This is a genomic window from Curtobacterium sp. MCPF17_031, from assembly GCF_003234035.1.
Classification (GTDB): domain Bacteria; phylum Actinomycetota; class Actinomycetes; order Actinomycetales; family Microbacteriaceae; genus Curtobacterium.
Genome location: NZ_QKSG01000010.1, coordinates 1 through 56,325, shown reverse-complemented (window position 1 = coordinate 56,325; position 56,325 = coordinate 1). Strand labels below are relative to the sequence as shown.

The 56,325-nt window shown below is 72.2% G+C and carries 53 protein-coding genes (1 of these 53 only partly in view); 26 read left to right on the top strand and 27 right to left on the bottom strand.

Annotated elements, in window-relative coordinates; translation table 11 throughout:
• The 3 genes from DEJ31_RS13945 to DEJ31_RS13935 all read right to left on the bottom strand — a co-directional run.
• On the bottom strand, positions 1–1,035 hold the 5' portion of the coding sequence (locus DEJ31_RS13945; protein ID WP_111043962.1) for an NADH:flavin oxidoreductase/NADH oxidase. It extends 48 nt beyond the left edge of the window; only the first 1,035 of its 1,083 coding nucleotides appear in the window; the start codon lies at positions 1,033–1,035; its stop codon lies beyond the left edge, outside the window.
• 88 nt (positions 1,036–1,123) lie between these two features.
• Positions 1,124–2,350, bottom strand: a complete 1,227-nt coding sequence (locus DEJ31_RS13940) for a hypothetical protein (RefSeq protein WP_111122160.1) — start codon at positions 2,348–2,350, stop codon at positions 1,124–1,126.
• Complete coding sequence (locus tag DEJ31_RS13935) at positions 2,340–2,885, bottom strand: RNA polymerase sigma factor (RefSeq protein ID WP_111122159.1); 546 nt, start codon at positions 2,883–2,885, stop codon at positions 2,340–2,342. The genes DEJ31_RS13940 and DEJ31_RS13935 overlap by 11 nt, the downstream gene beginning before the upstream one ends.
• Before the next feature lie 265 nt (positions 2,886–3,150).
• Here DEJ31_RS13935 and pgi point away from each other — a divergent pair, with 265 nt between their 5' ends.
• Positions 3,151–4,872: a glucose-6-phosphate isomerase gene (gene pgi, locus DEJ31_RS13930; RefSeq protein WP_110904212.1), complete on the top strand. Its 1,722-nt coding sequence runs from the start codon at positions 3,151–3,153 to the stop codon at positions 4,870–4,872.
• Positions 4,873–4,944: 72 nt separating this feature from the next.
• Here the strand turns inward: pgi and DEJ31_RS13925 are convergent, their stop codons facing one another.
• Entirely contained in the window at positions 4,945–5,601 is a 657-nt protein-coding gene (locus DEJ31_RS13925; protein WP_110904226.1) for a cyclopropane-fatty-acyl-phospholipid synthase family protein, read from the bottom strand.
• Positions 5,602–5,740: 139 nt separating this feature from the next.
• Between DEJ31_RS13925 and DEJ31_RS13920 the strand changes: the two genes are divergently transcribed.
• The 6 genes from DEJ31_RS13920 to DEJ31_RS13895 all read left to right on the top strand — a co-directional run bounded on the left by DEJ31_RS13920 (position 5,741) and on the right by DEJ31_RS13895 (position 13,805).
• On the top strand, positions 5,741–6,814 hold the full coding sequence (locus tag DEJ31_RS13920) for a 3-oxoacyl-ACP synthase III (RefSeq protein ID WP_110904227.1): 1,074 nt from the start codon (positions 5,741–5,743) through the stop codon (positions 6,812–6,814).
• Positions 6,811–9,555, top strand: coding sequence for an alpha/beta fold hydrolase (locus DEJ31_RS13915; RefSeq protein ID WP_258366316.1), 2,745 nt, complete (start codon positions 6,811–6,813; stop codon positions 9,553–9,555). Before DEJ31_RS13920 ends, DEJ31_RS13915 begins: the two co-directional genes overlap by 4 nt.
• Entirely contained in the window at positions 9,552–10,517 is a 966-nt protein-coding gene (locus tag DEJ31_RS13910) for an NAD(P)-dependent oxidoreductase (protein ID WP_111122158.1), read from the top strand. Before DEJ31_RS13915 ends, DEJ31_RS13910 begins: the two co-directional genes overlap by 4 nt.
• A 132-nt stretch (positions 10,518–10,649) precedes the next feature.
• Entirely contained in the window at positions 10,650–12,014 is a 1,365-nt protein-coding gene (locus DEJ31_RS13905; RefSeq protein ID WP_220034874.1) for a hypothetical protein, read from the top strand.
• 73 nt (positions 12,015–12,087) lie between these two features.
• Positions 12,088–12,987, top strand: coding sequence for an NmrA family NAD(P)-binding protein (locus DEJ31_RS13900; RefSeq protein ID WP_111122157.1), 900 nt, complete (start codon positions 12,088–12,090; stop codon positions 12,985–12,987).
• 185 nt (positions 12,988–13,172) lie between these two features.
• Positions 13,173–13,805 (top strand): collagen-like protein, encoded by a 633-nt coding sequence (locus DEJ31_RS13895; protein WP_111122156.1) that lies wholly within the window; start codon positions 13,173–13,175, stop codon positions 13,803–13,805.
• Positions 13,806–13,818: 13 nt separating this feature from the next.
• Here the strand turns inward: DEJ31_RS13895 and DEJ31_RS13890 are convergent, their stop codons facing one another.
• Entirely contained in the window at positions 13,819–14,757 is a 939-nt protein-coding gene (locus tag DEJ31_RS13890) for a LysM domain-containing protein (protein ID WP_111122155.1), read from the bottom strand.
• Positions 14,758–15,052: 295 nt separating this feature from the next.
• Here DEJ31_RS13890 and DEJ31_RS13885 point away from each other — a divergent pair, with 295 nt between their 5' ends.
• Positions 15,053–16,513 (top strand): sugar porter family MFS transporter, encoded by a 1,461-nt coding sequence (locus DEJ31_RS13885; RefSeq protein WP_110904216.1) that lies wholly within the window; start codon positions 15,053–15,055, stop codon positions 16,511–16,513.
• Positions 16,514–16,588: 75 nt separating this feature from the next.
• Here the strand turns inward: DEJ31_RS13885 and DEJ31_RS13880 are convergent, their stop codons facing one another.
• The 3 genes from DEJ31_RS13880 to DEJ31_RS13870 are packed head-to-tail and all read right to left on the bottom strand — an operon-like array spanning position 16,589 to position 18,492.
• A complete protein-coding gene (locus DEJ31_RS13880; protein ID WP_111122189.1) occupies positions 16,589–17,563 on the bottom strand; it encodes a zinc-binding dehydrogenase in 975 nt (324 codons plus the stop codon).
• A gap of 22 nt (positions 17,564–17,585) precedes the next feature.
• Complete coding sequence (locus DEJ31_RS13875; RefSeq protein ID WP_111122154.1) at positions 17,586–18,008, bottom strand: organic hydroperoxide resistance protein; 423 nt, start codon at positions 18,006–18,008, stop codon at positions 17,586–17,588.
• Positions 18,009–18,039: 31 nt separating this feature from the next.
• The gene (locus tag DEJ31_RS13870; RefSeq protein WP_258366315.1) at positions 18,040–18,492 is read right to left on the bottom strand and encodes a MarR family winged helix-turn-helix transcriptional regulator; all 453 of its coding nucleotides are present in this window, start codon (positions 18,490–18,492) and stop codon (positions 18,040–18,042) included.
• Between the two features lie 102 nt (positions 18,493–18,594).
• Between DEJ31_RS13870 and mvk the strand changes: the two genes are divergently transcribed.
• The 6 genes from mvk (at position 18,595) to DEJ31_RS13840 (ending at position 24,338) form a co-directional block, all read left to right on the top strand.
• Positions 18,595–19,599 carry a mevalonate kinase gene (gene mvk, locus DEJ31_RS13865; protein WP_110904863.1) on the top strand — a complete coding sequence of 335 codons (1,005 nt, stop codon included), beginning with the start codon at positions 18,595–18,597 and terminating at the stop codon, positions 19,597–19,599.
• Positions 19,599–20,594, top strand: a complete 996-nt coding sequence (gene mvaD / locus DEJ31_RS13860; protein ID WP_110904864.1) for a diphosphomevalonate decarboxylase — start codon at positions 19,599–19,601, stop codon at positions 20,592–20,594. Before mvk ends, mvaD begins: the two co-directional genes overlap by 1 nt.
• Positions 20,591–21,670, top strand: a complete 1,080-nt coding sequence (locus DEJ31_RS13855) for a phosphomevalonate kinase (RefSeq protein ID WP_110904865.1) — start codon at positions 20,591–20,593, stop codon at positions 21,668–21,670. The genes mvaD and DEJ31_RS13855 overlap by 4 nt, the downstream gene beginning before the upstream one ends.
• On the top strand, positions 21,667–22,731 hold the full coding sequence (locus DEJ31_RS13850; protein WP_110904866.1) for a hydroxymethylglutaryl-CoA reductase: 1,065 nt from the start codon (positions 21,667–21,669) through the stop codon (positions 22,729–22,731). Before DEJ31_RS13855 ends, DEJ31_RS13850 begins: the two co-directional genes overlap by 4 nt.
• Positions 22,728–23,918: a hydroxymethylglutaryl-CoA synthase gene (locus tag DEJ31_RS13845; RefSeq protein WP_110904867.1), complete on the top strand. Its 1,191-nt coding sequence runs from the start codon at positions 22,728–22,730 to the stop codon at positions 23,916–23,918. The genes DEJ31_RS13850 and DEJ31_RS13845 overlap by 4 nt, the downstream gene beginning before the upstream one ends.
• 213 nt (positions 23,919–24,131) lie before the next feature.
• The gene (locus DEJ31_RS13840) at positions 24,132–24,338 is read left to right on the top strand and encodes a hypothetical protein (RefSeq protein WP_111122153.1); all 207 of its coding nucleotides are present in this window, start codon (positions 24,132–24,134) and stop codon (positions 24,336–24,338) included.
• A 90-nt stretch (positions 24,339–24,428) separates the two neighbouring features.
• On the opposite strand, the gene DEJ31_RS13835 is transcribed toward DEJ31_RS13840, so the two are convergent.
• Positions 24,429–24,617, bottom strand: a complete 189-nt coding sequence (locus DEJ31_RS13835; RefSeq protein ID WP_146236823.1) for a hypothetical protein — start codon at positions 24,615–24,617, stop codon at positions 24,429–24,431.
• Positions 24,618–24,819: 202 nt separating this feature from the next.
• On the opposite strand from DEJ31_RS13835, the gene DEJ31_RS17640 reads away from it, so the two are divergent.
• Both DEJ31_RS17640 and DEJ31_RS13830 read left to right on the top strand, forming a co-directional pair.
• Entirely contained in the window at positions 24,820–24,948 is a 129-nt protein-coding gene (locus DEJ31_RS17640; RefSeq protein ID WP_258366314.1) for a hypothetical protein, read from the top strand.
• Between the two features lie 134 nt (positions 24,949–25,082).
• Positions 25,083–26,078: an AraC family transcriptional regulator gene (locus DEJ31_RS13830; protein ID WP_110904870.1), complete on the top strand. Its 996-nt coding sequence runs from the start codon at positions 25,083–25,085 to the stop codon at positions 26,076–26,078.
• 9 nt (positions 26,079–26,087) lie between these two features.
• Here DEJ31_RS13830 and DEJ31_RS13825 read toward each other — a convergent pair whose 3' ends face one another.
• The 3 genes from DEJ31_RS13825 to DEJ31_RS13815 all read right to left on the bottom strand — a co-directional run bounded on the left by DEJ31_RS13825 (position 26,088) and on the right by DEJ31_RS13815 (position 28,813).
• Entirely contained in the window at positions 26,088–26,429 is a 342-nt protein-coding gene (locus DEJ31_RS13825; protein WP_110904871.1) for an ATP-dependent DNA ligase, read from the bottom strand.
• Between the two features lie 56 nt (positions 26,430–26,485).
• On the bottom strand, positions 26,486–26,794 hold the full coding sequence (locus DEJ31_RS13820) for a hypothetical protein (protein WP_111122152.1): 309 nt from the start codon (positions 26,792–26,794) through the stop codon (positions 26,486–26,488).
• Between the two features lie 147 nt (positions 26,795–26,941).
• Entirely contained in the window at positions 26,942–28,813 is a 1,872-nt protein-coding gene (locus DEJ31_RS13815) for a sugar-binding domain-containing protein (protein ID WP_110904873.1), read from the bottom strand.
• Positions 28,814–28,900: 87 nt separating this feature from the next.
• Here DEJ31_RS13815 and DEJ31_RS13810 point away from each other — a divergent pair, with 87 nt between their 5' ends.
• Entirely contained in the window at positions 28,901–29,926 is a 1,026-nt protein-coding gene (locus DEJ31_RS13810; protein ID WP_111078491.1) for a LacI family DNA-binding transcriptional regulator, read from the top strand.
• 36 nt (positions 29,927–29,962) lie between these two features.
• Here the strand turns inward: DEJ31_RS13810 and DEJ31_RS13805 are convergent, their stop codons facing one another.
• The 8 genes from DEJ31_RS13805 to DEJ31_RS13770 all read right to left on the bottom strand — a co-directional run bounded on the left by DEJ31_RS13805 (position 29,963) and on the right by DEJ31_RS13770 (position 40,245).
• On the bottom strand, positions 29,963–30,718 hold the full coding sequence (locus tag DEJ31_RS13805; protein ID WP_110904874.1) for an HAD family phosphatase: 756 nt from the start codon (positions 30,716–30,718) through the stop codon (positions 29,963–29,965).
• A 113-nt stretch (positions 30,719–30,831) separates the two neighbouring features.
• On the bottom strand, positions 30,832–33,192 hold the full coding sequence (locus tag DEJ31_RS13800; protein ID WP_110904875.1) for a glycoside hydrolase family 31 protein: 2,361 nt from the start codon (positions 33,190–33,192) through the stop codon (positions 30,832–30,834).
• Between the two features lie 53 nt (positions 33,193–33,245).
• Positions 33,246–34,142, bottom strand: coding sequence for a carbohydrate ABC transporter permease (locus DEJ31_RS13795; RefSeq protein WP_111122151.1), 897 nt, complete (start codon positions 34,140–34,142; stop codon positions 33,246–33,248).
• Positions 34,139–35,095, bottom strand: coding sequence for a carbohydrate ABC transporter permease (locus DEJ31_RS13790; protein ID WP_110904877.1), 957 nt, complete (start codon positions 35,093–35,095; stop codon positions 34,139–34,141). Before DEJ31_RS13790 ends, DEJ31_RS13795 begins: the two co-directional genes overlap by 4 nt.
• Before the next feature lie 49 nt (positions 35,096–35,144).
• Positions 35,145–36,449: an ABC transporter substrate-binding protein gene (locus DEJ31_RS13785; RefSeq protein WP_258366313.1), complete on the bottom strand. Its 1,305-nt coding sequence runs from the start codon at positions 36,447–36,449 to the stop codon at positions 35,145–35,147.
• A 191-nt stretch (positions 36,450–36,640) separates the two neighbouring features.
• On the bottom strand, positions 36,641–38,335 hold the full coding sequence (locus DEJ31_RS13780) for a ribonuclease J (protein ID WP_110904878.1): 1,695 nt from the start codon (positions 38,333–38,335) through the stop codon (positions 36,641–36,643).
• 198 nt (positions 38,336–38,533) lie between these two features.
• Positions 38,534–39,346, bottom strand: coding sequence for a fructosamine kinase family protein (locus DEJ31_RS13775; protein WP_111122150.1), 813 nt, complete (start codon positions 39,344–39,346; stop codon positions 38,534–38,536).
• 50 nt (positions 39,347–39,396) lie between these two features.
• Entirely contained in the window at positions 39,397–40,245 is an 849-nt protein-coding gene (locus DEJ31_RS13770) for a LysR family transcriptional regulator (protein ID WP_111122149.1), read from the bottom strand.
• Positions 40,246–40,315: 70 nt separating this feature from the next.
• Between DEJ31_RS13770 and DEJ31_RS13765 the strand changes: the two genes are divergently transcribed.
• Positions 40,316–41,347, top strand: a complete 1,032-nt coding sequence (locus tag DEJ31_RS13765; RefSeq protein WP_111122148.1) for a DMT family transporter — start codon at positions 40,316–40,318, stop codon at positions 41,345–41,347.
• Here DEJ31_RS13765 and DEJ31_RS13760 read toward each other — a convergent pair.
• A complete protein-coding gene (locus tag DEJ31_RS13760; RefSeq protein ID WP_110904882.1) occupies positions 41,265–42,608 on the bottom strand; it encodes an MFS transporter in 1,344 nt (447 codons plus the stop codon). The genes DEJ31_RS13765 and DEJ31_RS13760 overlap by 83 nt on opposite strands.
• A gap of 119 nt (positions 42,609–42,727) precedes the next feature.
• Between DEJ31_RS13760 and DEJ31_RS13755 the strand changes: the two genes are divergently transcribed.
• Entirely contained in the window at positions 42,728–43,597 is an 870-nt protein-coding gene (locus tag DEJ31_RS13755; RefSeq protein ID WP_111043975.1) for a UbiA family prenyltransferase, read from the top strand.
• A gap of 31 nt (positions 43,598–43,628) precedes the next feature.
• Entirely contained in the window at positions 43,629–44,795 is a 1,167-nt protein-coding gene (locus DEJ31_RS13750) for a N(5)-(carboxyethyl)ornithine synthase (protein WP_110904884.1), read from the top strand.
• 486 nt (positions 44,796–45,281) lie between these two features.
• Here the strand turns inward: DEJ31_RS13750 and DEJ31_RS13740 are convergent, their stop codons facing one another.
• Positions 45,282–46,481 (bottom strand): NAD(P)/FAD-dependent oxidoreductase, encoded by a 1,200-nt coding sequence (locus DEJ31_RS13740; RefSeq protein WP_111122146.1) that lies wholly within the window; start codon positions 46,479–46,481, stop codon positions 45,282–45,284.
• 104 nt (positions 46,482–46,585) lie between these two features.
• Between DEJ31_RS13740 and DEJ31_RS13735 the strand changes: the two genes are divergently transcribed.
• The 5 genes from DEJ31_RS13735 to DEJ31_RS13715 all read left to right on the top strand — a co-directional run bounded on the left by DEJ31_RS13735 (position 46,586) and on the right by DEJ31_RS13715 (position 51,013).
• On the top strand, positions 46,586–47,113 hold the full coding sequence (locus DEJ31_RS13735; protein ID WP_110904887.1) for a helix-turn-helix domain-containing protein: 528 nt from the start codon (positions 46,586–46,588) through the stop codon (positions 47,111–47,113).
• Positions 47,110–48,348, top strand: coding sequence for an MFS transporter (locus DEJ31_RS13730; protein WP_111043979.1), 1,239 nt, complete (start codon positions 47,110–47,112; stop codon positions 48,346–48,348). The genes DEJ31_RS13735 and DEJ31_RS13730 overlap by 4 nt, the downstream gene beginning before the upstream one ends.
• A 118-nt stretch (positions 48,349–48,466) precedes the next feature.
• Complete coding sequence (locus tag DEJ31_RS13725) at positions 48,467–49,246, top strand: hypothetical protein (RefSeq protein ID WP_181433536.1); 780 nt, start codon at positions 48,467–48,469, stop codon at positions 49,244–49,246.
• Between the two features lie 68 nt (positions 49,247–49,314).
• Positions 49,315–50,355, top strand: coding sequence for a DUF2382 domain-containing protein (locus tag DEJ31_RS13720; RefSeq protein WP_111043980.1), 1,041 nt, complete (start codon positions 49,315–49,317; stop codon positions 50,353–50,355).
• 226 nt (positions 50,356–50,581) lie between these two features.
• A complete protein-coding gene (locus tag DEJ31_RS13715; RefSeq protein ID WP_111122145.1) occupies positions 50,582–51,013 on the top strand; it encodes a DUF1801 domain-containing protein in 432 nt (143 codons plus the stop codon).
• Here DEJ31_RS13715 and DEJ31_RS13710 read toward each other — a convergent pair.
• A complete protein-coding gene (locus tag DEJ31_RS13710) occupies positions 51,010–52,212 on the bottom strand; it encodes an acyltransferase (protein WP_111122144.1) in 1,203 nt (400 codons plus the stop codon). The genes DEJ31_RS13715 and DEJ31_RS13710 overlap by 4 nt on opposite strands.
• 59 nt (positions 52,213–52,271) lie before the next feature.
• Positions 52,272–52,847, bottom strand: a complete 576-nt coding sequence (locus DEJ31_RS13705; RefSeq protein WP_111122143.1) for a TetR/AcrR family transcriptional regulator — start codon at positions 52,845–52,847, stop codon at positions 52,272–52,274.
• Between the two features lie 63 nt (positions 52,848–52,910).
• Between DEJ31_RS13705 and DEJ31_RS13700 the strand changes: the two genes are divergently transcribed.
• Positions 52,911–53,849 (top strand): SDR family oxidoreductase, encoded by a 939-nt coding sequence (locus DEJ31_RS13700; protein WP_258366312.1) that lies wholly within the window; start codon positions 52,911–52,913, stop codon positions 53,847–53,849.
• A 105-nt stretch (positions 53,850–53,954) separates the two neighbouring features.
• Here DEJ31_RS13700 and DEJ31_RS13695 read toward each other — a convergent pair whose 3' ends face one another.
• From DEJ31_RS13695 to DEJ31_RS17290, 3 genes are all read right to left on the bottom strand, one after another.
• Positions 53,955–55,253, bottom strand: a complete 1,299-nt coding sequence (locus DEJ31_RS13695) for an NAD(P)/FAD-dependent oxidoreductase (protein ID WP_110904906.1) — start codon at positions 55,251–55,253, stop codon at positions 53,955–53,957.
• A gap of 100 nt (positions 55,254–55,353) precedes the next feature.
• Positions 55,354–55,911: a dihydrofolate reductase family protein gene (locus DEJ31_RS13690; RefSeq protein WP_111122142.1), complete on the bottom strand. Its 558-nt coding sequence runs from the start codon at positions 55,909–55,911 to the stop codon at positions 55,354–55,356.
• Between the two features lie 58 nt (positions 55,912–55,969).
• A complete protein-coding gene (locus DEJ31_RS17290; protein ID WP_181433535.1) occupies positions 55,970–56,125 on the bottom strand; it encodes a hypothetical protein in 156 nt (51 codons plus the stop codon).
• Between the last annotated feature and the right edge of the window lie 200 nt (positions 56,126–56,325).

Here is a 56,325-nt window from a genome sequence, read left to right as displayed (position 1 = left end):
CCGGAGCGCCTGTGCGGCACGGATCGGGAAGTTCGGGTCGCGCAGGGCACCACGACCGACGAGGACCACGTCAGCCTGCCCGAGGGCGACGATCTGCTCGGCCTGGAACGGGTCGTCGATCATCCCGACGGCCGCGACCGGCACGCCCGTGGCCTGCCGGATCGCGGTCGCGAACGGCAGCTGGTAGCCGGGACCGACCGGGATCGGGGCGTTCTGGACGTTGCCGCCGGTCGACACCGAGACCAGGTCCACGCCGTGCTCGCCGAGCCAGGCGGACAGCTGCTCGGACTCGGCGAGGTCCCAGCCGCCCTCGACCCAGTCGGTCGCGGACAGGCGGACGACGAGGGGGACGTCCTCGCCGACCTCGGCCCGGACGGCGTCGACGGTCTCGAGCAGCGCACGGGCGCGGTTCTCGAGCGAGCCGCCGTACTGGTCGGTGCGCTCGTTCGACAGGGGCGACAGGAACTCGTGCAGCAGGTACCCGTGGGCGCCGTGCAGCTCGAGCAGGTCGAAGCCGGCGTCGACCGCGCGACGGGCGGCGGCCGCGAAGGCCCGGACCACCTCCGCGATGCCCTCGACGGTCAGCTCGGTGGGGACGTGCAGCCCCGGGAACGCGATCGGCGACGGGCCGACCGGCTGCCAGCCGCCCTGCTCCGGCGCGACGTTGCCGCCACCCGCCGTGGGACCCCACTCGCGGCTGGTGGAGGCCTTGCGGCCGGCGTGCGCGAGCTGGATGCCGGCGACGGCGCCCTGGCTGTGGATGAAGTCGGTGATCGGGCGGAACGCGTCGCGCTGCTCGTCGTTCCAGAGGCCCAGGTCCTGCGGGCTGATCCGGCCCTCGGGGACGACGCCGGTGGCCTCGACGACCACCGCGCCGGCACCGCCGCGGGCCAGGCCGCCGAGGTGCACGAGGTGCCAGGGGGTGGGGACGCCGTCCTGCGCCTCGACCATGTACTGGCACATCGGCGGGATCCAGACGCGGTTCCGGATCTCGAGTCCGCGGAGGGTGATGGGGTCGAAGAGTGCGTGGGTCACGCGGGTCCTTCCCGGTTGTTCGGTTCGTGGGCCTGTCCACAGTACGACTGTCGTCGTACCGATTGCCCGGGAAGGTCGCCGCGGGGCCTCAACCGCAGTACTCGTAAGGCGGCCGCGGGTCGTCGCCGACCCACACCCCGGTCACGAGTTCCCCGCCTTCGTCCATCTCGAATGTCACCGACCGGTCGCCGTCACGGACGCTCCAGTAGGCGAACGCGGGGGACGAGTCGTCGCCGTACCCCGGGGTCCGGGTGAGGTCCGGGTACGCGGCCCGGAGCTGGTCGATGCTGTTCCCCCGGCCCATCCCGGCCGCGGTGGTCAGGCCGCTCGCGTCGACACCGACGACCTTCCCGCCCGCCTGCACGACGATGACGTGCACGTCACCGGAGTCGAAGAACCCCACGTTCGGGTTCGGGCAGTCGCCGTTCGTCTGCGGCAGGACGGGTTCGACCTCGTCCACCACGTCCTGGTACGAGCTACCGATGGTGATCGGCCCGACCCCCGCGCCGCTCACGACCCAGGAGCCCGGCCCGACCCGGTCGGACGAGAGCCCGGCGATGGTGGCCGGCAGCAGGCCCGAGGTCGGGAAGTTGACCTGGTCGATCGTGATCCACCGACCGTCGCTGTCCCACCACGAGGTCTCGGCACCGACGAAGTCCGGGTCCGCCGCATCCGGCAGCCGGCAGACCGTGCCACCGTCACCCGGCGCGCAGTCTGCGCCCGCGGCGCGGAGCCCGTCTTCGCGCTCAGCGAGAGCGGTGGCGGAGGCACTGCCGATGGTGACGTGGACGCTGCCGACGTCCGTGCGTGGCTGCGCCCAGTGACAGTCGAGCCACGTGGCGGCCGTCCAGGTGCCGCCGGAGTACGTGGTCGACGCGGGTTCCGGAACGGTCGTCCCGTCCGGGTGCGCGGGTGTCTGGGCGAGTGGCGTCGCGCCGAAGAACCGCTGCCGGTCCGCGTCCGAGTAGAGCGCCCGGCAGTCGTCCGGGTACCGAGACGGTGCCGCGGCGCTCGATGCGGACGGCCTCGGAGCAGGGGTGTCGACGACCGGCGCCGACGCCGGAGTGCTCGCGGGCACCGAGGGCTCGGCGGTCGGGCTCGGCGCCGGGGCGGCCTGCTGGACCTGCGGGACGACGGCGAGGGCGACGGCGCCACCGGCCGTGCCGAGGGCGAGGAGGGCGACGGTGGCGATGACGATGCGGCTGCGATGCCGCCGCGGCTCCGGGTGCCGCTCCTCGGCGTGCTCGAGGACGTTCTGCTTCATCGAGACGAGCATCCGCTGCAGGTCGTCTCCGGTGGGGGGCTCAGTGTTCATCGTGCGTCACCGCCTTCTTCAGTCGTGCTCGGGAGCGGGACACCCGCTGGGTCACGGCACCGACGCTCAGCCCGAGCATCGCGGCCGCCTCGGTGTACGAGTGGCCCTCGATCAGGCACAGCTCGCAGATCCGCCGGTCGAGCGGCGTGAGCGCGTCGATCTCGTCACGGACCCACCGGAGGCGCTCACGGGCCTCCTGGTCGGCCTCCGGCACGGCGAGCTCGGCCGGCAGCTCGTCGGCCGCTCGTCCGGCGATCGCCCGCGCCTGGTTCCGCGCGTGGTTCCGGCACACCACCAGCAGCCAGGGGAGGAGCGCACGGGTCGACAGCTGCAGGGTGTCGGCCTTCTGCCAGAGCGTCAGGAACGTGTCCTGGACGAGCTCCTCGACGTCCTGCCTGCTGCCGGCCAGCGCCCACGCGTACCGGGTGAGCGTCGGTGCGAACCGGTCGAACGCGTCCGCCAGCGCGGCGCGGTCCCCACCCGCCAGTCGTCGGGTGAGGGCGACGTCTGCGTCGGTGTCGGTCTCGGTGTCCACGGTGCCTCCTTCACTACAGCAATGTCGAGGGAGCGGCGATCCTGACGAAGTCGTGTCCAGCGGATCCGCGTCCTCCAGCGGTGACGCGGTCCAGCGCCCACGGTTGGCGCGCTCCTGCGCCCACGGCCGACGCGGTCCTGTGCCCACGGACGACGCGGTCCTGTGCGCGGGGTCGGCGGAACGGCACTACGCTCGGACGCGGCCCGCGACGCGATGCTGCGCCAGGTCTGCGGGCCGTCCAGCTCTGGCGTCCAGGAGGACCGAAGTGACCGATTCCGCACCCGTCGACCCCACATCGACCGCAGGATGGAAGCAGCTCGACGGCATCGCCGCCGGCTTCTCCCCGGACCTCCGGGGGTGGTTCGACGCCGACCCCGGTCGTGCCGAGAAGTACACCTTCCAGGCCGCGGACCTGACGGTCGACCTGTCGAAGGGCCTGGTGACCGAAGAGGTCCTGCAGGCACTGCTGCAGGTCGCCGAGGACACCGGCGTCGCCGAGCGCTACCAGGCGATGATCTCCGGTGAGCGCATCAACGTCACCGAGGACCGCGCCGTCCTGCACACCGCGCTCCGCCGGCCGAAGGCGACCGAGGGCCTGGTCCCCGCCGCACCCCTCACGGTCGACGGACAGGACGTCGACGCCGACGTGCACGCCACGCTCGACAAGGTCTACGGCTTCGCCGAGCAGGTCCGTTCCGGCGCCTGGACGGGCGTCACCGGCAAGCGCATCGAGACCGTCGTCAACATCGGCATCGGTGGGTCCGACCTCGGCCCCGTCATGGTCTACGAAGCCCTCAAGCCGTACGTGCAGCAGGGGCTCGAGGTGCGCTTCGTCTCGAACATCGACCCCGCCGACATCCACGAGAAGACCGCTGGCCTCGACCCCGAGACCACGCTCTTCATCGTCGCGTCGAAGACCTTCGGCACCCTCGAGACCCTGACGAACGCCCGTCTCGCGCGCCAGTGGCTCTGGTCGGAACTCGGCCTGTCCGACGCCGGCGACGACGAGAAGAAGGACGCCGTCGCGAAGCACTTCGTCGCCGTGTCCACCGCGCTCGACAAGGTCGCCGCGTTCGGCATCGACCCGGAGAACGCCTTCGGCTTCTGGGACTGGGTCGGCGGCCGCTACTCGGTCGACTCCGCCATCGGCACCAGCGTCGTCATCGCGATCGGCAAGGAGAACTGGGAGCAGTTCCTCGCCGGTTTCCACGCCATCGACGAGCACATGCGCACCACCCCGCTCGCGCAGAACGTCCCGGTCCTGATGGGCCTGCTCAACGTCTGGTACACGAACTTCCTCGGCGCCCAGAGCCACGCGGTGCTGCCGTACACGCAGTACCTGCACCGCTTCCCGGCCTACCTGCAGCAGCTCACGATGGAGTCGAACGGCAAGCGCGTCCGCTGGGACGGCTCGGACGTCGTCACCGACACCGGAGAGGTCTTCTGGGGCGAGCCCGGCACGAACGGCCAGCACGCGTTCTACCAGCTCATCCACCAGGGCACCCGGCTGATCCCGGCCGACTTCATCACGGTCGCCAAGCCCGCGCACGCCCTGCAGGACCTGTCCGGCGACGGCAAGGCCGTACAGCCCGGCCAGGACGTCCACTCCTTGTTCCTGGCGAACTTCTTCGCGCAGTCCAAGGCGCTGGCGTTCGGCAAGACCGCTGACGAAGTCCGCGCCGAGGGCACCACCGACGAGATGATCGTCGCGGCCCGCACCTTCACCGGCAACAAGCCGTCGACGTCCATCCTGGCGCCGGAGCTCACCCCGAGCGTCCTCGGCCAGCTGATCGCCCTCTACGAGCACATCGTGTTCACAGAGGGCACCATCTGGGGCATCGACTCGTTCGACCAGTGGGGTGTCGAGCTCGGCAAGCAGCTGGCGCTGCAGGTCGCCCCGGCGGTCGACGGTGACCAGGACGCCCTGGACGCGCAGGACTCCTCGACGAAGGCGCTCATCGCCAAGTACCTCGAGCTGCGCGGCTGATCCGACGCACCTGACACGAGAGGCCCCGTCGCTCCGGCGACGGGGCCTCTCGCGCGGTGTGGAGCCGGGGTGTCAGTGCCGCCGCACCAGCACCACCGAGTCCTCGAGCGTCGCCGGACTGCCGTCCGGCGCGGCGACGTGCCGCGTGCGGAGCTCGGCGACCTCGATTGTCCACCGGTCGTCCAGCGCGAGCTGCTCGACCTGTTCCGCCGGCCCGACCAGGGGCTCGGCGTGCGCGTGCTCCCCGTGCGACGCCCACGACGGCGAGCCCGCGTGCCCGACGACGACCAGATGGCCGCCCGGCGCCACGAGCCGCGTCGCCCGTCGCAGCACCGCGCTCCGCGGGAACGACACCGACGAGTGCAGGAACGACGCCGCGACGAGGTCGAACCGGTCGTCGGTGTCCCAGGCGGCCAGATCGGCCTGCACCCAGGTCACCCGGTCGCCCAGTCCGACGCGCTCGGCCTCGGTCCGGCCGCGGGCGAGGGCGTTGGTGGCGATGTCGACGGCGGTGACGTGCCACCCCTGCGCCGCCAGCCACAGTGCGTCGCCACCCTCACCGCTGCCGAGGTCGAGCGCGCGGAGCGGATGATCCGAGCGAGTGGGGGAGAGCGGGGCCACCGTGTCGACGAGCGAGGCGTTCGGCGCCCCGGACCAGATCGGGGCGTCACCGTAACGGGCGGTCCAGAAGGCCTCGGCATCCGCGCCGGGAGCGGGTCGTGCGGTCATCCCGGCAGCTTCGCACCGGTGCTCGGGGACGGCCAGTACGATTGCCGGATCGGCAACGGCGACGACGTTCCCGGGGTCCGTCCGGCGCAGTCGCAACGGAGACCCAGCATCGATACGGAAGTATGTGCAAGTGACGATCATGACCGAGCGGCCTCAGCAGGACACTCCGAGCGCCGAGACGGAGCGACCCGGCAACGCGACCGTCCGTTTCCAGAACGCCGCGATCCTCGCCGTGGAGACCACCGTCGCCGAGCGCGTGACCACGTCCGCGGACATCGAGGAGAAGCTCCGCGGTGTGCTCCGCCGGCTCCGCCTGCCGATGGGGCTGCTCGAACGCGTCGCCGGGGTGCGGGAGCGCCGCAACTGGGGCGAGGACCAGTCCTTCCAGACCGCCGCGATCGACGCCGGACGTCGGGCGATGGCGGCCGCGGGCATCCAGCCGGAGGACGTCGGCCTGCTCATCAACACGTCGGTGACCCGTCCGCACCTCGAGCCCTCGGTGGCCGTGCGGCTGCACCACGGCCTCGGCCTGCCGACGTCGGCGATCAACTTCGACATCGCGAACGCCTGCCTCGGCTTCGTCAACGCGATGAGCGTCGCCGCCGGCATGATCGACTCCGGTCAGATCAAGTACGCGCTGATCGTGGACGGCGAGGACGCCGACCAGGTACAGCTGAACACGATCGACCGCCTGAACCAGGGCGGCCGGAACCGCAAGGACTTCATGAGCGAGTTCGCCAGCCTGACGCTCGGCTCCGGCGCTGCCGCTGCCGTGCTCGGCCCGGCGGACCTGCACCCGGCCGGCCACCGGATCGTCGGCGGCGTCACCCGCGCGGCGACCCAGTGGTACGACCTGTGCGTCGGCAGCGTCGACGGCATGTTCACGGACGCGAAGATGCTGCTCAAGGGCGGCATGGAGCTCGTCGTCGCCGCCTGGAACGAGGCCCGTGCCCACTTCGACTGGGCCGACATGGACCGCTACGTCCTGCACCAGGTCTCGGACGTGCACACGAACGCCTTCGTCCAGGCCATCGGTGTCGAGCGTGACAAGGTCCCGACCACCTACGAGCGCTTCGGCAACGTCGGCCCGGCGTCGATCCCGATCACCCTCGCGGACGAGGTCACCCGTGGCTCCATCCGCCCCGGAGACCGCGTGTTCCTCGGCGGTGTCGGCTCCGGCATCAACACGGCGATGATGGAACTGCGCTGGTGACACCGCGGTTGCCGCGCGCCGCCGCGACCACGGCTCCGGCGACGCTCCCGCCGCCCCTGCCCGGACTCGACCCGGCCTGGTCCCGCCTCGTCACGGTCCCCGCGACTCCTGACCGCTCGGGAGGCCCGGCCCGCCCGGCGCGGACCTGGCACCTCCTCGACACGGCCGCGTCCCTGGCGGAGCTCGGCGTCGAGCCCGTCGGCACGCTGCTCTGCGTGCACGGCAACCCGACCTGGTCCTACCTGTGGCGCTCGGTCGTCGCGCGGTCCCTCGAGGTCGCCGCTGCCGGCGGTCCGGTCTGGCGCGTCGTCGCCGTCGACCAGCTCGGCATGGGCTTCTCGGAGCGCACGGGTGTCGACCACCGCCTGGCGGACCGGGTCGCCGAACTCGGCGCCCTGACCGACGAACTCGGGCTCGCGGGTCCCGTCGTCACGCTCGGCCACGACTGGGGCGGCGTCGTCTCCCTCGGCTGGGCCGTGGACCACCCGGACCTCGTCGTCGCGGTGACGACCTGCAACACCGCCGTGCACCAGCCGGAGGACGCGCCGATCCCGGCGCCGCTCCGCCTGGCGCTCCGTCCCGAGCTGCTCGGCCGGGCAACCGTCGTCACGCCAGCGTTCATCGAGACCACCCTGGCGATCGCGCACCCGCGGCTCGACCGAGCGACCGCCGACGCCTACCGTGCGCCGTACCGCGGTGCCGCACGGCGGGGCGCCGTCGGCGGCTTCGTCGCGGACATCCCCGTCGACGCCACCCACCCGAGCGCTCGCGAGCTCGACCGGATCGCGGCGGGCGTCGCGGCGCTGGACGTCCCCGCCCTGCTCCTCTGGGGCCCGCGCGACCCGGTGTTCCTCGAGCGCTACCTCGACGACCTCGCCGCACGGCTGCCGCAGGCCGACGTGCACCGGTTCGAAGGCGCGGGACACCTGCTGCCGGACGACGCCGACGTCGCCGGGACGGTGTTCGACTGGCTCGGTGACCACCTGCCGGACGGTGTCGTGCCCACCTCGGCCGCACCGGGCCTCCCGGCCGACGACGTCGCCAGCACGGCTGACGCCAGCGCCGACCGGGCGGAGCACGCGCACCACCCGCTCTGGACGCACCTGACCGGACTCCGCGACAGCGACGAGCCTGCCCTGGTGGAGATGGCCGCACCCGGCGGCACCCGGACGATCAGCTGGCGGCTGCTCGCCCGGCGCATCGACGAGGTCGCCGCCGGGCTCGTCGACCTCGGCGTCCGACCCGGCGACCGGGTGTCGCTCCTGGTCACTCCCGGCGCGGACCTGACCGCCGCCCTGTACGCCTGCGTCCGGATCGGCGCGGTCGTCGTCGTCGCGGACGCCGGACTCGGCCTCGGCGGGCTGACCCGCGCCGTCCGCGGCGCCCGTCCGGACTGGATCATCGGCGCCCTGCCCGGACTCGCAGCCGCGCGCGCTCTCGGCTGGCCCGGGCGTCGGATCGCGACCCTGGCGCTCCCCGCACCGGCACGCCGGGCCCTGCGGGTCGAGCACACCCTGGCCGCCGTGGCCCGCCGCGGGGCCGCACGGCTGGCTGCCGGAGCCGCACTGCCGTCCGCGCCCGTCTCCGACGCTCCGGCAGCGGTCCTCTTCACCTCCGGGTCGACCGGACCGGCGAAGGGCGTCGTCTACACGCACGGCCAGCTCGGCGCGGTGCGGGACGCCCTCGCCGGCCAGTACGGCGTCGGCGTCGGCACCGGCCTGGTGGCGGGCTTCGCACCGTTCGCACTCCTCGGCCCGGCCCTCGGCGCCCGTTCGGTCGCACCCGACATGGACGTCACCGCGCCCAGGACGCTGACCGCACGAGCGGTCGCCGACGCGGTGGTCGCAGCGGACGCCACCGTGGTGTTCCTCTCCCCGGCGGCCCTGGCGAACGTCGTCGCGACGGCGTCGGCCCTCGCCGACGACGACCGGCGGGCACTCGGTCGCGTGCGGCTGTTCCTGTCGGCGGGTGCCCCGGTGTCGGCAGCGCTGCTCACCGCGGCGACCGAGCTGATGCCGAACGCCAGTGCGCACACCCCCTACGGCATGACCGAGGGGCTGCTGATGACGGACGTCGACCTGGACGGTGTCCGCGCGGCCGCGTCCGGTGACGGCGCGACGTCGGCAGTCGGCATCTGCGTCGGCCGACCGGCTGCGTCGGTGCGAGTGCGGATCGCCCCGCTCGACGCCGACGGCCGCGCGACCGGAGCACTCACTGAGACGCCGGACGTCACCGGCGAGATCGTCGTCGTCGCCCCGCACGTGCGCGACCACTACGACCGACTCTGGCGAGCCGACCGGGCTTCGCGTCTCGGCGTCGACGACCCGCGCGGCCACCGGACGGGCGACGTCGGGCACCTCGACGCGTCCGGCCAGCTCTGGGTCGAGGGTCGCATGCAGCACGTCGTCACCACCGCGGACGGCGTCGTCACGCCGGTCGGCCCCGAACAGCGCATCGAGCGGGTGGACGGCATCGGCCGTGTCGGCATCGCCGGCATCGGCCCGGCCGGCACGCAGCAGGTCGTCGCCGTCGTCGAGACCGTCCCCGCCGCTCGTCGTCCCGGCCTCGCGGAGCCCGCACTCGCCGAGCGCGTCCGCGCCGCGGCCGGGGTGCCGGTCGCGGCGGTCCTCGTCGTCCCGGTGCTGCCGACGGACATCCGACACAACTCCAAGGTCGACCGGGCCCGACTGTCCCGCTGGGCGTCGTCGGTGCTCTCCGGGGGACGGATGACCCGCCCGTGAAGGTCCTGGTCACCGGCGCGAGCGGCTTCCTCGGTCGTGCGGTCGCCGCTGCCGTGCGGGACGCCGGGCACGAGGTCCGGACGTTCCAGCGCCGGCCCTCCCGTGTCGAGGGTGTCACCGACTCGCTCGGCACGATGACCGATGCGGCCGCGGTCGGTTCCGCGGTCGTGGGTGTCGAGGCGGTCGTGCACCTCGCCGCCAAGGTGTCGCTCGCCGGGGACCCCGCCGACTTCGAGCGGATCAACGTCGACGGGACGCGCGTCCTGCTCGCCGCAGCACGCGAGGCCGGAGCCACACGCTTCGTGTTCGTCTCGTCGCCCTCCGTCGCGCACACCGGGACGTCCATCGCCGGTGACGACGCCACCCCCGCCGTCCCCGAGACCGCCCGTGGCGACTACGCCCGGACGAAGGCCGCCGCCGAGCGCCTGGCACTGGGTGCCGACGCCCCCGGCTTCGCGGTCGTCGCCGTCCGCCCGCACCTGGTGTGGGGGCCGGGCGACGAACAGCTCGTCGGCCGGATCGTCGACCGGGCCCGCAGCGGACGCCTGCCGGTCCTGGATTCCGGTGCCGCCCTGATCGACACCTGCTACGTCGACAACGCCGCGACCGCGATGGTCGCCGCGCTGCACCGCGCCGAGGACGTGCACGGCCAGGCGTACGTCGTGACGAACGGCGAACCCCGCCCGGTCGGCGAGCTCCTCGCCGGCATCTGCACGGCTTCCGGCGTCCCCGCGCCCCGCCGACACGTGCCGGCCGCGCTCGCCCGGATCGCCGGGTCCGCCGTGGAGGCCGTGTGGCGGGTCCGCCCCGGCACCGACGAGCCGCCGATGACGCGGTTCCTCGCCGAACAGCTCTCGACGGCGCACTGGTTCGACCAGCGCCGCACCCGGGCGGACCTGCGGTGGTCGCCGTCGGTGTCGATCGACGAGGGACTGCGCGCGCTGGCCGCCGCCGCACACTGACCGCGGCGGGGCGCGGCGCGCCGTGGTGCCGGCCCGTCCCGGACGGGAGGCCCGTGGCGGCGCCGCCACGGGTCTCCCGTCCGGGACGATGCGCACGCGCGCCGGTGGCGTGACACGGGTACCGTTCCCGGGGTGCGCGACCTCCGGAGCCTGCCCGCGACCATCGGCCTGGCCGTCGCGCTCGTCGTGATGACCGCCGCGGTGCTCGTCCCCGGTCTGACCGGGTGGGACGTGCACGTCCGGTACTTCCCGCCACTGCACGCCTCGTGGGAGCCGCGCATCGGTCCCGGGACGGTCCCGGCCGTACTGCTGGCGCTGCTCGCGGTCGTCGCCGCGCCCCGACTGACAGCACGGCTGCGCTGGCCGTGGCTGCTGCTCCTCGGGTACGCCGTCACCGTGGCGTGGTTCGCCGCCCTGGCGCTGGTGGACGGCACCGACGGCGTCGGGCGCATCCTGGACACCGGCTACGAGTACATGGACACCGCTCGCGACGTCGCCGGTCGGCCGTTCGCCGAGACGCTCGACGGTTACATCCCGCGGATCGTCGGCGGCCCGGGCAAGTGGCCGGTGCACATCGCCGGACACCCGCCGGGCGCACTCCTGTTCTACGTGGTCCTCGTCCGGATCGGCGTCACCACGGGTCTCGCTGCCGGGTGGGTCACGCTGCTCGTCGCGGCGACGACGCCGGTCGCCGTGCTGCTCACCCTCCGCCTGCTCGGTGCCGGATCCGCGGCTCGCCGGGCAGCGCCCTTCCTGGTGCTCGGGCCCGCGGCGGTGTGGTCGGCGGTGTCCGCGGACGCGGTGTTCGCCGCCGTCGGGGCATGGGCCGCGTGCCTGCTGGCCGTGGCGGCGTCGAGCAGGACCCGGACCGCGACCGCGGGGTGGGGGATCGGCGCCGGACTGCTGTTCGGGTACGCCGTGATGATGTCCTACGGCCTGCCGTTGCTCGGGGTCCTCGCCGTCGCGGTGCTGCTCGCCGCCCGCAACTGGCGACCGTTCGTCTGGGCGGTCGGGGGTGCGGTCGCCGTCGTCGGGGGCTTCGCCCTCTGGGGCTTCGCGTGGTGGCAGGCGTACCCGGTCCTCCGTGTGCGCTACTACGCCGGCGTGGCGCACAACCGGCCGATCACGTACTGGGCCTGGGGCAACCTGGGCGCGTTCGGATTCAGCGCCGGGCCCCTGGCCGGTGCGGCCGTGGCGCAGACCGTCGCGGTGACCGCCCGGACGGTGCGCGGAGCCGCGGGCGGGATCAGGGCATGGTCCCGCCTGCCGAGACCGGTCGTCGTGCCCGTCCTGCTGTCGCTCGCCGGGATCGCGATGGTGTTCCTCGCCGACGCGTCCGGGATGAGCAAGGCCGAGGTCGAGCGCATCTGGTTGCCCTTCGCACCCTGGGTCCTCGTCGGTACCGCGCTGCTGCCTGCCCGCTGGCGTCGAGTGGGTCTGGCGGTCCAGGTGCTGGCCGCACTCCTGGTGCAGCACACGCTCGACACCGGGTGGTGACCGCGCTGCCCGCCGAGCGTCCGGGTGGGCAGGACCTGAGCGGTCGGCGATCGTCACCCGTAGCGTTGACGGCATGACCACCTCTGTGCTCGTCGCCGGCGCGACCGGTGACCTCGGTTCGCGCATCGTCCGCGAACTCCTGCTCCTCGACACGCACGTGCGGGTCCTGACGCGCGGGGGATCGAACCGCGCGGCCGAGCAGTTCGCCGACCAGGACCGGGTCGAGGTCGTCGTCGCCGACTACACCGACCGGGCCGCACTGCTCCGGGCGCTCGAGGGCGTCGAGGTCGTGGTCTCGGCCGTCAGCGGCACCCGCTCGGTCATCGTCGACGCCCAGCGCGCCCTGCTCGCAGCCGCGGTCGACGCCGGTGTGCAGCGGTTCGTGCCGTCCGACTACGCGGCCGACTACCGCTCGGTCACGCCCGGCACCAACCGCAACTTCGAGCTCCGCCGTGAGTTCGCCGCCGACGTCGACGCCGCGTCGATCCGTGCGACGTCGGTGCTCAACGGTGCCTTCGCCGACATGCTCACGGGGCAGGCGCCGCTGGTGCTGTTCGACCGGCAGCGCGTGCTGTTCTGGTCCTCGCCCGACCAGGTGCTCGACTTCACCACGAAGGACGACGTCGCCTGGGTCACCGCGCGGGTGGCGCTCGACACCGACGCCCCGCGGGTCGTCGAGGTCGCGGGGGACCGGGTGACCTCGCGGGAACTGGCGGACACGATGTCCCGGCTCACCGGACGGACGTTCCGGTTGCAGTGGGCCGGGACCACGGGCCTCCTGTCCGCGATGGCCCGCACCGGACGGCGGCTGTCGTCGACCGAGGACGAGACCTTCCCGGCCTGGCAGGGGATGCAGTACTTCGTGAGCATGTTCAGCGGCGAAGCCGAGCTCCGCCACGTCCGCAACGATCGCTACGGCTCCCACGACTACACGTCGGTGCGGGACGTGCTGGCGGTGCACCTCGGGGTCTGACCGCGAGGTCCGGGTCGTCGAGACGCCGCCGGGCTGTCGAGACGCCGCCGTGTCGTCGAGACGCCGCTGGGAACGGCGCCGTCTCGACGTCGTGGCGGCGTCTCGTGGCGGCGTCTCGTGTCCGGCGGGGTGTCTCACGGCCGGGAGGCCCGCACCACGTCGGTCGTCCGGGGTACCGTCGACACATGGACCGTTCCGAGATCCTCGCGGCCGCAGCAGCGGCCCACGCCGCCCGCATCGCCGCCGTGGGCGGGGACGACACCGCCGCGCGTGACCGCGCCGAGGCGGCCTCGGCTGCGCCGGCACCCGAGCGTCGTCGGCCCGCGGACGCCGAGCGCGCCGCGGAGTCCGGCCGCGCCGCCGACCGCACCGAGGGCGCACTCTCGGACTGGCGTCGGATGGGCACCCGTCGCGGGGTCACGCCGGACGCACAGGTCCGGAGTGCGTGGACGGTGACCGGCATCCCGGAGCAGGGGGACGCCCGGGCCTTCGCGAACGTGCTGCTCTCCACCGCGGGGCACGCCGGCCGGGTCGCCGACGCCGCGCGACGCAACGAGCGGCTGACCGGTGCGGCACGCGCTGCCGCGCGACGGACGGTCCGCCGCTACACGGACCACGGCGCCGGCATGTCGGCCCTCGGCGACGTCCTCGACGCCGGACCGGTCGGGCACCACGGACCGGTCGGGCACGACGGACCGGTCGGGCACGACGGGTCGGCGGGGCACGACGGGTCGGCGGGGCACGACGGGTCGGTCGGGCACGACGGGTCGGCGGGGCACGACGGGTCGGCCGGGCGAGACGACACGACCGGACGCTGACGTCCGCTCGGCCTCAGCGTCGGAACGGGTCCAGGTTGAGCACGGTGTCCTCGTAGAGGTACTGCTGGTCGCCGTAGACCGTGACGTCCGGGTTCAGCCAGACCAGGTCCTTCACCGAGAGTCCGAAACGGCTCGCCACGGCGCCGATGAGGTCCTCCGACGCGATCCGGTAGGCGGTCGGGGCGCCGTCGGGCGAGCCCTCGCTGCTCGACTTGCCGGTGGCGTTCGGCCGGGCTCCGCCGTCGACCGGGTGCACGTTCGTGGTGCGCGCCGGTACCGACCACCGGACGGGCTGCACGGCGAGCACCTTGCCGGGCCCGATCTCGACGGGGAGGTCCGGGCTGGCCGAGGCCGCCGCCGAGTAGACGACGATCGTGCCGAGCCAGGACGGGTCTGCGCGGCCGGGGTCGAGCGCCGTCGAGGCGGGTGCTGCCGCTGCGCCGGGGCCGCCGCCGAGGGTGGTGTCGCCGACGCCGTGCCAGGTGATCCCGTCGCCGACCGACGGCGGCGTCTCGAGGAACGTGGTCGCGACGGGGACCGGCAGGGTCGAGGCGAAACCGGTCCACTGCGCGGTGGGGGTGCCGTCCGCGCCGAGGACGACGCGGTAGTGGAACCGGACGCTCCCCTTCGGTGAGACGACGTCGGCCTCGCTGAGGACGCTGCCGACCGGGATCGGCGAGACGGTGGGGTCCGGCGAGGCGGCCTCGGTCGGGACGGCCGTCGGTGTTCGCGGAGAGGCGGACTCGGAGATGCGGCGGGCTTCGGCGCTCGCGCTCGGGTCGGCCTGGGGTGTGCGCGGAGCGGCGCTGGCGGAACTCCGCTGCGGCGCGGGGAACTCGTCCGACCCGCGGAGCAGCGAGCAGCTGGCCGCGGCGGTCGTGACCACGACGGCGAGCACGAGTGCTGCCGTCAGTCTGCGGCTGTTCCCCTGGAGTCCGTTCCCGTGGTGCATGGTCCCCCTGCGCTCGTCCCCTGCGATCCGTGTCGTGCGTGATGGATCGTCGTCTTCTGACCCGGAGAGCCTACCGGCGGCGACGTCACCAGCGGGGTGGGAAGATCAGACATGGCCCACCTCGCGAGCGGAGACGCTCTCCGAACGCGTGATGGACCGCTCCGACACTGACCAGGGCTTTCATGGACCGGTCCAAGTCGTGAAACAACCGGTTGTCCGGTTGACAGGACAAAGTTTCTGGGTCACGATCACTTCCACGCAACGACGCGCGATCACGGACGAAGGAGTCACCGACATGGTCGACATCAAACCGGCAGCACCGACTGTGACCTTGCCCCCGGTCGGCACCGGCCCGCACCGCCGCCGCCTCGGGCTGCTGGCGCTGGTCGCCACCTTCGGCGGGCTGCTCTTCGGCTACGACACCGGCGTGATCAACGGCGCTCTGCTCCCGATGAAGCAGGAGCTCGGTCTGACGAACTTCACCGAGGGCGTCGTGACCAGCTCCCTGCTGTTCGGTGCGGCCATCGGTGCCATGCTCGGCGGACGCATCGCCGACGGCTGGGGTCGCCGGAAGACGATCCTGGTGCTCGCGGTGACGTTCTTCGTCGGGACGCTCGCGTGCGTCTTCGCCCCGACGTTCGGCGTGATCGTGGTCGGCCGCGTGCTCCTCGGCCTGGCGGTCGGCGGGGCGTCGACGGTCGTCCCGGTGTTCCTCGCCGAACTGGCCCCGTACGAGATCCGTGGGTCGCTGTCCGGGCGGAACGAACTCATGATCGTGATCGGGCAGCTCGCCGCCTTCCTGGTGAACGCGCTCATCGGCAGCCTCTGGGGAGAAGGCAACGGTGTCTGGCGGATCATGCTCGCCGTGTGCGCCCTGCCCGCCATCGCCCTGTTCGTCGGCATGCTCCGGGTCCCGGAGTCGCCGCGCTGGCTGGCGTCGAAGGGCCGCAACGACGAGGCGCTCGACGTCCTGCGGCAGATCCGCTCCGACGAGCGGGCCGAGGCCGAGATCCAGGACATCAAGCGGAGCAACGAGATCGAGGCGCAGGTCCAGCGCCAGAGCGGCTGGCACACCCTGCTCGGCAACAAGTGGCTGATCCGGATCGTGCTCATCGGTGCCGGCCTCGGCGTCGCGCAGCAGCTCACCGGCATCAACTCGATCATGTACTACGGCCAGACCGTCCTCATCGAGTCGGGCTTCCAGGCCTCCGCGGCCCTCATCGCCAACATCGCACCCGGGGTCATCGCCGTGATCGGTGGCGTCATCGCGATCATGAACATGGAGCGGATCAACCGCCGCACGACGCTGATCATCGGGTTCTCGTTGACGACGCTCTGCCACTTCCTCATCGGCATCGCCTCCGTCGCCCTGCCCGACGGCAACCCCGCCCGCCCCTGGGTGATCCTGTTCCTCGTCGTCGCGTTCGTCGGATCGATGCAGACGTTCCTCAACATCGCCGTCTGGGTCGTGCTGTCCGAGATCTTCCCGACGCAGATCCGCGCGCTCGGCATGGGCATCTCGGTGTTCTGCCTGTGGATCGCGAACGCCTTCCTCGGGCTGTACTTCCCGTCGATCGTCGCCGCGACCGGTATCACCGGCACGTTCTTCGGCTTCGGCATCGTCGGTCTGCTGGCGCTGCTGTTCATCTGGAAGTTCGTGCCGGAGAGCCGCGGTCGCACCCTCGAAGAGGTCGAAGAAGGCGTCACGACCGGCAACATCTTCACCGTCGACAAGGTCGGTCGCCGCACGCACTGACGTCGCGACCCCACGACGGACGGGAGGCCCGGTACCAGCTGGTACCGGGCCTCCCGTCCGTCGCGTGGTCGCGTCTTACGGGCGCAGGAGCACCTTGCCGACCCGGCCCGCGGCGTCGCTCGCGCGGGCGGCGTCGCGAGCGTCCTCGAACGCGAAGGTCTCGGACACGGGCAGCGTCAGCGACCCGTCGAGCACGCGCGTGATGAGTTCGCCGAACAGCTGCTGCTTCGTGTCGGACGGCATCGTGCGGCTGACGACGCTGCCCCAGAAGCCCTTCACGGTGAGCTGGCCGAAGATGACCTTGCCGGACGGGATCTCGAGCGTGGGGGAGGCCATCGCGCCGAAGACGACGAGGGTGGCCTCGTCGCCGAGGACCGAGGCGATGTCGCCCGCGGCCGTCCCGCCGACCGACTCGACGCCGGCGAGGACCGGGGCACCGCCGGTGATGGCGGTCACCTGGTCGCGCCAGTCGTCCGCGTCGGTGGCGACGATGCGCTCGATGCCCTGCTCGCGGAGCTCGTCGACACCGGCGGCGCGACGCACCAGGCCGATGACGTTGATGCCGCGCGCGGCACCGAGCTGCGCGACCATGCGGCCGACGGCACCGTTCGCCGCGTTCTGGATGAGCCAGTCACCCTCGTGCAGGTCGAGCGAGTGCAGCAGGCTGATCGCGCTGAACGGCATCGAGACGAGCTGGGCGGCGGACTCGTCGGGCATCGCGTCCGGCACCGGGATGAGCCCGGCCGCGTCGGCGACGTAGTACTCCGCCCAGACACCGAACGTGCCACCGGCGACCCGCTGGCCGACGGTCAGGTTCGTGACGCCCTCGCCCAGGGACTCGACGACGCCGAGCGCCTCGGTGCCGGACTGGGCGGGCAGGTCGGGCTTGAAGCCGTAGGTGCCGCGGATCGTCCACAGGTCGTGGTTGTGGATCGGGGAGAGCACGGTCCGGACCAGGACCTGGCCGACGCCCGGGGTGGGGACGGGACGCTGCTCGACGGTCAGGACGTCGGCGGGCTCGCCGAACTCCGGGTGGACGACGGCGCGCATCGTGTTCTGGTCTGCCATCGGTTCAGTCCTCCGAGACGGTGATCGTGACGTCGATGTTGCCGCGCGTCGCGTTCGAGTACGGGCACACCTGGTGTGCGGCGTCCGCAAGGGCCTGGGCCTGGTCGTGGTCCATGCCCGGGATGACGACCTCGAGCATGACGGCGAGCTGGAAGCCGCCCTGGCCGTTCGGGCCGATCTGGACGCGACCGCCGACGGAGGAGTCCGTGACCTTGACCTTCTGCGCACGGGCCACGCCCTGCAGCGCGGAGTGGAAGCACGCGGCGTACCCGGCGGCGAAGAGCTGCTCGGGGTTGGCGCCGGCGCCGGAGCCGCCCATCTCCTCGGGGATGGCCATGTCCAGCTCGAGCGTGCTGTTGCTGATCTGGACCTTGCCGTTGCGGCCTTCTCCGGTGGAGAGGGCTTCTGCGGTGTAGAGGACGTCCATGTGGGGTTCCTTCCTTCGTGGGTCTGTCTGGTCAGTCCGCGACCGGGGCGGGCGCTGCCGCCGCTCGGTGCATCGTCTCGGTGAGGCGGTGCAGGGTCGCGATGAGTTCGGTGGCCGACTGCTCGTCGGCGAGGCCGGTGCCGGCGGCGATGCGCGCCGGCACGTGGGCGAGTTCGGTGCGCAGGGCGAGCCCGCGCTCCCCGGGCGTGACGGTCACGACTCGCTCGTCGGTGCTGCGGCGTTCACGATGGACCAGGTCGGCCTGCTCCATCCGCTTGAGGAGCGGGGAGAGCGTGCCGGAGTCGAGCTGCAGGTGGTCGCCCAGGCTCGAGACCGTCTGGTCACCCTCGACCCACAGGGTCACGAGGACCAGGTACTGCGGGTAGGTGAGGCCCCACGGCTCGAGCAGCGTGCGGTACGCCTGGGTCGTCGCCCGGGTCGCTGCGTAGAGGGAGAAGCACACCATCTCGTCGGTCACCGGCATGTCCACCACTGTTGCACGCCATCGGGTTGCGCACAACCGAGTGGGGTGGATGTCCAGGCAGGGCGGGCGTCGCCGGGGCCGGTTAGGCTGGCCGGACCGACGATGACCAGCAACGACCCAGCCTCCGCACCGACGACGACCCCAGCGATCCCGCGAGTCGGCTCCTCGGTGTCCCACGGCAAGACGATCCTGATCGGCGAACACGCCGTGGTCTACGGCGCACCCGCCCTCGTCCTGCCGGTGACCGACGTCCGGGTGACCGCCACCGCGAGCCCGCTGCCGGCCGCTGATGAGCACACGCTCGAGTCGACGGTGCACACCGGGCCGCTCGGACTCGCGCCCGCCGCCGTGCTCCCGACCGTCACCGCGGTCACCGCGACGCTCCGACACCTGGCCCGGCACAGCCACGCCGACGCCGAGGGCACCCCGCTCCACGTGCTCGTCGACAGCCAGGTCCCCACCGCGCGAGGGATGGGCTCGAGCGCGGCCGTCGCCGCCGCCGTGACCGCTGCCGTCGCGGACGTGTTCGGCGTCGCGCTCGACACGGACACCCACCACGAGCTCATCCAGGAGTGCGAGCGCGTCGCCCACGGCCGCCCGTCGGGACTCGACGCGCGCGGGGTCGTGGCCACGGAGCCGGTCTGGTTCGCGGACGGCGTCATCGAGCCCGTGCAGGTCACCGGCCGGTTCGTCTTCGTCGTCGCCGACACCGGCGTGCCGGGCCACACCCGCGAAGCCGTCGCCGCCGTCCGCGGCCGCCACGACCGCGCCCCCGCCGCGGTCGACGCCGTCCTGGACCGGATCGGCTCGCTCGCCACGACCGCGCGGGGGACACTCGGCGACGGCGACGCCCAGGCCCTGGGTGCCACCATGGACGCCGCGCACGAACTGCTCACCACCCTCGACGTGTCGAGTGCGGACCTCGACCGGCTCGTCGGCGCCGCACGGAAGGCGGACGCCCTGGGCGCGAAGCTCACCGGCGGTGGCCGCGGCGGATGCGTCCTGACGCTCGCCGCCGACGACGAGCACGCCGTCCGCATCGCGACCGCACTGCGCAGCGCCGGCGCGACCGCCACCTGGACCACCTCGATCGGAGCCCGTGCCTGATGACCTCCACCGCCGTCGCGCACCCCAACATCGCGCTCGTGAAGTACTGGGGCAAGGCGGACGCCGACCTCGCGCTGCCGGCCACCGGCAGCGTCTCGATGGGCCTCGACGTCTTCCCCACCACGACCTCGGTGACCCTGGCCGACCAGCGGGAGCACGACGCCTTCACGCTGAACGGCCGCGTCGTCGACGACGGCGCACTGGTGCGGGTCGAGCGCTTCCTGGACCTGGTGCGCGACCTGGCCGGATCCGACGCCCGCGCCGTCGTCGTCTCGGAGAACACCGTGCCCACCGGCGCCGGACTGGCCTCGAGCGCCTCGGGCTTCGCCGCCCTCGCGGTCGCCGCCGCTGACGCGTACGGCCTCGACCTGTCACCGCGCGACCTCTCACGGCTCGCCCGACGCGGCTCCGGTTCGGCCACCCGGTCGGTCCCCGGCGGGGTGTCGGTGTGGCACGCCGGCGACGACCAGGCCTCGTTCGCCGAGACCGTCCCCGCGCCGCCGATGGCCATGGTGGTCGTCACGATCGACGACGGCCCGAAGGAGATCGGCTCGCGCGAGGCCATGCGCCGGACGATCGCGACGTCGCCGTTCTACCCGGCCTGGGTGACCTCGACGACCGAGACCGTGCAGGACATGCTCGCTGCGTGCGCGGCCGGTGACTTCACCCGGATCGGCGAGCTCACCGAGAGCAACGCGCTGCGCATGCACGCCACGATCGAGGGCGCGTTCCCCCCGATCCGCTACCTGAACAGCCGCAGCGTCGCGGTCTTCGACGCCGTCGCCGCGCTGCGGGCCGACGGCCTCGAGGCCTACGCCACCGCCGACGCCGGCCCGAACGTCGTCGTGCTCTGCCGTCCGGAGGACCGTGCCCGCGTGGCCGCGTCCCTGCACGGGTTCGGAGCGGTCATCGAGTCCGGCACCGGACCAGCCGCAGGGCTGGTCCGCTCCGAAGGCACGGGGGAGAACCCCGAGGCAGAGGAGAGCACCGCGTGATCGAGTTCCGAGCCCACGGCAAGCTGTTCGTGGCGGGCGAGTACGCCGTCGTCGAGCCCGGACAGCCGTCGGTGCTCATCGCCCTCGACCGAGCGATCACCGCACGCGTGAGCGAGGGCCACGGTGCCGGCAGCGTGCACTCCGAGGAGTACGGCAACCTCCCGCTGACCTGGACCCGGGCCGAGGACGGCCTGGCGCTCGACCGCGAGCACCACCCCTACGACTACGTGATGGCGACGATCGACCTGGTCGAGAAGCTCCGCGCGGAGCTCGGGATCGCGCCGCGGTTCCACGACCTGCGCATCGAGAGCCAGCTCGACGACGCCAGCGGTCGGAAGTTCGGTCTGGGGTCCTCCGCCGCGGTGACCGTGGCGACCGTCGGAGCCCTCGACCGCTTCTACGGCCTCGGACTCTCGCAGCGCCGACGCTTCATGGTGGCGCTGCTCGCGACGATCCGTGTCGCACCGCGTGCGTCCGGCGGTGACCTGGCCGCGAGCACGTTCGGCGGCTGGCTCCGCTACAGCGCGCCCGACCGCGAGGTCCTGGCCGGCCTGCTCGACGAGCGCTCGGTCTCGTCGATCCTCGACGACGACGAGGCCTGGGCCGGCTTCGACGTCGAGCACCTGCCCGCCCCGACCGACCTGCGCCTCCTGGTCGGCTGGACCGGTTCTCCGGCGTCCACCACCAAGCTCGTCGGCGTCGTCCGCCGACACCGTGACGGCGACTACGCGGCGTTCCTCGATGCCAGCCGGGCCTGCGTGGACGACCTGACCACGGGCCTCCGGACCGGCGACGCGGATCGCGCGCTCGGTGCGCTCCGACGCGCGCGCGGGCTGCTGCAGGACCTCGGGACGTCCGTCGGGTCGCAGATCGAGACCCCGCGGCTGGCGACCCTCTGCGACGTCGTCGAGGCCGCCGGTGGTGCGGCGAAGCCCTCCGGCGCCGGCGGCGGCGACTGCGGCATCGCACTCGTCCCCGCGGACAGTGACACGGCCGACATCTTCCGCGCCTGGGAGGCGCACGACATCAGGCACCTCAGCGTCGCGGTGCAACCCGAGGAAGGGACCACGCGATGACCGACCTGCAGACCCCGATCCCCACGAAGTGGGTCGGACCGATCCGCGTCAGCGGCAACGCCGTCGAGGGTGAGCACGAGGTGCCCCTCGCCACGTACGAATCGCCGCTCTGGCCGTCCGTCGGCCGTGGCGCCCGGATCTCCCGCATGATCGAGGGCGGCATCGTCTCGACGGTCGTCGACGAGCGGATGACCCGGTCGGTCGTCGTCCGTGCCGCCAGCGCCGCCGCCGCGCACATCTCCGCCGGCCGGATCCTGGCGCGCCAGGCCGAACTCGAGGCCATCGTCGTCGGGCAGAGCCGGTTCGCGAAGCTCATCGAGGTGCACCCGGAGATCGTCGGGGACCTGCTGTTCCTGCGCTTCGCGTTCACCACCGGCGACGCGTCCGGGCACAACATGGTGACGCAGGCCGCGGACACGCTGCTGCCCGCGATCCTGGCGTGGGAGCCGGAGCTGCGGTACGTGTCGATCTCCGGCAACTTCTGCTCCGACAAGAAGGCGACCGCGGTGAACGGCATCCGCGGTCGTGGCCGGAACACCATCGCCGAGATCGTGATCCCGGGCGAGATCGTGGAGAAGCGCCTGCGCTCGTCCACGGAGCGGATCGTCGAGCTGAACACCGCGAAGAACCTGGTCGGCTCCACCATCGCCGGGGCGCTGCGCTCGGCGAACGCGCACTACGCCAACATGCTGCTCGGCTTCTACCTGGCCACCGGACAGGACGCCGCGAACATCGTCGAGGGCTCCCAGGGCATCACGCTCGCCCAGGCCCGCGGCGACGACCTGTACTTCTCGTGCTCGCTGCCGCACCTGATCGTCGGCACCGTCGGCAACGGCAAGGGCAATGACCTGCCGGTGGTGGAGGACGCCCTGGTGCGCCTCGGCTGCCGGGAGGACCGCGAGCCCGGTGCCAACGCCCGCCGTCTGGCCGCACTCTGCGCCGCCACCGTGCTGTGCGGGGAACTCTCGCTGCTCGCAGCCCAGACGAACCCGGGCGAGCTGATGGCCGCCCACGTCGCCATGGAACGCCGCGGACACCGACCCGAAGGAGCCTCGGCATGACCGCCCGGCACCCACTCGCACTGGGCATCCACGACCTCGCCATCGCGACGGGGCACCACGTGCTCGACCTCGACGACCTCGCCGCCGTGAACGGTGTCGATCCGGCGAAGTACCACGTCGGCATCGGGCAGGACGCGTTCAGCGTGCCCGCCCCGGACGAGGACATCGTCACGATGGGTGCCGCCGCCGCGAAGGAGGTGCTGGACCGCCACGGGGTCGACGGCATCCGGACCGTGCTGTTCGCCACCGAGTCCGGCGTCGACCAGTCGAAGGCCGCCGGTGTGTACGTGCACGGACTGCTCGGTCTGCCGCGCAACGTCCGCGTCGTCGAGCTGAAGCAGGCCTGCTACGGCGGGACCGCCGCGGTGCAGATGGCCCTCGGCATCATCGCACGCGACCCGCGCGAGCGCGTGCTCGTCATCGCCGCCGACGTCGCCCGCTACGACGTGGAGACCGCCGCCGAGCCGACGCAGGGTGCCGGTGCGGTCGCCATGCTCATCGCCGCCGACCCGGACCTGATCGAACTCGAGCCGCAGTCCGGCCTGTTCACGGCGGACGTCGACGACTTCTGGCGGCCGAACGACCGCTCCACCGCGCTGGTCGACGGCCGACTGTCAGTCACCGCGTACGTCGACGCCTTCATCGGGGCCTGGGACGACCTGGCCTCGCGAGGTGGCCCCGGCATCGAGGCGATCGACCGCTTCGTCCACCACCAGCCGTTCACGAAGATGGCTATCAAGGCGCACCGGAAGCTCGCACAGCACGTCGACGTCCCGTTCGAGGAGACCGAGCTCGCCGTCGGTTTCACCTACAACCGCCAGACCGGCAACACGTACACGGCGTCGCTCTGGATCGCCCTCGGTGCCCTGCTCGACCTGGACGACGACCTGGCCGGTGCCCGCATCGGCATGTTCAGCTACGGTTCCGGCAGCGTCGGCGAGCTCATGACGGGCGTCGTGCGCGACGGCTACCGCGACCACCGCCGGGACCGACGGGTCACCGAGTTGTTGGCGGCCCGGGTGCCGCTGTCGGTCGAGGCCTACCGCGAGCTGCACGCTGCCGGTGCCGCGACGAGCGAGGACGTCGAGCGTCCCCGGGTGACGGCGGCGCCGTTCCGCTTCGCGGGGGTCACCGGCGGCGCTCGGCACTACGAAGCGACCGGGAACGGATCGACGACGGCCAGCTGAGCGGGTCTCGTCCGATCCGTGCCAGTGCCAGTGCCGGTGCCATCCGCCCTGCGCGGCCACTGTGTGCGCGATCCGCGGATGGCCGGACCGGCGTGCTCGCCGTGCGGATCCCGACGTACCGTTCGGTCACGAGCAGCACCGCGACAGGGTGTGGTGCGGAGACCAGGGAGGCGTCATGGGCGCGCACCGAGCACCGCAGACCGGGGAGGCGTCATGACCCGGCACGAGACACATCCCGGTCTCGCGCCGGCGACGTCCAGGAACCACCGCGAGCAGCAGTGGATACCGCCGTTCCGCGACCTGATGTGCAACACCCTCGACGTCGTCCAGACCCAGTTGGTCCGCGGCGCACCGTTCGCCAGTGCCGGAGCGCGTGGGCGCGAGCGGGTCGCGGTGCTGTCGGTCAGCGGACTGGGCTGACCTGCGGAGGAGGGGGCTTCCGGTCGTCAGTGGAACCAGGCGGACCGCCGCGGGACGCCCCTCCGCTGGGTCCCGCACGTGGTGCGCGCGCTACGAGACCGGGCTGCGCTCGTCGCGCTCGCGTTCCGTCTCGTGCACCACGGTCGACGGCAGCGCGGCACCGGGCAGGAACTCGCCGCTCGGCGCGACGGCCACGCCGGGGACGTCCGCATCGAACGCTGCCGCCGTGGCAGGGCTCAGCGTGTCGGGTTCGTCGTGGTGCAGGTGGATCGGGTGCACGAGACGACAGTAGCGACCGTCGCGGCGTCCCACCAGCCGGTGCTCCGCTGGCTGATCCGGGTTGCGCGGACCGCTTCCGACGGTGATCGGGCGTGACGATGATGGAGATGTGTGGGGCAACGGCCACGTCTTCATCGTCAGGCAACAGTGTTCATCACGCGCGGCGACGCGGCGGTGTCAGCGTCCCGAAGGGCACCGGGGGATGCACTCGTACGCTGATGCGTCTGCACGCCTCCGCTGGGGCGAGGGCGCGCTCGCCCGAGCCGACGTGGAGTGGGTCAGCCGAGGGCTCGCTCCCGAGTACGACTTCTCGATGAAGCGCATCATCTGACCATCGGCGCGGTCGACGGTCTCGCTTACCCGTACGAGCCGCCACCGTCAAGCCCTGTTCGAGGGGCATCTGCTCGCCTATCGTCCATGATGTGCGTTCGGCGTCCGAGCGGCACGTGACCGAGAGGACCCGGGATGACCTCCATCGATGATCGTTCCACTCGCTCCTCGACCAGGACCGAGACGCCCGTTGCCGTCCGCATCGAGGCCGCCGGGGACGCGCCCGACGCGGCGGTCCTCGACCTCAGTGGCCTGTACTCCGGTCGGGGATGGGCTGCGCGGGCGACGGAACGGCCCTTCAGCTACCGGTACTCCGCCATCGGCGACGCCGATGTGACCCTTCGTCGCTCTCAGATCAGCGGGCGCATCCGCGGCACCATCCCGGCTTCCGACGAGTACATCGTCCAGTGGCTGACCGCCGGGCGCGGCGTCCCGGACGTGCTCCAGGACCGGGTACCGATGTCCGGGGACGTGCCGATGCTGTTCCCGACTGCACGGGAGTTCGTCTTCGAGTACGAGGAGTACGACCAGCGCGTCGCGCACATGTCGAAGCGGCTGGTGCACGCCGTCGCCGATGAACTGTTCCACACCGGGCAGGTCGCCGATCTGGGCCTCGATCATCTCCGCACGCTCGACCCGGGTGCCGTGGCCCGGTGGCGCAACAGTCTCGCGCTGCTCTCCCGTGAGCTGAAGGTCGGCGGCGTCGACACGCTGCTCTGGCACACCCTCACCCGCGGCACCGCGGCAGCGTTCCTCCGGATGTACCCGCCGACGGTGCTCGCTCTGCCTCCCGAGGTGCTCCTGCCCCGGCGAGCCCGCCTCCGCGCAGCCGTCGAGTACATCCACGAGCACGTCGCCGACCCGATGACCGTCGCCGACATCGCGGACGCCGCGGGTCTCAGCGTGCGTGCGATCCAGGAGGCGTTCCAACGCGGCCTCGGCCAGACACCGATGCGGTACCTGCAGCACGTGCGGCTCGACCAGGTCCGGCGGGAGCTGCTGCAACTGGAGTCCTCGACGACGACGGTGCAGGACGTTGCACGTCGGTGGGGCTTCGCGCACCTCGGTCGGTTCTCCGCCGCCTACCGGATCGCCCACGGGGAGTACCCGCGGACCACACTCCGGAGGTGACCGTCGCGGTCACGGTCGGGTCGCCGTGGCACTTCCGGGAGCAGCGGCTGAACCGATCGGTTCGGGTACGATCTGGAGCCCACCGTTGCTGTTGATCGACCGTTTCAGGACGTCGATCCACGCCTCGTTCACCGCCGGAGGCCTGCTGCCCTCGAACTTGAACCGCAGGCTGACGGTCGGGAAGATCCAGATGGTGCTGCGACCGTCTCCTTTCGCGACGGGCTCCTTCCAGGAGAACGCGAAACTCTCCTGGCGTCGCAACTTGCTGATGATGACGATCTGGAGGTGCGCGAGGGTCCGGTCGTCCATCTGGATCTCGGCAGTCTGACCGTCGTAGGTCAAGTAACCCATGGGGCTCTTCTCTCAGGTGGTGGTGCTCGGTCCGGTCGGTGGTGCGGCCCGGCTCGCTAGTCGGCGTCCGACCACAGCGGACCCATGTCGTGCTCGGGATCATCGACGGCGAAACCATCCGGAGTGCGCGTGTCGTGTGTCTGGGGGAGCGGACCCGTCGGCCGTGCTGCGTCCAGCAGTCGGACGGCGTCTGCTGAGCTGATGACCCAGGTCATCGTGGCGGTGACCGTCGCGGTCGTGCCGTCACTGAGGTCGTCCGCGATGAAGTCCACCGCGACCTGACTGATCTGCTCGGCGTGGACGGCGACGCCCTTGATGCCGTCCACGATCGCTCGGTCGTCGTACGGGAGGTTCGAGAGAGCCATGGGTGTCCGATCCGTTGCGCAGGGGTGGTCCGCGACCTGCTGCGACGGAGGGAGGGTCCCTCGTGGCCGTGCACGGCACAGGAGATCGTCGCTCGTGCTCCTGGGAGTCGACACATGCGGATGTGCCGTGACGTGGCGGCCCTCCCGTCACTCCCCGGTGACCGCCCGGCGGATCTGCTCGATCGGGACCTTCGGTGACCGGTCCGCGTTGAGCAGCCCGTTCGTCTCCTGCATGGTGTCGGTCAGCTGCGTCCAGCAGGACCCCGCGAGGAAGGTGCTGGCCCGGACGGCGTCGTGCAGCGCGGTGATGCGGCCGACCCAGTCGTCCCCGTCGACGGCGGTCGTGTAGCCCCAGCCCTCCTCGCGTCGACCACCGGACTGGTGCCGGACCCCGCCGAACTCGGTGAGCATCACCGGCTGTCCGCGGTCGAGCGCGCCGCCGACGAACTGCGGGTGGCCGGACGGCGCGAGCCCGTCCAGTGCACGCGTCCGGGCCGCGTCGTCGGCGTAGGTGCGGGCCAGGACGTCGCCGTCGCCCTCGTAGTCGTGGATCGTCACGACGTCGGTGTCCTGCTGCTCCCACCCGTCGTTGCCGATCACCGGTCGCGACGGGTCGAGGGCCCGGGTCAGGTCGACGAGTGCCCGGGCGTACGCCTGCTGCGCCGGGTCGGAGACGACGTGCTGGATGCCCCACGACTCGTTGAACGGCACCCAGGTGACGATCGACGGGTGCGAGGCGTCCCGTTCGACGGCGGCCGTCCACTCGGCGGTCAGCAGCCGCACGGCGGTGGGGGAGAACTCGTACGCGGCCGGTGCCTCACCCCAGACCAGGATGCCCAGCCGGTCGGCCCAGTGCAGGAACCGGGGGTCCTCGATCTTCTGGTGCATCCGGGCCGCGTTGAAGCCCAGGGCCTTGATGAGCTCGACCTCCTGCCGGTGTGCGAGCGGGTGCGGGGCGGCCAGGTGTGACTCCGGCCAGAACGCCTGGTCGAGGACGCTCCGCACCGGGTACGGCTGGCGGTTGAGCAGGAACCGCCCGCCGCCGACACCGACGCTGCGCATCCCGAGGTAGCTCGAGACCCTGTCGAGCACCTGACCGGCGTCGTTGACCAGGGTGAGCACGGCGTCGACGAGGCGCGGGTGCTCCGGGGACCAGGTGAGCTCGTCCTCGGCCTGGCCGTTCCGCTGCCGGGCGACGGGCACGGTGACGTCGAGGGTGGGGCGGCTGGCGGTGGCGTCGAAGTCGGTGGTGCCGAGGTCCTCGTCGCGCTCGTCGAACCGCAGGGCGACGCGGAGGCGGGCGCCGGCGGGGACGCGCCCACGGAACCGGACGGTCAGGTCAACGGCCGTGGGTCCGGCCGGGGTCCACCGGAGGGTGCTGATCGCGGTGGTGGGCACGGCCTCCAGCCAGACCGGCTGCCAGATGCCGGTCGTGCGTCGGTACCAGATGGCGTGCGCGTCCTCGTGCCAGTCCTGCTTGCCGCGCGGCTGCGTCACGTCGAGGGGGTCGTCCTCGGCGCGGACGACGAGGAGGTGCTCGGTCGGACCGGCGTCCTCGCCGGCCTCGGCCAGCAGCGCGGTGACGTCGAACGAGAACGGGGTGTGGCCGCCCTCGTGCTCGCCGACGAACCGGCCGTCGATCCAGACCTGCGCCCGGTGGTCGACGGCGCCGAAGTGCAGCAGTAGGCGCGGCCGCTCGGGCCCGTGACCCGCGGCGTCGAGTTCTGCCCGGCGGATGGTCCGGGCGTACCAGACGACGGGGTGGAACCCCGGGTCGCCGATGCCGGAGGCCGTCGACTCGGGCGGGAACGGCACCGTGATCTCGAGCGGGTCCGGGAGGCCCGTGGTCCATCCCGAGTCCGCTCCGGTGTCCGCGTCGTCGTGTCGGAAGGACCAGGTGCCGCTGAGGTCGGTCCAGTGGTGCCGCAGCATCTGTGGCCGGGGGTAGCGACCGTCCTGTCGGCTCGCGAGGGGGACGTCGGGGACGACGACGGGGGCCGGGGAAGCGACGGTGCTCATGGTGGTGCAATTTACAGCGCTGTAAACGAGCCGTCAACGACCCGGGTCGCGGCGGGTGCGCGTCGACGGCCGCGGTACGGTGAGCGCGTGGGCCAGGTCACGTTGCAGGACGTCGCGGAGCACGCCGGCGTCTCCATGAAGACCGTGTCCAACGTCGTGCGCGGCTACCGGCACGTCAGCGACGCCATGCGGACCCGCGTGCAGCACTCCATCGACGCCCTCGGCTACCGGCCGAACGTCTCCGGCCGCAGCCTGGCGACCGGTCGCACGAACATGCTCGCCTTCGCGTTCCCCGACCTCCGGCGACCGTACTTCGCCGAACTCGCGCACGTCTTCTCGCGCGTCTGCGCCGACCGCGGCTACCAGCTCCTGCTCGAGGAGACGGCGGGTGCACCCGGCGGCGAGCTCTCCGCCGTCCGCGGACGCGAAGCCGGCGTCGTCGACGGGGTCGTCATCCACCCCCAGGTCCTCACGCCGACCGAGATCGACAGCGCCCGCGGGGACACCGCCGTCGTGTTCCTCGGCGAGGACGTCCGGCCACCGGGAAGCGACCTCGTGGCGATCGACAACGTGCTCGCGGCGTCCGAGGCCGTCGCCCACCTCGCCGCCCTCGGACGTCGGCGCATCGGGTTCCTCGGACACGAGGTCGGCGAGCAGTCCCGCACCTCCGCCTTCCGCCTGGAGGGGTACCGCGACGGCCTGACCGCGGCCGGCCTGCCGTTCGACGCGTCGCTCTGCGTCGCGCGCGAGGTCGGCGACGCCCGCGGGGCCGAGCACGCGTTCGGGCAGGCGCTCGACGCCGGCCTGTCCATCGACGGGCTGCTGTGCCGTGACGACCTCGCTGCCGTCGGTGCACTCCGGGCGATGCGCCTGCGCGGACTCGAAGCACCGCGGGACATCGCCGTCGTCGGGTGGGACGCGATCGGCCTCGCCGCCAGTCTGGTCCCGAGCCTGACGTCGGTCGCGCCGGACACCGTGGCGCTCGCCGAGGCCGCCCTGGACCGCCTGCAGGAGCGGATCGCCGGGCGTCCCGGGGAGGGGCGCGCCGTGACCGTCGGGCACCGGATCCTGGTGGGGGAGAGCGCACCGTACCCCGACGGGTCGGTCGACTGACCGCTACCGGTCGGCGATCGGACCCGCTCGACGGGCTCAGGTGCCGGGCGTACCGCCTGCGGTCGCGGCGTCCCGTCGGACCCGGCGACGGGCCTCCCGGATGCTCGCCCGCTGCAGTCGCATGGACGGCCAGCCGGAGGCACGAGCATGCGCGGCGAGCCCCTGGTCCGGGTTCACCACGACCGGGTGCCCGACGAGCGACAGCAGCGGGATGTCGTGGCGGGAGTCGGAGTACGCCCAGCACGCGGCGGGGTCGGCCCCGGTGTCGGTGAGCAGCCGACGGGCAGCGACGGCCTTGTGCTCGCCGTGCAGGAACGCACCCTCGAGGCGGCCGGTGTAGGCGCCGTCACTGGTCTCGAAGACGCTGCCGAGCGCACCGGTGAGCCCGAGGCTGCGGGCGATCACCTCTGCCAGGAACGTCGGTGTCGCGGTCACGAGCCACACCTCGTGGCCCTTCGCCAGGTGCTCCTGCGCGAGTGCGGCGGTCTCCGGCCACACCGTCGCAGCGGTGTGGCGGACGTAGACGTCGTCGGACAGCTTCGCCATGTCGGCGACGGTGATGCCCGTGATCACCTCGAGCCCGCGGGTCTGGGCGGAGGCCAGGTGCCGGTCGTTCTCGCCGCGGACCTTGAAGCGCGCGTGCTTCCACCCGGCGCTGACGATGTCCCGCATCGTGATGAGTCCGGCGGCACGGAGCCCGCGCACCAGGTGGAACGCGCTCGCGCCGTGGATCAGGGTGTTGTCCACGTCGAAGAACGCGAGGACCGGGGTGCCCGCCTGCTCGTCCGTCATCGGCCCAGGCTAGGCGGTGCGGCTGAACCCACCGCGGAACGCAACGTCGGCGGCGGCCCGCAACGGAGTACCGCTGCGAGATGCCGCCGAGGTCGCGCGTTGCGGTCGGACCGTCAGCGTCCCTCCGGGTGCACGCTCCCGAGCAGCTCCACGAGCGCGCTCCGGAGCGAGTCGGGCAGCCCGACGGTCTCCAGCTCCACGAGTCGGTCGGATCGCGGGACGTCCCGGTCCACGACCTCCCACGCGGTGAGCTTCTCGGCGTTCCCCGCCTGGGCGCTCTCCAGCAGCTGCCGGGCGGCGTCCCGGGCGTCGACTCCGACGGTCGGCGCGCCGGCGAGGGTGAGCGTCGCACCCTCGTCCGTCACGACGTCCAGGTCCACGGAGAAGCGGTCGGCCGCGACGACCTGCACCTCTTGCCCGTCCGCGGGCGAGCCGAGGAACGTGATCCGCCACCGTCGCCGGACGGGCACGCTGTCGACGTCGCCGTCCGCCGGGTCGATCCGGAAGGAGGCCGTGCTCCGGTCCCAGGTCAGCGTCGTCCGGCAGACGCCGCCGTCCGGGTCCTCGGGCCCCTCGCGGTCCTCCACGAGCGTGAACGACCCGGAGGCCCCGGGCGCGACGAGCACCTCGAGGGCCGCCGGGTTGACGGTCGCGTCGACCTCGTCCGGTGCGGCGAGCGGCAGGATCCCGCCGGCACGGAGCAGCACGGGGATGGTCTCGAGGCTCCGGTGCAGGTCCACGAACCGGTCGCCGGCGTAGGTGGTGCCCGTGAAGACGTCCGTCCAGGTCCCCGCCGGCAGCCAGGCCCGGGCGCGACCGCGCAGGGTCACGGGGTCGCGCGGTTCGACGATCGGCGCGACGACGAGCTCGGTGCCGAAGGCGTACTCGTTCGGGACGCGGTAGGCCTCGTCCCGGTGCGGTTCCAGGTGGTACATCGGTCGGACGAGCGGTGTGCCGGCGGCGGCGAGGTGGTTCATCGTGTGCAGGTACGGCACGAGTCGGTGCCGGAAGCGCAGCGCGTCACCCATCGCGGCCCGCGGCTCGGCGGGGAACACCCAGGGCTCCTTGCGGATGAACGGGTTGTTCGCCGAGTGCAGCCGCATGACGGGGGAGAACACCCCGAACTGCACCCACCGGGTGGCGAGTTCGTCGTCCCGGACACCGCGGGTGTGGCCGCCGATGTCGTGGCTCCACCAGGGGTACCCGATGTTCGCGGCGGTCGCGGTGAACTCCGGCTGGAACGCCAGCGACGCCCACGAGACGACGGCGTCCCCGGAGAAGCCGACGGCGTACCGGTGGCTGCCGGGGCCGGCGTAGCGGGAGAACGTCATGCCGGCACCACCATCGCGGGCCGAGTCCAACAGGTGGAAGTGGTTGAGCACCCAGAGCGGGTCCACCCCCGGGACGGAGGACGTCCGGCCCTGCTGCCAGTCGATCCACCAGAAGTCGACGCCCTGTTCCTCGAGCGGACGGTGCAGGACCTCGAAGTACGCCCGGAGGAAGTCCGGGTCGGTGGGGTCGAAGCCGATCGTCTGCTCGGTGTCGGGGTCGACGCCGAGCGCCTCGGCCATCGCGGGGTAGGCGTCCTCGAAGGCCCGGACCCCGTCGGCGGGGTGCAGGTTCAGCGTGGTGCGCATCCCACGCCGGTGGAGTTCGGCGAGGAAGCCCTGCGGATCGGGGAACAGCGACGGCTCCCACGAGTACCCGGTCCAGCCGTTGCCGAAGCGCGCCGGCACGGAGTCGACCCGGTGCCAGTCCATGTCGATCACCGCGACGGAGAACGGCAGGCGTTCCTCGTCGAACCGGTCGAGCAGCGCCAGGTAGGAGCTGTCCGAGTACGGGTGGTACCGGCTCCACCAGTTGCCGAGCGCCCAGCGTGGCATCAGCGTCGGCGCACCGGAGACGGCGTGGAAGGCACGCAGTGCCTCGCCGTAGTCGCGCCCGTACGCGAACACGCTGACGTCCCGGCGGCCGGGGATCCGGCTGCCGACCCAGCCGTCGTCCTCGAACAGGAACGACTCGCTGTCGTCGAGCATGACGATGCCGTCGCGCGCCAGGATGCCGGACTCGAGCGGCATCCGCCCGTCCACGTCGTCGAGGGTGCGTCCGGTGCCACCCAGGTCACGGGCCTCCTGTCCGTACCGCCACCGGTTGGCGTCGGGGCCGGAGGTCTCGACGACCAGGCCGGCCGAGGAGAAGGGCCGACCGTCGTAGCGCAGGGTGGCGCGGTCGGTCGTCACCTCGACCCCCTCGCCGCGGCGGATGACGGTGTACTCGGGGACGTCCAGCCGTCGCCGGATCGCGAAGGTCGAGGCGCGGTCCTCGAACCCGCCGTCCTCGCTCCACTCGACCCGGAACAGCCCGTCGCGGAGGACGGTGACCCGCCAGTGGTCGCCGGTGACGGTCGCGTCCGGGGACGCGACCGGGTCGGAACCGGGGAACGGGCGGATGGTGGGCAGTGGCGACGTGGTCACGGGTGGTGGTCCTGTCTCGGCCGGTCGGGCCGGGGTCGGTCTGGAGGCTCGGCTCAGCTCTTGACGGCGCCCTGCGTCACGCCGCTGATCACCCAGCGCTGCGCGAACAGGTAGACGACGATCGTCGGTGCCATCGCCATCAGGTACGAGGCGAAGGCGACGTTGTAGTTCGTGCCGAACTGGCTCTGGAAGATGTTCTGCACGACGGGCAACGTCTGCAGTCCGGGGTCGGCGGTGATGAGCGACGGCATCATGAAGTCGTTCCAGCTGGCGAGGAACGCGAAGATGCCGACGGTGGCGTTCATCGGCCCGAGCAGCGGCAGGATGACGCGCCAGAAGATCTGCCACGTGGAGGCGCCGTCGATGCGGGCGCTCTCCTCCAGCTCGACGGGGATGGACCGGAGGAACGCCGAGTACAGCAGCACACTGAACGACAGTTGGAACATGGCGTGCAGGATCGCGACGCCGACGGGGTTGTCCAGCGAGATCATCGCGGTGAGCTTGATCTGCGGCAGGGCGACCACCGGGAACGGCAGGAACATCGCGGCGAGCAGGTAGACGAACGACCAGCGGAAGAACCGGCGGTGCCAGTTCCGCACGACCGCGTACGACGCGAACGAGCTGAGCAGCAGGGTCGCGACGACGGTGAGCGCGGCGACGCCGAGCGACACCGAGAACGAGATCGGGAAGCGCGTGAGCTGCCACGCCTCGGCGAAGCTCGCCGGGTTGAACGGCAGCGGCAGGGACAGGGCGTTCCCGTCCACGGCCTGCGCGCTCGTCTTGAACGCCATCGCGACGGTGACGTACAGCGGGATGAGGACGCTCAGCGAGGCGATCGCCAGGATGACCGTCAGCGGCCAGTTCACCCGGTCGAGCCGGCGGCGACGCGGTTGACCGGGGGTGGTGCGGGCGGCTGCGGTCGCGGGGGACCGGGTGTCGATGGCGCTCATGCGAGTCGGAGGTTCCTTCCGCGCGTCACTGCGAGCTGCAGGACCGAGATGAGGACGGTGATGATGAAGAAGACGGTCGCGTTGGCCATCTGGTAGGCGTAGTCGCCGCTGGTGAAGCCGGTGAAGATCGTCATCGCGACACTGCTCGTCGCGGAACCGGGTCCGCCGTTGGTCAGGCCGACGATGACGTCGTAGGCGCCGAGGTAGCCCTTCACGCCGAGCACCGTGTTGATCACGATGAACCCGCTGATGAGCGGCAGGGTGATCGACCGCAGCTGCTTCCACGTGCCGGCGCCGTCGAGCGAGCTGGCCTCGTAGACGTCCGACGGGATCGAGGTCAGTCCCGCCGTGTAGATGAGCAGGGCGCCGGGGATCGTCTGCCAGGCGGAGACCACGACGATGGCGAGCCACGCCAGGTTCGGGTCACCGAGGATGCTCTGCTCGAGCGGGCCGAAGCCGACGGAGGTGGCGAACGCCGGCAGCGTGTTCGAGAACATGTAGTTGAAGACGTAGGCGACGACGATCCCGGACACCACCATCGGGATGACGAACACCGACCGCAGGCCGGCGGCGAAGCGGACGCGCTTCGACAGGGCGACGGCGAGCGTCAGTGCGATCACCTGGGTGACGATGACCGTCACGACCGCGAAGCCGAGCGTGAACCCGTAGGACCCGAGGATCGCCGGGTCGGACACGAGTGCGCGGTAGTTCGCCAGACCCAGGAAGTGCCACTGCCCGAACCCGAGGTAGTCGGTGAAGCTGTAGAAGATGCCCACGCACGCCGGGGCGACGACGAACGCCGTGAACAGCACGAGCGCGGGGACGAGGAACAGGTAGTACATGCCCTCGGTGCGGTGCAGCGAGCCGACGCGTCGGTGCACCCGGGTCGCTGCCGTGGCGGGACCGGGACGCGGGTCCTGCGTCTCGGGGGTCAGTGGGGTCTGCATGGTCATGATCGCTCCTGGGTTCCGGGTTCGGTCCGACGGGTGCTGGTCGCGCCGGTCAGACCGTCGCCGAGCGTCCGGCGAGGCGTCGCCAGTCGGTGTCGAGCCGCCGCAGCATCGAGTCGAAGTCCCCGCCGCGGATGGCCGTCTGCAGGTAGTTGCCGAGCGGGATGGAGGTGGGGATGAAGGTGCCGGCACCCTGGTAGAAGGCGCCGTCGTCGACGTACTGCTGGAGCCCCTCGAGTCGCTCGTCGGTCTGCGGGGGAGCGTTCTCGGTGGTCGAGAACGCCAGGTTGTCGCGGTTGTAGGCGTTGATGACGTCCGGCTGCATAAGGAACTCGACGAGCTCCTGCGCCTGGTCGAGGTGCGGGGTCGTGGTGGGGATCCACAATCCGAGGTCGATGTTGACCCGGGCCTTGCGGTCGCCCGGGTCGTTCGAGACGGGCAGGGCGAACGTGCCGACCGGCAGTTCCTCGTCCACCAGGGCGATCTGACCGAGGGCCCACGGTCCCTGCAGGTACATCGCGGCCTTGCCCTGCCCGAAGGCGAGGTTGCCGTCCGCGTAGGAGCGGGTGGCGTGGTCGGGGTTGAAGAACGACGAGATCGTCTTCGCGCGCTCCATGGGCAGGGCGAAGTCCTTCTCGAACGACACCTCGGCATCCGGCCCGACGTCGGTCCCGAGAGCCTTCATCTTCCGGAAGAACGAGCCGGTGTCGACGAGGCTCCCGACCGAGTAGTCGAACAGGCCCTGCCAGAGGGTCCAGGTGTCCCGGTCGGTCGCGTACACCGGGGTGATGTCGGCCTTCTGCAGCGCCGTGCAGACGTCCACGAACTCGTCCCAGGTGGTCGGCACGGGCAGGCCCTGCTCGGCGAAGATCCGCTTGTTGTAGATGACCCCGGCCGCCGCGAGCGAGAACGGCAGCACGCTCGTGCGGTCCTCGTACTTCGCGTACTGGTTCGTCAGGCCGTCGATGCTCTCCCGGACCCGGCCCGCCGACGGCAGGTCGCTCAGGTCACGGAGCACGCCACGCTCGATGTAGCGCGCGAGTTCGAGGTTGTCGTTGAAGCATCCGACGTCTGCCGGCTCCCCGCGGACGAACTGTGGGGCGATGGCGCCGGTGCTGTCGTGCACGACGCGCACGCCGGAGTTCTCCCGCTCGAAGCGGCGGAGCAGGTCGTCGAAGTAGGCGATGACCTCCTGCTTCTGCTCGTAGAAGCGCAGGGTCGTCCCACCCGCAGCGGTGCCGGCGGCGGAAGGGGCCGAACACCCGGCGAGCGCCAGTGTCCCGAGGCCGAGTCCGCCGACCGCGCCCGCCAGGAACCCGCGGCGGCTCAGCGCCGTCCGTGCCGTTGTGCTGCTCATGACCATGGTCACTCCCTCTCGCGCTCCATTGCGCCAGCCCATGTTTACAGCGCTGTAAACCGAAAGTCAACGACCCGACCCGCCACCGGTGAGAGCCCCGGTGAGCGGAGTCGGGTCGGCACCGGACCCCGGCGGCGCAACCGCTCGACGGGGTCCGGTGTTGTCAGCCGTGGGCCGTCCGGCCAGCGACCTCAGTCGGCGTCGACGACGACCGCCGTGATGACCGGAGTGCGGCGGTGTCGACGGAGGAACCACCGCTCGAGCCCCTCGGCGATGGCGTGTTCCGCCGCGGCGCCGTCGATGTGTCCCCGCCTGGTGGCTTCGGCGATCGCCTTCGACGCGACCTGCTCGGCGTGGGTCATCCAGCCGGCTTCCTCGACGAAGCCCTTCGGCAGGAACTCGACCGGGTCGACGAGCCGCTGCGTGCCCTCGTCGAAGATGCCGAGCACCGTGATGTGGCCCTCTTCCGCGAGCGACAGGCGGTCCTTCAGCGCCGCCTCGGTCGCCACGCCGATGGTCGATCCGTCGACGAAGACGTACGGGGCCGGGATGCGCCCCGCGATGCGGGCCTTGCCACGATCGAGGTCGACCACGACGCCGTCCTCGACGACGAGGACACGGTCCTCCGGGACACCGGTCCGCACCGCCAGCTCGGCGTTCGCCACGAGGTGACGCCACTCGCCGTGCACGGGCAGGACGTTCTTCGGCTTGACGAGGTTGTAGCAGTACACCAGCTCGCCGGCGCTGGCGTGACCGGACACGTGCACCTTCGCGTTGCCCTTGTGCACGACCGTGGCACCCCAGCGGATGAGGCCGTTGATGACGCCGTAGATCGCGTTCTCGTTGCCCGGGATCAGGGAGCTCGCCAGCAGGATCGTGTCGCCCTCGCCGACCTTGATGATGTGCTCGCGACGTGCCATCCGCGACAGCGCGGCCATCGGCTCGCCCTGGGAACCGGTGCAGATCAGGACGCTCTTGTGGTCGGGGAGCTTCCCGAGCTGCTTGAGGTCGACCACCAGGCCGTCCGGGATGTGCAGGTAGCCGAGGTCGGCGGCGATGCCCATGTTCCGGACCATGGACCGGCCGACGAAGGCGACCTTGCGGCCGTGGCGCTTCGCGGCGTCGAGGACCTGCTGGATCCGGTGCACGTGGCTGGCGAAGCTCGACACGACGATGCGCTTCGGTGCTTCGCGGAACACGCGGTCGATCGCCGGACCGATCTCCTGCTCGGCCGTCGTGAAGCCGGGGACCTCGGCGTTGGTCGAGTCCGTCATGAACAGGTCGACCCCTTCGTCCCCGAGGCGGGCGAAGGCGTTGAGGTCGGTCAGACGGTGGTCCAGCGGGAACTGGTCCATCTTGAAGTCACCCGTGTGCAGCACCGTGCCGGCACTGGTGCGGATGGCGACCGCCAGGCCGTCCGGGATGGAGTGGTTGACGGCGACGAACTCCAGGTCGAACGGTCCGGCGGCGTGCCGGTCGCCCGCCGCGACCTCGTGCGTCACCGGGGTGATGCCGTGCTCCTGCAGCTTCGCGGTGATGAACGCGAGGGTGAGCTTGGAGCCGATCACCGGGATGTCCGGGCGTTCCTTCAGCAGGTACGGCACCCCACCGATGTGGTCCTCGTGCCCGTGCGTGAGGACGATGCCGTCCACCTGGTCGAGGCGGTCCCGCACGGCGGTGAAGTCCGGGAGGATCACGTCGATGCCCGGCTGCGTCTCTTCCGGGAACAGCACACCGCAGTCCACGACGAGCAACTTGCCGCGGTGTTCGAAGAGCGTCATGTTCCGACCGACGTCACCGAGTCCGCCGAGCGGAGTGACGCGCAGGGCGCCGCGCTTGAGCGGTGCGGGTTGCTTGAGGTCGAGGGCGTGCTGGGGAGCGGGCATGGCGGCGATGTGCCTTTCATCGGTGTGGCTCGGTCGCGCAGCGGAACACGCGGGTCATGGGCGGCTCCGCCGTTCGCGTCGCTGGTGAGCGCGAGGGGGCCGTTCGGTCGCCGCGAGGACTCCTGCAGCGAGGTACCGCCGACCAGCGTAGGCGAGATCGACGGCGAGCCGACGACGGCGAGCCCGACGACCGCGGTGTCAGGCGTAGCGGCGAGCTGCCCGGAGCGCCGCGTCCGTGTAGGAGCCGCCGAACAGCAGGACGTGCAACAGCAGGGGTGCGAGCTGGTGCAGCTCGACGCGCTCCTGCCACCCGGGGGCCAGGCGCGACTCGGCGTCGTACGCGGCCAGGACGGTCTGCAGTCGGGGCAACCCGAACAGTGCGAGCAACGCCAGGTCCGTCTCGGCGTGCCCGCCGTGCGGGTTCGCGTCGATGAGCACCGCGCCCGTCGGCTCGGACGCATCCCGCGGCCACAGCACGTTCCCGGCCCACAGGTCACCGTGCAGCCGGGCGGGTCCGTCCCCGACCAGCGCGGGCTGCGGCGAGCCGAGCGTGCCGTCCTCCAGGCGGTCGCACACGCGCTCGAACACCGCGGCCTCGGACCGGTCGTAGCCGCCCGCGTCGACGATGCGCTGCACGTAGTCGCGGATCCGGTACTCGGCGAAGAACTCGCCCCAGCGCTCCGGTGCCTCGGTCGCGGGGACGAACGGTGTCCGCGAGCGGCCCATCCGCAGCGGCCCGTTCGCCGGGAACCCGGGCGACGGTGCTCCCCAGTGTGACGCGCCGGCAGCGTGGGTGTGGGCGAGTGAGCGGCCGAAGCGCTCCGCCTGGGCGGTCGACGGTGCCGTGTCGGAGACGAACTCGAGTTCGAGCACCGTCGGGCGCGGACGAGCCATGACCCGGGCGACGCGGGTGCCGCCGGCGTCCTCGGCCTCGGCGAGCCACTCCAGTCCGGCCGCCTCGGCAGCGGCCTCGTCCGGGCTGGTGAAGGTCTTGACGTAGGTCTCCGACATCGCCCCATCCTGCCGAGCGCGCCTGGTGACGGGGTCGACGTGGATGCCGCTCACACCGCGTCGACGAGCGCCCGCGCCAAGGGGTGCCACGGTCGGGACGACGGTCCGGACAGCACCAGGGTCCGCTCGTACCGTGGTGCCACCGGCAGCATCACGAGCCCGGCGGGCAGCATCACGCGGCCGAGCGTCGGCACGATCGACACCCCTTCGCCGCGCTCGATCATCCCGAACATGGTGCTCATCTCCCGGACGCGGTGGGCGTACCGGAAAGGCTGCCCGGCGATCTCGTGCATCCGCTGGATCTGGTGCTCGCAACCCCCGCCGCCGGCGACCAGGCCGTCGTCGTGGAGGTCGTCGAGCGTCAGCGCCTCGGCTCCGGCGAGCGGGTGGTCGCGCCGGACCACGGCGGCCATCTCGTCCGTCGCCACGACGACCCCGCCATCGGGGACGGTGACCGGGTCGACGAGCACGGCAGCGTCGACGGTGCCGGCCTCGAGCCACTCCGGCATTTCGTCGTCGTCGCCCTCGTAGACCTGCACGTCGACGTCCGGCAGCGTCACCGACCAGAGTTCCCGGAGCCGTGGGAGCAGTCCCTGGCACACGGTCGGCACGGCGGCCAGGCGCACGGTGCCGCGGGCCGTGGCGGGCCGGACCACGGCCTCCAGGGCGTCGACGGAGGCGAGCACGCCGCGGGCGTGGGCCAGCAGACGGTCGCCCAGCGGGGTCGGGACGGCGGCCGTGCCGCGGCGGACCACGGGACCGCCGACCTCGCGTTCCAACCCGGCCACGGCGTGGGAGACGGCGGACTGGCCGACCCCGAGCACCACGGCCGCCGTGGTGAACGAGCCGGCGTCCACGGTGGCGACGAAGGCGCGGAGTTGCGGGAGCGAGACGGTCATGCGTGTCCTTCATGTCGACATGAGGTCCATGCGTTTGCCGCATGTGCGTGCTGTGCCGAGACTAGGCCACATGAACGCCCTCCTCTACGTGCTCGTCGCCCTGACCTGGGGCTCGAGCTTCTTCTTCGCGAAGATCGGGCTCGACGGTCTGGCACCGCAGCAGGTGGCCACCGTCCGCACCGTGCTCGGTGCGTTGACGCTCGTCGTGGTGCTCCTGGTCACACGCCGTCGTTGGCCGCGCGAGAAGCGCGTCTGGGGGCACCTGCTCGTCGTCGCGGTGTTCCTCAACGCGGTGCCGTCGTCGCTGATGGCGTGGGCGGAGCAGACCGTGCCGTCGGGACTCGCGAGCATCTACAACGCGACGACGCCGATCATGACGCTGCTGGCGTTGGCCGTCCTGGTCCCCACCGAGCGGCTCACCCGCCGGCAGGTCGGCGGGATCCTCCTGGGCATCGTCGGGGTGCTGGTCCTGGTCGGACCGTGGGACGTCCTCGGCGATCCGCAGGTGCTGGCGAGTGTCCCCGGGCAGGTCGCGCTGCTCGGCATGACCGCCTCCTACGGCGTCGGCCTGGCGTGGCTCCGCCGCTTCGGCGTCGGCGGCGGGTACGACCCGACCACCGTCGCGACGGTGCAGCTCACCCTGGCCGCCGGGCTGATGCTCGTCGTCGCGCCCGTCGTCGCCACGGGTCCGGTGCAACTGGACTGGAGGGTCGTGGGCGCCATGGTCGCGCTCGGTGCCGTCGGCACCGGGCTGGCCTACGCATGGAACACCCGGTTGGTCGGCGCATGGGGCGCGGGGCGCGCCTCCACCGTGACCTACCTGACACCGGTCGTCGGCGTCGCGCTCGGCGTCCTGGTGCTCGGCGAGCCGCTGCGGTGGAACGAACCGGTCGGCGGGCTCGTCGTGCTCGCCGGGATCGCGCTGGCCTCCGGTCTGCTCGGGGCACGGCGTCGCCGCCGCACCGGGGCGGTCGCAGCCCCGGTCGCGGCCGCCGAGCCGTCCGTCACCGAGCCGCCCGTCACCGACCCGTCGGCACCTGCTGGCGCAGCGGCTGCGTACTCGTCTCGTGCAGACCGCGACCCGTCGTCTCCGGTGCCATGAGCTGCGACAGGATCCCGCCGGCGACGCACACCGCCGCCGCGATGAGCATGCACGCGCCGATGCCGATCGACGAGATCCCGACCGGCAGCAGGAACGTGCCGGCAGCAGCACCGATCCGACTGCAGGCGGCGGCGAAACCGACCCCGGTGGAGCGGACCTCGGTCGGCAGCACCTCGATCGGGTAGACCGCCGTCAGGTTGCCCTGGGCGGCGTTCATGAAGGAGAACACCGCGAAGCAGAGCACCACCACGACGGCGGGTGCCGACCCCCAGACCCCGACCACGGCCAGGGCGACCGCCATGATCCAGAACGGCGGGATGAGCTGGCGACGACGGCCGAGCCGTTCGATCGTGAGCATGCCGACGAACGCACCGACCGCAGCCATCGCGTTGACCGTGATGGTGCCCGCGGCCTCGTTCTGCAGGCGCAGGGCGTCGAGCACCGTCGGCGCGAACGTGAAGATCGCGAAGTACGGGGCGACGTTGCACGCCCAGAACAGCGAGATGAACGCCAGCCGCTGCCGGTTGTCCTTCGAGAACAGCACCCGGTAGCCGCCCGCGCGCTGCTCCTCGGCCGCGTACTGCTCCTCGCGGAAGTACGCCTCACCGCCCAGGTGCGCCGTGACGATCGCGCGTGCCTCGTCCACCCGGCCGCGGGACAGCAGCCACCGCGGCGACTCCGGGAACCCGATCCGGGCGATCGCGGTGACCACCGCGGGCAGGGCGCTCGTGACGAGCACCCACCGCCAGCTGAGGTCGAACGCGTCGATCATCACGTACGCGGTGACGACGGCGATCAGGTACCCGCCGTACCAGCAGACGAGCAGCCCGGAGAGACGTCGCCCGCGGTCCGCCGCCGGCGCGAACTCGGCGAGCATCGCGGCCCCGATCGCGTACTCGGCACCGATCGCGACCCCGAGCAGCACCCGGACGACGAACAGTTGCCACCCGTCGGCGACGAACGCCTGCGCGAGTCCGAGCACGATGAACGCGAGCACGTCGATCGTGAAGACCCGCCTCCGCCCGAACCGGTCGGTCAGCCACCCGGCGAGGGGCGCCCCGATGAAGATCCCGATCAGCGAGCTGGCCCCGATCAGCCCGGCGAGCACGGGGTCCAGCCCGAGCGCGACGGTGATCGCGGGGAGCGCGACGCTGATGACACCCAGGTCGAAGCCGTCCAGGCCCTCACCCCAGGCGCAGGCGAACGTCATCCGACGCAGGAAGCCCGTGCGGCCGGGCGGGGTGTTCGTGGTGGTGGTCATGGTCGTTCCTCCCGCGCCGGGGTCGACGCTGCTCGGAACCTAGGCCGCGTCGGGCCGGACACCATCCAGGATGTCCACGGAGCGGGACCGGCCGTCCACCGCTTCCGTACGCTGGCCGGGTGACCTCTCCGCGCAGGCCCTCCACCATCCGCCTGCTGTTCGCGTCCTCGCACCCGGGTCCCACCGTCACCGTCACCGTCCTGGCGGCGGTCATCGCCACCGCGGTCGGGCACCCGTTCCGGGTCGTCGTCCTGGTGGCGCTCGCCGTGGTCGCCGGGCAGCTGTCGATCGGGCTCGCCAACGACTGGATCGACGCCGACCGCGACCGGGCCGTCGGGCGGAGCGACAAACCCGTCGCCCGCGGGCTCGTCGCCGTCACCACGGTCCGGACCGCCGCGTTCGCGACCGCCGGTGTCGCCGTCGTGCTCTCGCTGTTCCTCGGTCCGGTCGCCGCCGTCGCTCACGTGGTCCTCGTCGCGGCCGGGTGGGCCTACGACGCGGGGCTGAAGCGGACGGCGGCCTCGGTCGCGCCGTTCGTCGTCGCGTTCGGGCTGCTGCCGGTCGTCGCGGTCGCTGCCGGACCCGACGGTGGGTGGCCGGCGACGTGGGCGATCGCCACCGGGGCGGTGTTCGGCGTCGCGATCCACTGCACGAACGTCCTGCCCGACCTGGTCGACGACGCGGCCACCGGTGTCCGCGGGTTCCCGCACCGCCTGGGGCTGCACGCGTCCGGGATCGTGGCGTTCGGTTCGCTCGTCGTCGCTGCCGTCCTGGTGCTGCTCGGGCAGCTCGGCGGGGACGACCCGGTCCGCGGAGCCGGTGCGTTGCTCGCGGTCATCGGTGCCGTCGTCGTGGTCGTGCTCGCGGCGGTCGGGGTGCGGCTCGTGCTCACCGGTCCGCCGACCCGCGCCCTGTTCCGGCTCGTCATCGCGTCGTCACTCGTGCTCGTGGTCGAACTCGGGATCGCGGGCGCCGCACTCGTCGCGTGAGTCGCAGGCCGGGCGCGCCGTACAGTGCACCATGACCGAAACCACGCCGACCCCCCACCTGCTCCGGCTCGGGGTGCTGGCTGTCTCCCGGAAGGCCGACGAACGTCGCCTGCCGATCCACCCTGCCCACCTCGGCCGCATCGACCCGGACCTGCGCGCACGGATGGTGCTGGAGCGGGGGTACGGGGACCGGTTCGGCGTCCCCGACCGTGACCTCGAGCCACTCGTCGCCGGGATGGCCACCCGTGACGAGATCATCGCCACGTCCGACGTGGTGCTCCTGCCGAAGCCCCTGGCCGCCGACCTCGCCGACCTCCGCGACGGCCAGGTGCTCTGGGGCTGGCCGCACTGTGTGCAGGACCAGGCCCTGACGCAGCTCGCGATCGACAAGCGTCTGACCCTGATCGCCTGGGAGGCGATGAACCACTGGCGGGAGGACGGCGGCTTCGGCCTGCACGTCTTCCACAAGAACAACGAGCTCGCCGGGTACTGCTCGGTGCTCCACGCCCTGCAGCTCTGCGGCTCCACGGGGGACTACGGCCGACGTCTCACCGCCGTCGTGATCGGGTTCGGGGCCACCGCGCGGGGAGCCGTCACCGCGCTGAACGCGCACGGCGTCCACGACGTCCGCGTCCTGACCAACCGGGACATCGCGGCGGTCGGGTCGCCGATCCCGTCGGTCGACATCCTGCAGTTCGAGCACGACGACCACACGCCCTTCGCGAGCACGGTGCGAACGCCCGACGGCCCGGTGCCGCTGGCGCCGTACCTGGCGGAGAACGACATCGTCGTGAACTGCACGCTCCAGGACCCCAACGCCCCGCTCACGTACCTGCGCACCGAGGACCTCGACGCCTTCCGGCCGGGGAGTCTCATCGTCGACGTGTCGATCGACGAGGGCATGGGCTTCAGCTGGGCTCGCTCCACTTCCTTCGCCGAGCCGATGATCACGGTGGGTGACTCGACGAACTACTACGCCGTGGACCACAGCCCGTCGCTGCTCTGGAACTCGTCGACGTGGGAGATCAGCGAGGCGCTGATGCCGTTCCTCCGGACCGTGATGTCCGGTCCGTCGGCCTGGGCGGAGTCCGACACCATCCGTCGTGCAGTGGAGATCGAGGACGGGCGGGTCCGCAACGACGCGATCCTGGCGTTCCAGGGTCGTGCGGCCGAGTACCCGCACGCCGTGACCGCCTGACCCCGGTCGCGCCCAGCCCGGTCCGTCCCTGGTCGGACCGGGCGGCCGACTCGGCGCGCGCCCGGCGCTCGCGTTCTGCGGACAGGACCGCGCCCCGGCGTGCACCGCCGCGGGTCCGGTCGTATGCTCACCGCACGGTCACGCAACGGTGCGTGACGGGACATCGAAGAGGACCGGCCATGCCAGTTGTCGACGTGACACGAACGACCACCCCCGCGCTCGGACGGGACGGCGCGCAGCTGTCCTGTCCCCGGTGTTCCCGCCCGCTGCGCGTCGCGCGGAACCAGTACTACGGCGTCGGTCTCGCCGTCCACGAGTGGCTGCACGTGTGCCCCGTGTGCCCCTGGTTCGCATTCGCGCCCTCTCCCACCGCGGTGGCAGTGGTGTCCGGCCAGCAGCGCACCCTGCCTCGGTGGGCGGCCCTGTTCCAGCGGTACGGACGGCACCGCACCGCCCGCTGAGCGACGGCACGGGCGACCCGACCGGCTACGCCCACGCCATCGCGTACAACCGGGCGAGAGCACCGGAGGTCGGGAGGGCCAGGACGGACCGGAGCAGCGCCTCCCGGCCGATGCCGATCGCGTCTGTGACGGCACGTCCGAGGGCCATGTTCGCCTCGGCCTGCCGACCCGCTCGACGGGCGGCGGCCTGGCGGCGGCGCGCGTATGACGGCCACGGGCCGGCCTCGCCGGTCCGCACCGCGTCGGCGAGCAACGGTGCGAGTTCCGCGGCGTCCAGCCAGCCGAGGTTCATGCCCTGCCCGCCGATCGGGCTGATCTCGTGGGCCGCGTCGCCGACCAGGACCACTCGGCCGACGCCGACACGCTCCGCGGTACGGCGCCGCACACGGAACGCGCTGAGCATCGAGCAGGTGGTCGGGTCCGGTGCGACGCCGGTCCGTTCGCGGACGATCGCCGCCAGCCGGGAGGCCTGTCCCGCCTCCGGTGCGTCCGCTGCGGCTGCCCGGGCGGCCGGGTCGACGAGCGGGTCGTCGGCGTGCAGCAGGGCGACGTAGCGCCGGCGACCGTGGGGCAGGGGGAAGGACTCGACGACCCCGGCCGGCCCGACGTCGACGAGCGCCGTGGCGCGGGCGTCCGGGTCCTCGGGGTCGGCGAAGTCACCCATCACGTACCGATCCGGGTAGTCCCGACCGGTCGTGCCGATGCCGAGCAGGTCGCGGACGACGCTCCGGGCGCCGTCGGCACCGACGACGAACGAGGCCCGGACGGTGACGCTGCGGCCATCCTGGTCGGTCCCGGTCGCGTCCACGTGGTCGGCGTGCCGGGCGAGGTCGACGAGCGTGGTGCCGGTGCGGAGGGCCTCGGGTGCGCTGGCGTCGAGACGTTCGCGCAGCAGGGTCTCGGTGCGGTGCTGGTCGAGCGTCGCCACGTAGGGGTGCGTGTCCGAGACGCGGGCGAACGGCAGCGCGCCGAGGACCCGACCGCGACTGCGGGCGACACCGGTGCGGACGAGGACGGCCTCCTCGAGCACGGGGCCGGCCAGGCCGACCGCGGCGAACGCGTCGAGGGACGGCGGGTGGATCCCGATGGCGCGGGAGCCGACGGGGTCGGTGGTCCGGCGTTCCCAGACCTGGACCGCGGTGCCGCGTGCTGCGAGGAGCGCGCCGAGGAACAGGCCGACCGGTCCGCCGCCGACGACGAGGACGTCCGTGGTGTCCGTGGTCACGGGGTGAGCCTACGCACGACCGTGACCGCCGCCGGCAGGAGTGCGGATCCCGACCCCCAAAGGGCCCTTTGACGGTGCCGACCCCCGACTGCCACGATGCCTCCGTGTCCACGATCGACGAACTCCGCGCGACCGCGCACCCCATCCGCCTACGACTGCTGTCCCTGCTGACGGGCGTCGCGATGAGCGCCGCCGAGGCCGGACGGGAACTCGGGCTGTCCCAGGCGACCGCGAGCTACCACCTCCGGGTCCTGGAGCGGGCCGGGCTCGTCCGGGTCGTCGAGGTCGTCCGGCTGCGGGGTGGTGAGGCGAAGCGCTACCGACACGAGGCCTCCTCGGTGCCGTTCGACGCCCACGAGGTGCATCCGCTCGACCCCGAGGCGGCCGAGGACCGGCTGGTGTACCTCGACGCCGTGGCCGAGGAGCTCCGCCGACGCGCCCGCGACCAGGTCGACGGTCCCGGCGTCTCGACCGACGCCGAACTGTGGGTCGACCCGGAGACCTGGCGTCGTGTGGTGCAGCACATCGGCCAGGCGTCCGCGATCCTGCACGCCGCTGCCCGTCCGCCGCGGACACCCGGCACGCGTCCGGTGTCGGTCACGGCCGCCCTGTTCCCCCTCCGCCGCTCGTGAGCACCACGGTCGACAAGTTCGGTCCGCTGCGTTCCGCGCCCTTCCGGTGGCTCCTGGCAGCGCGGACGACGAGCATCCTCGGCAACGCGGTCGCCCCGATCGCCCTGGCGTTCGCGGTGCTCGACCTCACCGGGTCCGCCGCGGACCTGGGCCTCGTCGTGGCGGCGCGGTCGGTCGCGAACGTCGCGGTCCTGCTCTTCGGCGGGGTGATCGCGGACCGGTTGCCCCGCGAAATGGTCCTGGTCGGAACGTCGTCCGCGGCCGCCGTCACGCAGGCCGCAGTGGCCGTGCTCGTCATCACCGGGTCGGCGAGCATCCCGTCGCTCGTGGTGCTGAGCGTCCTGAACGGGGCGGTCGCGGCCGTCAGCCTGCCCGCCGCGGGCGCGCTCGTGCCGGACACGGTGCCCGAAGCGCAGCTCCGGCCGGCGAACGCCCTGCTCCGGCTCGGGCTCAACGGCGGGAGCATCCTCGGAGCTTCGGCCGGTGCCGGACTCGTCGCGGTGGTCGGACCGGGGTGGGGGCTCGCCGTCGACGCAGCGGGCTTCGCCGTCGCCGGGGTCCTCTTCGCGCGCATGCGACTGCCGCGCGAGCGTGCCGTGGCCGACCGGCCCGAGCGCACCTCGGTCGTCGCGGACCTCCGCGAAGGATGGCGTGAGTTCGTCGGCCGCCGCTGGGTCTGGATCGTCGTCCTGCAGTTCGCCGTGCTCAACGCCGCCTTCGTCGGGGCGACCGCGGTGCTCGGACCCGTCGTCGCGGACGCCTCGTTCGGCCGGGCGGCCTGGGGGCTCGTCGTCGCCGCGCTGTCGGTCGGACTGGCGGTCGGCGCGGTGATCGCCCTCCGGTGGCACCCCCGACACGCGCTCGGCATCGGTGTGGCGCTGATGGTCGTCGCGGCGGTACCGGTCCTCGCCCTGGCGCTCCGCCCCTCCGTCCCGGCGTTGATCGTGTCGTTCGCCGTCGCCGGGGCCGCCATCGAGGTCTTCTCGATCGCCTGGGACCAGTCCCTGCAGACGAACGTGCCGCGGGACGTCCTGGCCCGGGTCTACTCGTACGACGCCGTCGGGTCGGTCGTCGCCGTGCCGTTCGGCGAGGCGCTCGTCGGACCAGTCGCGCACACCGTCGGAACCACACCGACCCTGCTCGGCTGCGCGGTGCTCATCGTCGTCGCCACCGTGGTCGCGGCCGTCACCCCGAGCGTCCGCGGCGTCACGGTCCAGGAGGCTCCTCCGGCCTGATCCGCGGGACTGTCCGCGAACCGCACGGCCGTCATCGTCTGCCCGCGCTCCCACCCGCACCGGTGTTCCGTACCGGGCGGATCGAACACCAGCACGAGCACCACGCCAGGAGGCAGCCATGAGCACACCCGACGACGACACCCGGCCCGTCCGTCACGCCGGAGCGAGCGACGGCACCGGCCCGGAGGGAGCGCACCGCGATGGCGAGGCCTCGCACGCCGTCCCGGCACACGACCAGGACGGACCGGACGGGGCCCGGAACCACGGGACCCGCGACGGGGCAGCGGCGACGGCCGTCGGCGGTGCCGCCCGCGCCGACCGCGGACCGACCCAGCGAGAGAGCGTCCTGGAGCGCGAGAAGGACGAGTTCGCCGGCTTCAAGTGGGGCTCGGCGTTCTTCGGCTGGCTCACCGCCACCGGTACCGCCGTCATCCTCACGGCGATCCTCACCGCGGTCGGCGCCGGCGTCGGCCTCGGCCAGAACGCCGGTGACGTCGACAGTGCCGCGAAGGACGTCACGAAGAACGGCGACGTCGTCGGCATCGTCGGCGCCATCGCCCTCGCCGTGATCCTCTTCGTCGCCTACGTCGCAGGCGGATACGTCGCCGGCCGGATGGCACGGTTCTCCGGCGCCAAGCAGGGTGTCGCGGTGTGGATCTGGGCGGTCGTCATCGCGATCGTCGTGGCGATCGTCACCGCCGTCGCCGGCAGCCAGTTCAACGTGCTCGGGAACCTCAACAGCTTCCCGCGCATCCCCGTCGACGAGGGCGCCCTGACCGTCACGGGCATCATCACGGTCGTCCTGGTCGCGGTGATCAGCCTGGTCGGCGCCGTCCTCGGTGGCCTGGCCGGCATGCGGTACCACCGCAAGGTGGACCGCGTCGGCCTCGGTCGCTGACGTCCGGCTCCGACCACCCCACGAACTCACACGCCCGCAACCCCACAGCACGAACGGAAGGAACGACCATGATCGACACGAACACCATCAACAGCGTCTTCGGCGCCAAGGTCATCGACCCGGACGGCCAGAAGGTCGGCACCGTCAAGCAGGTCTACGTCGACAACGAGGACGGGCACCCGCTCTTCGCCAGCGTCTCGACGGGGCTGTTCGGCACGTCCGAGTCCTTCGTCCCCCTCGAGGGCGCCGACCTGACCGGCGACGAACTCCGTGTCGCCTACGACAAGGACCGCATCAAGGACGCCCCGCGCATCGACGCCGACGGCGACCTGAGCGACGGCGAGCAGGACCGGATCTTCGACCACTACGGCCTCGGCAGCGGTGCCGCGGGCACGACCGGCACCGGCACCGGCACCGGCGCGGACGACGGCACGATCGGCGTCGACCCCGATCTGACCCCGACCGACCCGGCCGCAGCTGGCGGGCACCACACCGGTGACACCGCCGGTCGCGACCTCCCCGCCACCGATGACCGTGTGGCCGGAGCGGCCGGGTACGACACCACCGCGGACGCGGCGGGCGTCGCCGACAGCGACACGGTCACCGGCCGCGACACCGTGGACACCGACCGTGGCGTGACCGACACGACCGCGTCCGCCGGAAACGACACGACCGCGTCCGCCGGACACGACACGACCGCGTCCGCGGGGCACGACACGTCGGGGCCGGACACGGACGACGCGATGACCCGCTCGGAGCAGCGCCTCGACGTCGGCACGCAGCGCGTCCAGACCGGCCGCGCCCGTCTCCGCAAGCACATCGTGACGGAGCAGCAGAACGTCACCGTGCCGGTGCAGCACGAGGAACTGCGCGTCGAGACCGAGCCGATCACCGACGGCAACGTCGGTGCTGCGACCGACGGCCCGGACCTGTCCGAGGAGGAGCACGAGGTGACGCTCAGCGAGGAGCGCGTCGTCGTCGACAAGGAGACCGTCCCGGTCGAGCGCGTCCGCCTCGGCACCGAGACGGTCACCGAGCAGCAGCAGGTGTCCGAGGACGTCGCGCACGAGGAGATCGAGCTCGACCAGGACGGCGACACCCGCCGCTGAACCGTCCGGACCGCTGTGGTCCGGACCACGACCGGACGGGAGGCCCGGTGCCGGTCGGCACCTGGGCCCCCTCCGGGCAGTGCCGTCCCGCCGCGTCCCCGGCGGGGCGGTTCGTCCCGCCGCGTCCCCGGCGGGACGGCCGTGTCCGGTGGGGAGCCTCCCGTCCGTGGTTCCACCGGGACGCACGACGCGGTCACCGATCCGTCCGGGGCACTACCGTGTGCGCATGGCCGACACGGATGAGCCCCAGACCGATGAGCCGCCCGCGGGCGGCTCGACGCCCGCGCAGCACATCGACGCGATGATCGCGGCGCACCCGGACTGGCGCGGTGCGGTCCTCGCCGACGCCCGTGCTGCGGTGCTGGCCGTCGACCCCGCGATCGAGGAGACGTGGAAGTGGCGCGGTGCCCCGGTGTGGGAGCTCGACGGCATCCTCGTCGTCGGCAACGTCTTCAAGCAGGCCGTGAAGCTCGGCTTCATGTACGGCGCGTCCCTCGACGACCCGGACGGTCTCTTCAACGACGAGCTCGGCGGCAACCAGCGCCGCGCGATCAAGTACTCCGCCGGTGACGCCGTCGACGTCGCGGCGTTGCAGGCGCTCGTCCGTCGGGCGATCGAGCACAACCACACACGACGCCAGGCCGGTCGCCGGCGTTAGCTCGTGGCGGCGCTCCGCGCGGCCCGGTCCTCGGTGACCAGGCGGTGGGCCTCCCGGGTGCGGGCGCGGAGCTTCTCGACCGGGACCTCGACCGCGTAGGCCGCGCCGATCGACACCACGACCGCGGCGGCGAAGAGCCAGAGGTCGCCGAACCAGCCGATCGCGAACGTGCCGAGCAGCGCGATGACGAGCGGGTGCCAGAGGTACGCGGAGTACGAGACCCGGCGGCCGAACCAGGCGACCGGGGTCCAGGAGAGCGCCGCCGACACCGGGGTACGGACCGAGACCAGGCCGCCGATGAGCATCGCGGCGAAGACCCCGGTGACCGGCATGAGCAGGCCGAAGGTCCAGGCGTGCTCGGTCCAGTCGTCGTCGATCCAGAACTGCACGCCGAGGACCGCAGCCGCCCCGACCCAGGTACCGACGTGTCCGGCGAGACCTGAGGCGAACGAACGGAAGCGCTCGTCGTCGAGCAGCAGCGCGAGCAGGCACCCCGTGGCGAGCGGGACGACGCCGAGCACGGGCGAGAAGTACACGTCCGGGGTGGACCCACCGGAGGGCGTGCGGTAGCTCAGCCAGGCCGCTGCCGAGGCGCCGACGACCACGGCGGACAGCCCGGTGAGCAGCGTGCGCCGGCGTCGTCCCAGGGCGAGCAGGAGCACGAGCACCGGCGGCCAGACCAGGTAGAACTGCTCCTCCATCGACAGGCTCCACGTGTGCGCGAAGACGCCCTGCGTGGTGTCCCAGAACGACCGGTAGAGGTTGCCGGTGTAGGTCAGGGCGATGAACGCGGCCTCGCCCGCCGAGAACGAAGCACCCTTGTAGTCCCCGACCCAGTTCCAGAGCAGCAGCCCGGCGACCACGAGTGCGAGGAGCGCCGGGTAGAGCCGGAGCAGCCGCTTCCACCAGAACACACCGAGCCGCACCGTGCCGGTCTTCCGACGTTCACGGAGGAGCAGCGTGGTGATCAGGTAGCCGGAGAGCACGAAGAAGACGGTCACGCCGATCCACCCGCCCTCGAACTGCGGCACGTGCAGGTGGTAGAGGACCACGATGACGATCGCGACCGTGCGCAGGCCGTCGAGGGCCAGGGCGCGGTGGGCGACCGGCGCGGGTGGGGCCGTCCGGGTCGGGACGGCCGGGGTCCCCGCCTCGGTGACGGTCGTCTGGGTCGGAGCCGGGGCTGCGGTCCGGGTCATCCCGCCAGTGTCCTCCGGGAGTCCAAGAACGGGCTCAGTGCGCTCCGGTCACCCAGCGCTCAGGCGTGCTGTCGACCCAACGCGCTCGCCAGGGCCTCGAGCCGTTCGGTCGCCAGATCGGGCATCGTCCGCGTCTCGTCCGGGGAGATCCACTGCGCGAACGCCAGGTGGAACACGGTCACGCCGGACTGGGCCACGAGGGTCGCGGCGGGCTCCGGGACGCCGCGGTCGCGGAGGAGCTCGGCGAGCCGGGTGCCGAGGCCGGACAGCTTCGCGAGCTCCCGTTCGCCGAGCGCTGGTTCGGCGTCGATCACCCGCTGGCGTGTGCGGGACCACTCGCGGCGGTCCTCGGGGAAGAACGCTCCGGCACCCGCCAGCGCCCGCGCCACGAGTTCGAGCAGGGGAGTGTCGGCCGAGGCCTCCTGGATCGGGCCGACGAACATCTGCAGGAAGTCGTCCTGTCCGGCGAACAGGACCTCGCGCTTGTCGGCGAAGTGCCGGAAGAAGGTGCGCTCGGTGACCGCGGCGGCACGGGCGATGTCGGCGACCGTGGTGGTCTCGAACCCATGGTCGAGGAACAACTGCAGCGCGGTCGCCTGCAGTCGCTCCCGCGTCCCGGGTTGCCATCTCGCCATGCCGGGAGTCTACCGAGCAATAACGGCGATGACAGCCGCTGACATCGGGTGTACCGTTTCCCGATGTCAGCAACTGACATCAACAAGAAGGGCATCACCATGCACGTGTTCGTCACTGGAGCCTCCGGATGGATCGGCTCCGCCACCGTCGACGAGCTCCTCACCGCCGGTCACCGCGTCACCGGGCTCGTCCGGTCCGACGCTGCTGCCGCATCCGTCGCGGCGAAGGGCGCCGAGGTCCTGCGCGGCGACCTCGACGACCTCGCGGCCCTCCGGCGCGGAGCCGAGGCCGCCGACGGGGTCGTCCACCTCGCCAACAAGCACGACTGGGCGCACCCCGAAGAGACCGACGCCGCGGAGCGAGCCGCTGTCGAGACCCTCGGCGGAGCCCTCGTGGGTAGCGACCGGCCCCTCGTCGTCGCATCCGGCGTCGCTCGACTCGCCGGTGACCGGGCCGCGACCGAGGCCGACCCCAACCCAGCCGTCGGTCCGAAGTCGATGCGCGGTGGCAGCGAGAACCGCGCCCTCGACTTCGTCGACCAGGGCGTCCGCACCGTCATCGCCCGCTTCGCCCCGACCGTGCACGGCGACGGCGATCGCGGGTTCATCGCGATGCTCGCCGAGGCGGCCCGCCGACACGGTGTCGCCGCCATGGTCGGCGACGGCTCGAACGGCTGGGCGGCGGTGCACCGGACCGACGCGGCCCGCTTGGTCCGGCTGGGTCTGGAGAGCGCGCCCGCCGGCACCCGGATGCACGTGACCGCGGAGGATGCCGTGCCGACACGCGACATCGCGCAGGCCATCGGGGACGTCCTCGGCGTGCCGGTGACCTCGATCCTTCCCGACGAGGCAGCGGCCCGTCTCGGCTTCGTCGGCACCTTCTTGGGCATGCAGCTGGCCGCGACGTCGGCCGTCACGCGGGAGCGTCTCGGCTGGCAGCCGACCGGGCCGACGCTGCTCGAGGACATCGCCGCGGGCGCGTACACGGCAGCGGGGGCCTGACGGGTCAGGCGGCTCGTCCGGACCACGCGACAGACGGGAGGCTCCCCACCGGACCGGTGGGGAGCCTCCCGTCTGTCAGTGGTGACGTCTGTCACCTCGTGGCGGCTACTCCGCCTTCTGCAGCTGCCAGGGCTCCGGCTCGCGGTCGCCGTTCGGGCGCACCGGACGGACGTCGCCGACGATCGGGATCGAGCGCTTCCGCATGAACCACACGTAGCGGACGAAGAAGTGGGTCAGCGTCGACATCCGGTTGCCGTTGCCGAGCAGGCTGGTGATGTGGACGAACACCCACGCCGCCCAAGCCACGGGGCCGACCATCGTGATGCCGCCCCGCAGCTGGGCGACCGCGGCGTTCGTGCCGATCGTCGCCATCGTGCCCTTGTCGAAGTACTTGAACCGTTCGGTCGGCTTGCCGGCCAGGCGACGCTTGATCTGCTCGGCGACGTGCTTGCCGCCCTGCAGCGCCGGCTGCGCGAGCTGCGCGAGCGCGTCGTCCTGCGCAGCGATGTCGCCGGCCGAGAAGACACGGTCCACGCCCTTCACGCTGAGGTCGTCGTTCACCTGGATGCGGCCGCCGTGGGTCTGCGGCAGCCCCCAGTTGCCGACCTCCTTGTGTGCCGACACACCCGTCGCCCAGATCACCTGCGAGGCGGGGATGACCTCGCCGCCGGCCAGGCGGACTCCGTCGGGCATGACCTCCTCGACGCCGGAGTTCAGCCGCAGGACGACGCCGCGCTTCAGCAGGATCTTCGCCGCGTACCGGCGCAGTCGCGGGGCGAACGGCTTGAGGAGCTCGCCGCTGCGGTGCACGAGCGTGATCGAGATGTTGCCGCGCTCGATCTCCGGGTAGGCGCCGACGAGTGCCTGGTCGCGGAGTTCCGCGAGTGCCCCCGCCATCTCGACACCGGTCGCACCGCCGCCGACGATGACGACGCGGATCTCGTCCGGACCCTGCTTCGCGGCGGCCTGCTCAAGGCGGGTGAAGAGCTCGTCGCGGATGCGGAGAGCCTGGGAGCGGGAGTACATCGAGTACGCGTACTCGTAGGCGCCGGGCGTCCCGAAGTAGCTCGTGTTCACGCCGTTGGCCAGGATCAGGTAGTCGTAGTGCAGGTGCTCGCCGTCGGACATCTCGGCGATCCGCTCGTCGTGCCGGATCCCGGTGAGCAGACCGTGGCGGAAGTCGGCGTTCGACTGCCGGGCACGCAGGCTGCGCAGGAAGTACGTCACGTCGCCCGCGTTCAGGCCGCCGGTCGCCACCTGGTACATGAGCGGCTGGAACATGTTGTAGACGTGGCGGTCGACGAGCGTGACCCGGACCGGAGCGTCCTTCAGCTCACGCATGGCGGCGATCCCGGCGAATCCACCGCCGACGATGACGACGTGTGGGCGGGTGTCCTGCGGCATGGTGAGCTCCGGTTTCGTGCGGTCTGGGCCACCCAGAAGGGTACGCCGATCGCGCGCACCTGCCGTCCACCCCTGTGGCTGACGGCCGGGAGGCGCGGCTTCAGTCCGCCGACTCGGCGTACCGCCCGTAGGTGCTCAGGACGTTGCCCTTGCTCGTCACGGAGTTCGCGACCAGCCGGAGGCGCGTGGGCGGGTCGGTCGGCTCGAACAGCTTCCGACCGCGGCCGGCGACGGCCGGGTGGATCATCAGCTGCAGTTCGTCGAGCACTCCGGCGAAGAGCAGACTGCGCACCAGGGTCACGCTCCCGCACACGGCGATGTCCGCTCCGTCACGCTGCTGCAGCTCGCGGACGAAGGTGGGGACGTCGCCGGTGATGCGCGTGCTGTTCTCCCACGCCAGGTCGTCGCCGAGGGTGGTGGACGCCACGTGCTTCTCGATCGGGTTGATCCACTGGCCGAAGGGGTCCTCCGGGTGGGCGGGCCACCACTCCGACCACTCCAGGTAGCTGTTCCGGCCGAGCAGCACGGTGTCGGTGGCGTCCATCCACGCGGTCATGCCCGCGCCGAGTTCGTCGTCGAAGCTGTCGTACTGGAACTCGTACGGGTCCTGCACGACACCGTCGACCGAGGTGAAGAGCCCCGCTGTGACCTTGCGCATGGGCGCGAGCGTAGCGCTGGCCGGAGTCGGAGCACCAGGGCCTGCGCCCGCGCCGCGGTCAGTTGCCGCTGCCGTCCGTCCCACTGTCGGTCTGGCCGCGGGGGCCGAAGCCGGGGCCGGAGAACGACGCGCCGCCGTGCGCTCCGCCGACCGCGTGGCCGACCGCGAAGCCGACGCCGCCGCCGACGAGCAGTGCTGCGAGACCGACGGCCACCGCCACGATCGGCCAGAACCACGGCGGTCGCGGTGTGGTCCGTCCGGTCGGTGCCGGAGCGGGGGTGCCGGACCAGGCCGGGGGAGCGGGGTGCCTCCCGGCGAGAGCGGGACGAGCGATGTCGGGGCCCGACTGCGGGGCGGCGGTGGCGGTGCCCGCGGTCGGGCCCCGACATCGCTCGTCCCGCTCTGTCTCTTATA

Bases quoted from the DNA above. Each gene is read 5' to 3' on its own strand.
- DEJ31_RS13940 (WP_111122160.1), bottom strand. From the start codon at position 2,350: ATGAACACTGAGCCCCCCACCGGAGACGACCTGCAGCGGATGCTCGTC.
- DEJ31_RS13925 (WP_110904226.1), bottom strand. From the start codon at position 5,601: ATGACCGCACGACCCGCTCCCGGCGCGGATGCCGAGGCCTTCTGGACC.
- DEJ31_RS13920 (WP_110904227.1), top strand. From the start codon at position 5,741: ATGACCGAGCGGCCTCAGCAGGACACTCCGAGCGCCGAGACGGAGCGA.
- DEJ31_RS13900 (WP_111122157.1), top strand. From the start codon at position 12,088: ATGACCACCTCTGTGCTCGTCGCCGGCGCGACCGGTGACCTCGGTTCG.
- DEJ31_RS13895 (WP_111122156.1), top strand. From the start codon at position 13,173: ATGGACCGTTCCGAGATCCTCGCGGCCGCAGCAGCGGCCCACGCCGCC.
- DEJ31_RS13890 (WP_111122155.1), bottom strand. From the start codon at position 14,757: ATGCACCACGGGAACGGACTCCAGGGGAACAGCCGCAGACTGACGGCA.
- DEJ31_RS13885 (WP_110904216.1), top strand. From the start codon at position 15,053: ATGGTCGACATCAAACCGGCAGCACCGACTGTGACCTTGCCCCCGGTC.
- DEJ31_RS13880 (WP_111122189.1), bottom strand. From the start codon at position 17,563: ATGCGCGCCGTCGTCCACCCGGAGTTCGGCGAGCCCGCCGACGTCCTG.
- DEJ31_RS13875 (WP_111122154.1), bottom strand. From the start codon at position 18,008: ATGGACGTCCTCTACACCGCAGAAGCCCTCTCCACCGGAGAAGGCCGC.
- DEJ31_RS13870 (WP_258366315.1), bottom strand. From the start codon at position 18,492: ATGCCGGTGACCGACGAGATGGTGTGCTTCTCCCTCTACGCAGCGACC.
- mvk (WP_110904863.1), top strand. From the start codon at position 18,595: ATGACCAGCAACGACCCAGCCTCCGCACCGACGACGACCCCAGCGATC.
- mvaD (WP_110904864.1), top strand. From the start codon at position 19,599: ATGACCTCCACCGCCGTCGCGCACCCCAACATCGCGCTCGTGAAGTAC.
- DEJ31_RS13850 (WP_110904866.1), top strand. From the start codon at position 21,667: ATGACCGACCTGCAGACCCCGATCCCCACGAAGTGGGTCGGACCGATC.
- DEJ31_RS13845 (WP_110904867.1), top strand. From the start codon at position 22,728: ATGACCGCCCGGCACCCACTCGCACTGGGCATCCACGACCTCGCCATC.
- DEJ31_RS13840 (WP_111122153.1), top strand. From the start codon at position 24,132: ATGACCCGGCACGAGACACATCCCGGTCTCGCGCCGGCGACGTCCAGG.
- DEJ31_RS17640 (WP_258366314.1), top strand. From the start codon at position 24,820: ATGCACTCGTACGCTGATGCGTCTGCACGCCTCCGCTGGGGCGAGGGC.
- DEJ31_RS13830 (WP_110904870.1), top strand. From the start codon at position 25,083: ATGACCTCCATCGATGATCGTTCCACTCGCTCCTCGACCAGGACCGAG.
- DEJ31_RS13825 (WP_110904871.1), bottom strand. From the start codon at position 26,429: ATGGGTTACTTGACCTACGACGGTCAGACTGCCGAGATCCAGATGGAC.
- DEJ31_RS13820 (WP_111122152.1), bottom strand. From the start codon at position 26,794: ATGGCTCTCTCGAACCTCCCGTACGACGACCGAGCGATCGTGGACGGC.
- DEJ31_RS13815 (WP_110904873.1), bottom strand. From the start codon at position 28,813: ATGAGCACCGTCGCTTCCCCGGCCCCCGTCGTCGTCCCCGACGTCCCC.
- DEJ31_RS13805 (WP_110904874.1), bottom strand. From the start codon at position 30,718: ATGACGGACGAGCAGGCGGGCACCCCGGTCCTCGCGTTCTTCGACGTG.
- DEJ31_RS13795 (WP_111122151.1), bottom strand. From the start codon at position 34,142: ATGAGCGCCATCGACACCCGGTCCCCCGCGACCGCAGCCGCCCGCACC.
- DEJ31_RS13790 (WP_110904877.1), bottom strand. From the start codon at position 35,095: ATGACCATGCAGACCCCACTGACCCCCGAGACGCAGGACCCGCGTCCC.
- DEJ31_RS13785 (WP_258366313.1), bottom strand. From the start codon at position 36,449: ATGAGCAGCACAACGGCACGGACGGCGCTGAGCCGCCGCGGGTTCCTG.
- DEJ31_RS13780 (WP_110904878.1), bottom strand. From the start codon at position 38,335: ATGCCCGCTCCCCAGCACGCCCTCGACCTCAAGCAACCCGCACCGCTC.
- DEJ31_RS13775 (WP_111122150.1), bottom strand. From the start codon at position 39,346: ATGTCGGAGACCTACGTCAAGACCTTCACCAGCCCGGACGAGGCCGCT.
- DEJ31_RS13770 (WP_111122149.1), bottom strand. From the start codon at position 40,245: ATGACCGTCTCGCTCCCGCAACTCCGCGCCTTCGTCGCCACCGTGGAC.
- DEJ31_RS13765 (WP_111122148.1), top strand. From the start codon at position 40,316: ATGAACGCCCTCCTCTACGTGCTCGTCGCCCTGACCTGGGGCTCGAGC.
- DEJ31_RS13760 (WP_110904882.1), bottom strand. From the start codon at position 42,608: ATGACCACCACCACGAACACCCCGCCCGGCCGCACGGGCTTCCTGCGT.
- DEJ31_RS13750 (WP_110904884.1), top strand. From the start codon at position 43,629: ATGACCGAAACCACGCCGACCCCCCACCTGCTCCGGCTCGGGGTGCTG.
- DEJ31_RS13725 (WP_181433536.1), top strand. From the start codon at position 48,467: ATGAGCACACCCGACGACGACACCCGGCCCGTCCGTCACGCCGGAGCG.
- DEJ31_RS13720 (WP_111043980.1), top strand. From the start codon at position 49,315: ATGATCGACACGAACACCATCAACAGCGTCTTCGGCGCCAAGGTCATC.
- DEJ31_RS13715 (WP_111122145.1), top strand. From the start codon at position 50,582: ATGGCCGACACGGATGAGCCCCAGACCGATGAGCCGCCCGCGGGCGGC.
- DEJ31_RS13710 (WP_111122144.1), bottom strand. From the start codon at position 52,212: ATGACCCGGACCGCAGCCCCGGCTCCGACCCAGACGACCGTCACCGAG.
- DEJ31_RS13705 (WP_111122143.1), bottom strand. From the start codon at position 52,847: ATGGCGAGATGGCAACCCGGGACGCGGGAGCGACTGCAGGCGACCGCG.
- DEJ31_RS13700 (WP_258366312.1), top strand. From the start codon at position 52,911: ATGTCAGCAACTGACATCAACAAGAAGGGCATCACCATGCACGTGTTC.
- DEJ31_RS13695 (WP_110904906.1), bottom strand. From the start codon at position 55,253: ATGCCGCAGGACACCCGCCCACACGTCGTCATCGTCGGCGGTGGATTC.
- DEJ31_RS13690 (WP_111122142.1), bottom strand. From the start codon at position 55,911: ATGCGCAAGGTCACAGCGGGGCTCTTCACCTCGGTCGACGGTGTCGTG.